This window comes from Stenotrophomonas sp. SAU14A_NAIMI4_5, assembly GCF_003086795.1.
Classification (GTDB): Bacteria; Pseudomonadota; Gammaproteobacteria; order Xanthomonadales; family Xanthomonadaceae; genus Stenotrophomonas.
The window spans coordinates 917,378-972,427 of the sequence record NZ_CP026003.1 but is presented as its reverse complement, the minus strand read 5'-3'; the positions used below and the strand labels follow the sequence as shown (position 1 = coordinate 972,427).

The 55,050-nt window shown below is 64.8% G+C and carries 59 protein-coding genes and 5 tRNA genes (1 of these 64 running past the window's edge); 7 read left to right on the top strand and 57 right to left on the bottom strand.

The window, feature by feature from the left end; translation table 11 throughout:
* Positions 1 to 185: 185 nt before the first annotated feature.
* The 46 genes from rplQ to C1925_RS04270 form a co-directional block, all read right to left on the bottom strand.
* Entirely contained in the window at positions 186 to 569 is a 384-nt protein-coding gene (gene rplQ / locus C1925_RS04500; protein WP_108767853.1) for a 50S ribosomal protein L17, read from the bottom strand.
* A 191-nt stretch (positions 570 to 760) separates the two neighbouring features.
* Positions 761 to 1,759, bottom strand: a complete 999-nt coding sequence (rpoA, locus tag C1925_RS04495) for a DNA-directed RNA polymerase subunit alpha (RefSeq protein WP_079220762.1) — start codon at positions 1,757 to 1,759, stop codon at positions 761 to 763.
* A gap of 55 nt (positions 1,760 to 1,814) precedes the next feature.
* A complete protein-coding gene (gene rpsD, locus C1925_RS04490) occupies positions 1,815 to 2,444 on the bottom strand; it encodes a 30S ribosomal protein S4 (protein WP_004145446.1) in 630 nt (209 codons plus the stop codon).
* A 15-nt stretch (positions 2,445 to 2,459) separates the two neighbouring features.
* Complete coding sequence (gene rpsK / locus C1925_RS04485) at positions 2,460 to 2,849, bottom strand: 30S ribosomal protein S11 (protein ID WP_004145443.1); 390 nt, start codon at positions 2,847 to 2,849, stop codon at positions 2,460 to 2,462.
* Between the two features lie 11 nt (positions 2,850 to 2,860).
* Positions 2,861 to 3,217 carry a 30S ribosomal protein S13 gene (gene rpsM / locus C1925_RS04480; RefSeq protein WP_004145437.1) on the bottom strand — a complete coding sequence of 119 codons (357 nt, stop codon included), beginning with the start codon at positions 3,215 to 3,217 and terminating at the stop codon, positions 2,861 to 2,863.
* Between the two features lie 345 nt (positions 3,218 to 3,562).
* On the bottom strand, positions 3,563 to 4,930 hold the full coding sequence (gene secY / locus C1925_RS04475; protein WP_079220761.1) for a preprotein translocase subunit SecY: 1,368 nt from the start codon (positions 4,928 to 4,930) through the stop codon (positions 3,563 to 3,565).
* 6 nt (positions 4,931 to 4,936) lie between these two features.
* Positions 4,937 to 5,380, bottom strand: a complete 444-nt coding sequence (gene rplO, locus C1925_RS04470; RefSeq protein WP_108758325.1) for a 50S ribosomal protein L15 — start codon at positions 5,378 to 5,380, stop codon at positions 4,937 to 4,939.
* A 6-nt stretch (positions 5,381 to 5,386) separates the two neighbouring features.
* The gene (rpmD, locus tag C1925_RS04465) at positions 5,387 to 5,578 is read right to left on the bottom strand and encodes a 50S ribosomal protein L30 (RefSeq protein WP_004154497.1); all 192 of its coding nucleotides are present in this window, start codon (positions 5,576 to 5,578) and stop codon (positions 5,387 to 5,389) included.
* Positions 5,571 to 6,113, bottom strand: a complete 543-nt coding sequence (rpsE, locus tag C1925_RS04460; RefSeq protein WP_004145411.1) for a 30S ribosomal protein S5 — start codon at positions 6,111 to 6,113, stop codon at positions 5,571 to 5,573. Before rpsE ends, rpmD begins: the two co-directional genes overlap by 8 nt.
* Positions 6,114 to 6,274: 161 nt before the next feature.
* Positions 6,275 to 6,628: a 50S ribosomal protein L18 gene (rplR, locus tag C1925_RS04455; protein ID WP_005408212.1), complete on the bottom strand. Its 354-nt coding sequence runs from the start codon at positions 6,626 to 6,628 to the stop codon at positions 6,275 to 6,277.
* Positions 6,629 to 6,660: 32 nt separating this feature from the next.
* Positions 6,661 to 7,185, bottom strand: a complete 525-nt coding sequence (gene rplF, locus C1925_RS04450) for a 50S ribosomal protein L6 (RefSeq protein ID WP_108767852.1) — start codon at positions 7,183 to 7,185, stop codon at positions 6,661 to 6,663.
* An 18-nt stretch (positions 7,186 to 7,203) separates the two neighbouring features.
* Positions 7,204 to 7,602 carry a 30S ribosomal protein S8 gene (gene rpsH / locus C1925_RS04445; protein ID WP_005408210.1) on the bottom strand — a complete coding sequence of 133 codons (399 nt, stop codon included), beginning with the start codon at positions 7,600 to 7,602 and terminating at the stop codon, positions 7,204 to 7,206.
* Between the two features lie 257 nt (positions 7,603 to 7,859).
* Complete coding sequence (gene rpsN, locus C1925_RS04440) at positions 7,860 to 8,165, bottom strand: 30S ribosomal protein S14 (RefSeq protein WP_079220758.1); 306 nt, start codon at positions 8,163 to 8,165, stop codon at positions 7,860 to 7,862.
* An 18-nt stretch (positions 8,166 to 8,183) separates the two neighbouring features.
* Entirely contained in the window at positions 8,184 to 8,726 is a 543-nt protein-coding gene (gene rplE / locus C1925_RS04435) for a 50S ribosomal protein L5 (protein ID WP_079220757.1), read from the bottom strand.
* 11 nt (positions 8,727 to 8,737) lie between these two features.
* Positions 8,738 to 9,055, bottom strand: coding sequence for a 50S ribosomal protein L24 (gene rplX / locus C1925_RS04430; RefSeq protein WP_079220756.1), 318 nt, complete (start codon positions 9,053 to 9,055; stop codon positions 8,738 to 8,740).
* Positions 9,056 to 9,071: 16 nt separating this feature from the next.
* Entirely contained in the window at positions 9,072 to 9,440 is a 369-nt protein-coding gene (rplN, locus tag C1925_RS04425) for a 50S ribosomal protein L14 (protein ID WP_010483978.1), read from the bottom strand.
* An 11-nt stretch (positions 9,441 to 9,451) separates the two neighbouring features.
* Positions 9,452 to 9,721: a 30S ribosomal protein S17 gene (rpsQ, locus tag C1925_RS04420; RefSeq protein WP_079220755.1), complete on the bottom strand. Its 270-nt coding sequence runs from the start codon at positions 9,719 to 9,721 to the stop codon at positions 9,452 to 9,454.
* An 11-nt stretch (positions 9,722 to 9,732) separates the two neighbouring features.
* On the bottom strand, positions 9,733 to 9,918 hold the full coding sequence (gene rpmC / locus C1925_RS04415; protein WP_108767851.1) for a 50S ribosomal protein L29: 186 nt from the start codon (positions 9,916 to 9,918) through the stop codon (positions 9,733 to 9,735).
* Positions 9,918 to 10,331, bottom strand: a complete 414-nt coding sequence (gene rplP / locus C1925_RS04410) for a 50S ribosomal protein L16 (RefSeq protein WP_004154486.1) — start codon at positions 10,329 to 10,331, stop codon at positions 9,918 to 9,920. The genes rpmC and rplP overlap by 1 nt, the downstream gene beginning before the upstream one ends.
* A gap of 5 nt (positions 10,332 to 10,336) precedes the next feature.
* Positions 10,337 to 11,071: a 30S ribosomal protein S3 gene (rpsC, locus tag C1925_RS04405; protein WP_004145350.1), complete on the bottom strand. Its 735-nt coding sequence runs from the start codon at positions 11,069 to 11,071 to the stop codon at positions 10,337 to 10,339.
* A gap of 18 nt (positions 11,072 to 11,089) precedes the next feature.
* On the bottom strand, positions 11,090 to 11,425 hold the full coding sequence (gene rplV, locus C1925_RS04400) for a 50S ribosomal protein L22 (protein ID WP_004145348.1): 336 nt from the start codon (positions 11,423 to 11,425) through the stop codon (positions 11,090 to 11,092).
* Positions 11,426 to 11,437: 12 nt separating this feature from the next.
* Positions 11,438 to 11,707 (bottom strand): 30S ribosomal protein S19, encoded by a 270-nt coding sequence (gene rpsS, locus C1925_RS04395; RefSeq protein WP_108767850.1) that lies wholly within the window; start codon positions 11,705 to 11,707, stop codon positions 11,438 to 11,440.
* 6 nt (positions 11,708 to 11,713) lie between these two features.
* The gene (gene rplB / locus C1925_RS04390; RefSeq protein WP_004145339.1) at positions 11,714 to 12,541 is read right to left on the bottom strand and encodes a 50S ribosomal protein L2; all 828 of its coding nucleotides are present in this window, start codon (positions 12,539 to 12,541) and stop codon (positions 11,714 to 11,716) included.
* A 10-nt stretch (positions 12,542 to 12,551) separates the two neighbouring features.
* Positions 12,552 to 12,851 (bottom strand): 50S ribosomal protein L23, encoded by a 300-nt coding sequence (gene rplW, locus C1925_RS04385; RefSeq protein ID WP_079220754.1) that lies wholly within the window; start codon positions 12,849 to 12,851, stop codon positions 12,552 to 12,554.
* Positions 12,848 to 13,453: a 50S ribosomal protein L4 gene (gene rplD / locus C1925_RS04380; RefSeq protein WP_004145337.1), complete on the bottom strand. Its 606-nt coding sequence runs from the start codon at positions 13,451 to 13,453 to the stop codon at positions 12,848 to 12,850. The genes rplW and rplD overlap by 4 nt, the downstream gene beginning before the upstream one ends.
* Before the next feature lie 12 nt (positions 13,454 to 13,465).
* Positions 13,466 to 14,116, bottom strand: a complete 651-nt coding sequence (gene rplC / locus C1925_RS04375) for a 50S ribosomal protein L3 (RefSeq protein ID WP_059066096.1) — start codon at positions 14,114 to 14,116, stop codon at positions 13,466 to 13,468.
* A gap of 11 nt (positions 14,117 to 14,127) precedes the next feature.
* Entirely contained in the window at positions 14,128 to 14,439 is a 312-nt protein-coding gene (gene rpsJ, locus C1925_RS04370) for a 30S ribosomal protein S10 (RefSeq protein WP_010341589.1), read from the bottom strand.
* A gap of 332 nt (positions 14,440 to 14,771) precedes the next feature.
* Positions 14,772 to 15,962: an elongation factor Tu gene (tuf, locus tag C1925_RS04365; protein WP_079220745.1), complete on the bottom strand. Its 1,191-nt coding sequence runs from the start codon at positions 15,960 to 15,962 to the stop codon at positions 14,772 to 14,774.
* 51 nt (positions 15,963 to 16,013) lie between these two features.
* Positions 16,014 to 18,155 carry an elongation factor G gene (fusA, locus tag C1925_RS04360; RefSeq protein WP_108767849.1) on the bottom strand — a complete coding sequence of 714 codons (2,142 nt, stop codon included), beginning with the start codon at positions 18,153 to 18,155 and terminating at the stop codon, positions 16,014 to 16,016.
* A 138-nt stretch (positions 18,156 to 18,293) separates the two neighbouring features.
* Positions 18,294 to 18,761 carry a 30S ribosomal protein S7 gene (gene rpsG / locus C1925_RS04355; RefSeq protein WP_108767848.1) on the bottom strand — a complete coding sequence of 156 codons (468 nt, stop codon included), beginning with the start codon at positions 18,759 to 18,761 and terminating at the stop codon, positions 18,294 to 18,296.
* A 12-nt stretch (positions 18,762 to 18,773) separates the two neighbouring features.
* A complete protein-coding gene (gene rpsL, locus C1925_RS04350) occupies positions 18,774 to 19,148 on the bottom strand; it encodes a 30S ribosomal protein S12 (protein ID WP_004145320.1) in 375 nt (124 codons plus the stop codon).
* A gap of 283 nt (positions 19,149 to 19,431) precedes the next feature.
* The gene (gene rpoC, locus C1925_RS04345) at positions 19,432 to 23,655 is read right to left on the bottom strand and encodes a DNA-directed RNA polymerase subunit beta' (RefSeq protein WP_108767847.1); all 4,224 of its coding nucleotides are present in this window, start codon (positions 23,653 to 23,655) and stop codon (positions 19,432 to 19,434) included.
* Between the two features lie 87 nt (positions 23,656 to 23,742).
* The gene (gene rpoB / locus C1925_RS04340; RefSeq protein WP_079220749.1) at positions 23,743 to 27,897 is read right to left on the bottom strand and encodes a DNA-directed RNA polymerase subunit beta; all 4,155 of its coding nucleotides are present in this window, start codon (positions 27,895 to 27,897) and stop codon (positions 23,743 to 23,745) included.
* 363 nt (positions 27,898 to 28,260) lie between these two features.
* The gene (gene rplL / locus C1925_RS04335; protein ID WP_108767846.1) at positions 28,261 to 28,626 is read right to left on the bottom strand and encodes a 50S ribosomal protein L7/L12; all 366 of its coding nucleotides are present in this window, start codon (positions 28,624 to 28,626) and stop codon (positions 28,261 to 28,263) included.
* Between the two features lie 64 nt (positions 28,627 to 28,690).
* A complete protein-coding gene (gene rplJ / locus C1925_RS04330; RefSeq protein ID WP_079220748.1) occupies positions 28,691 to 29,224 on the bottom strand; it encodes a 50S ribosomal protein L10 in 534 nt (177 codons plus the stop codon).
* Positions 29,225 to 29,610: 386 nt separating this feature from the next.
* Positions 29,611 to 30,309 (bottom strand): 50S ribosomal protein L1, encoded by a 699-nt coding sequence (gene rplA, locus C1925_RS04320; RefSeq protein ID WP_079220747.1) that lies wholly within the window; start codon positions 30,307 to 30,309, stop codon positions 29,611 to 29,613.
* A 4-nt stretch (positions 30,310 to 30,313) separates the two neighbouring features.
* On the bottom strand, positions 30,314 to 30,742 hold the full coding sequence (gene rplK, locus C1925_RS04315) for a 50S ribosomal protein L11 (protein WP_004145248.1): 429 nt from the start codon (positions 30,740 to 30,742) through the stop codon (positions 30,314 to 30,316).
* A gap of 286 nt (positions 30,743 to 31,028) precedes the next feature.
* Entirely contained in the window at positions 31,029 to 31,589 is a 561-nt protein-coding gene (nusG, locus tag C1925_RS04310; protein WP_108748649.1) for a transcription termination/antitermination protein NusG, read from the bottom strand.
* 10 nt (positions 31,590 to 31,599) lie between these two features.
* Positions 31,600 to 32,013, bottom strand: a complete 414-nt coding sequence (gene secE, locus C1925_RS04305) for a preprotein translocase subunit SecE (RefSeq protein ID WP_079220746.1) — start codon at positions 32,011 to 32,013, stop codon at positions 31,600 to 31,602.
* Positions 32,014 to 32,061: 48 nt separating this feature from the next.
* Positions 32,062 to 32,137 (bottom strand) — tRNA-Trp (locus C1925_RS04300).
* A gap of 103 nt (positions 32,138 to 32,240) precedes the next feature.
* A complete protein-coding gene (gene tuf, locus C1925_RS04295; protein WP_079220745.1) occupies positions 32,241 to 33,431 on the bottom strand; it encodes an elongation factor Tu in 1,191 nt (396 codons plus the stop codon).
* Between the two features lie 39 nt (positions 33,432 to 33,470).
* Positions 33,471 to 33,546 (bottom strand) — tRNA-Thr (locus C1925_RS04290).
* Between the two features lie 48 nt (positions 33,547 to 33,594).
* Positions 33,595 to 33,668: transfer RNA gene (locus C1925_RS04285), tRNA-Gly, on the bottom strand.
* A 26-nt stretch (positions 33,669 to 33,694) separates the two neighbouring features.
* Positions 33,695 to 33,780: transfer RNA gene (locus tag C1925_RS04280), tRNA-Tyr, on the bottom strand.
* A gap of 137 nt (positions 33,781 to 33,917) precedes the next feature.
* Complete coding sequence (locus tag C1925_RS04275; RefSeq protein ID WP_108767845.1) at positions 33,918 to 34,934, bottom strand: isoaspartyl peptidase/L-asparaginase; 1,017 nt, start codon at positions 34,932 to 34,934, stop codon at positions 33,918 to 33,920.
* Positions 34,935 to 35,025: 91 nt separating this feature from the next.
* Positions 35,026 to 35,991, bottom strand: a complete 966-nt coding sequence (locus C1925_RS04270; RefSeq protein ID WP_254051425.1) for a cyanophycinase — start codon at positions 35,989 to 35,991, stop codon at positions 35,026 to 35,028.
* Between the two features lie 231 nt (positions 35,992 to 36,222).
* Here C1925_RS04270 and C1925_RS04265 point away from each other — a divergent pair, with 231 nt between their 5' ends.
* Positions 36,223 to 38,961: a TonB-dependent receptor gene (locus C1925_RS04265; RefSeq protein ID WP_108767843.1), complete on the top strand. Its 2,739-nt coding sequence runs from the start codon at positions 36,223 to 36,225 to the stop codon at positions 38,959 to 38,961.
* 503 nt (positions 38,962 to 39,464) lie between these two features.
* Here the strand turns inward: C1925_RS04265 and ychF are convergent.
* From ychF to C1925_RS04225, 8 genes are all read right to left on the bottom strand, one after another.
* A complete protein-coding gene (gene ychF, locus C1925_RS04260; RefSeq protein ID WP_108767842.1) occupies positions 39,465 to 40,556 on the bottom strand; it encodes a redox-regulated ATPase YchF in 1,092 nt (363 codons plus the stop codon).
* Between the two features lie 224 nt (positions 40,557 to 40,780).
* Positions 40,781 to 41,359, bottom strand: a complete 579-nt coding sequence (pth, locus tag C1925_RS04255) for an aminoacyl-tRNA hydrolase (protein WP_079220740.1) — start codon at positions 41,357 to 41,359, stop codon at positions 40,781 to 40,783.
* A 48-nt stretch (positions 41,360 to 41,407) separates the two neighbouring features.
* Entirely contained in the window at positions 41,408 to 42,025 is a 618-nt protein-coding gene (locus C1925_RS04250) for a 50S ribosomal protein L25/general stress protein Ctc (protein ID WP_108767841.1), read from the bottom strand.
* Between the two features lie 110 nt (positions 42,026 to 42,135).
* Positions 42,136 to 43,095 (bottom strand): ribose-phosphate diphosphokinase, encoded by a 960-nt coding sequence (locus C1925_RS04245; RefSeq protein ID WP_025879147.1) that lies wholly within the window; start codon positions 43,093 to 43,095, stop codon positions 42,136 to 42,138.
* Positions 43,096 to 43,232: 137 nt separating this feature from the next.
* Positions 43,233 to 43,309 (bottom strand) — tRNA-Gln (locus C1925_RS04240).
* A gap of 11 nt (positions 43,310 to 43,320) precedes the next feature.
* Positions 43,321 to 44,190, bottom strand: coding sequence for a 4-(cytidine 5'-diphospho)-2-C-methyl-D-erythritol kinase (ispE, locus tag C1925_RS04235; RefSeq protein WP_108767840.1), 870 nt, complete (start codon positions 44,188 to 44,190; stop codon positions 43,321 to 43,323).
* Positions 44,187 to 44,843, bottom strand: a complete 657-nt coding sequence (gene lolB / locus C1925_RS04230) for a lipoprotein insertase outer membrane protein LolB (RefSeq protein ID WP_108767839.1) — start codon at positions 44,841 to 44,843, stop codon at positions 44,187 to 44,189. The genes ispE and lolB overlap by 4 nt, the downstream gene beginning before the upstream one ends.
* Positions 44,840 to 46,525 carry a tetratricopeptide repeat protein gene (locus C1925_RS04225; protein ID WP_174213484.1) on the bottom strand — a complete coding sequence of 562 codons (1,686 nt, stop codon included), beginning with the start codon at positions 46,523 to 46,525 and terminating at the stop codon, positions 44,840 to 44,842. The genes lolB and C1925_RS04225 overlap by 4 nt, the downstream gene beginning before the upstream one ends.
* Before the next feature lie 63 nt (positions 46,526 to 46,588).
* Between C1925_RS04225 and hemA the strand changes: the two genes are divergently transcribed.
* The 3 genes from hemA to C1925_RS04210 are packed head-to-tail and all read left to right on the top strand — an operon-like array spanning position 46,589 to position 50,640.
* Positions 46,589 to 47,872, top strand: a complete 1,284-nt coding sequence (gene hemA / locus C1925_RS04220) for a glutamyl-tRNA reductase (RefSeq protein ID WP_108767837.1) — start codon at positions 46,589 to 46,591, stop codon at positions 47,870 to 47,872.
* Entirely contained in the window at positions 47,850 to 48,932 is a 1,083-nt protein-coding gene (prfA, locus tag C1925_RS04215; protein ID WP_108767836.1) for a peptide chain release factor 1, read from the top strand. The genes hemA and prfA overlap by 23 nt, the downstream gene beginning before the upstream one ends.
* Positions 48,933 to 48,936: 4 nt before the next feature.
* On the top strand, positions 48,937 to 50,640 hold the full coding sequence (locus C1925_RS04210; protein WP_108767835.1) for a tetratricopeptide repeat protein: 1,704 nt from the start codon (positions 48,937 to 48,939) through the stop codon (positions 50,638 to 50,640).
* A gap of 116 nt (positions 50,641 to 50,756) precedes the next feature.
* Here the strand turns inward: C1925_RS04210 and ppk2 are convergent, their stop codons facing one another.
* From ppk2 to C1925_RS04195, 3 genes are all read right to left on the bottom strand, one after another.
* Positions 50,757 to 51,539, bottom strand: coding sequence for a polyphosphate kinase 2 (ppk2, locus tag C1925_RS04205; protein WP_108767834.1), 783 nt, complete (start codon positions 51,537 to 51,539; stop codon positions 50,757 to 50,759).
* Positions 51,540 to 51,696: 157 nt separating this feature from the next.
* Complete coding sequence (locus C1925_RS04200; RefSeq protein WP_108767833.1) at positions 51,697 to 52,284, bottom strand: TlpA disulfide reductase family protein; 588 nt, start codon at positions 52,282 to 52,284, stop codon at positions 51,697 to 51,699.
* Positions 52,281 to 53,555: a YihY family inner membrane protein gene (locus tag C1925_RS04195; protein ID WP_108767832.1), complete on the bottom strand. Its 1,275-nt coding sequence runs from the start codon at positions 53,553 to 53,555 to the stop codon at positions 52,281 to 52,283. The genes C1925_RS04200 and C1925_RS04195 overlap by 4 nt, the downstream gene beginning before the upstream one ends.
* Before the next feature lie 77 nt (positions 53,556 to 53,632).
* On the opposite strand from C1925_RS04195, the gene wrbA reads away from it, so the two are divergent.
* The 3 genes from wrbA to C1925_RS04180 form a co-directional block, all read left to right on the top strand.
* The gene (gene wrbA / locus C1925_RS04190; RefSeq protein WP_108767831.1) at positions 53,633 to 54,226 is read left to right on the top strand and encodes an NAD(P)H:quinone oxidoreductase; all 594 of its coding nucleotides are present in this window, start codon (positions 53,633 to 53,635) and stop codon (positions 54,224 to 54,226) included.
* Positions 54,223 to 54,558 carry a DUF2069 domain-containing protein gene (locus C1925_RS04185; protein ID WP_108767830.1) on the top strand — a complete coding sequence of 112 codons (336 nt, stop codon included), beginning with the start codon at positions 54,223 to 54,225 and terminating at the stop codon, positions 54,556 to 54,558. Before wrbA ends, C1925_RS04185 begins: the two co-directional genes overlap by 4 nt.
* A gap of 79 nt (positions 54,559 to 54,637) precedes the next feature.
* Positions 54,638 to 55,050, top strand: partial view of an asparaginase domain-containing protein gene (locus tag C1925_RS04180; RefSeq protein WP_079220726.1) — the 5' portion only. Its footprint extends 73 nt past the window's final position; only the first 413 of its 486 coding nucleotides appear in the window; it begins with the start codon at positions 54,638 to 54,640; the stop codon falls past the right edge of the window.

Below are 55,050 nucleotides of genomic sequence, written 5' to 3'. Positions count from 1 at the left end.
AACCGCCACACGGCACGCCTGTCGGAACGGTGTGGGTCAGATACCTTTGCGCATGCGAAGGGCTCTGACGCTCTGTGCTGGAGGAATGGGGTCGGAGCCCTTTCCTGCGGAAAGGGATCCGACCCCGGAAACGCAAAAGCCCGGCAGAGGCCGGGCTTTCGCTGTGTCGCGTTGGAGCGGTCCGATTACTCGGCCACTTCCTCGGCCACGGCCGGACGGTCGACCAGCTCGACGTAGGCCATCGGAGCGTTGTCGCCGGCGCGGAAGCCGCACTTCAGCAGACGCAGGTAGCCGCCCGGACGGTTCGCGTAGCGCGGGCCCAGGATGGTGAACAGGTTGCCCACGGCTTCATTGTCGCGCAGACGGGCGAAAGCCAGACGACGGTTGGCGACGGAGTCGATTTTGGCCAGGGTGATCAGCGGCTCGGCCACGCGGCGCAGTTCCTTGGCCTTCGGCAGGGTGGTCTTGATCAGCTCGTGCTTGAACAGCGAGGCGGCCATGTTCTTGAACATCGCTTCGCGGTGGGCGCTGGTGCGGTTGAACTTACGGCCAGACTTCATGTGACGCATGGTGATATTCCTTGGTTAATGATGAGGCTGTGTGGATCGTTGTCGCCATCCTGGCGTTGCTGCGCGGACTGCGGTTGGTCCTGGCCATCCGTCCTGGACGACCTGCCCGCGAACCTGGGGTTCGTCGTGGCGATGTGTTGCTGCGTTGAAGGCCCCACCGCGAACGGTGGAGCCTCCAGGCATTACCGATATCAGCCCAGCATGCCGTGGCTGGCGACGCCGGCCGGCGGCCAGTTCTCCAGCTTCATGCCGAGGGACAGGCCGCGCTGAGCCAGCACTTCCTTGATCTCGGTGAGCGACTTCTTGCCCAGGTTCGGGGTCTTCAGCAGCTCCACTTCGGTCTTCTGGATCAGATCGCCGATGTAGTAGATGCTTTCGGCCTTCAGGCAGTTGGCCGAACGCACGGTCAGCTCCAGGTCGTCGATCGGGCGCAGCAGCACCGGATCCACGCCGTTGTTGGCCGGCTTGGCCGCACCGCGGTCGCGGTGGGTGAAGTCACCGAACACCGACAGCTGGTCGCTGAGGATGTCGGCGGCGGTGCGCACGGCTTCCTCGGCGTCGATGGTGCCGTTGGTCTCGATATCGATGACCAGCTTGTCCAGGTCGGTACGCTGTTCGACGCGAGCCGCTTCCACGGCATAGGCGACGCGGCGGACCGGCGAGAACGAGGCATCCAGGACCAGACGGCCGATGGCACGGGTTTCTTCGTCCGGACGACGACGCGCGGCAGCCGGCTGGTAGCCGAAACCACGTTCGATCTTCAGACGCATGTTGATCGCCGTATCCTTGGTCAGGTGGCAGATCACGTGATCGCTGTTCAGGATCTCCACATTGTGGTCGACCTTGATGTCAGCTGCAGTGACAACGCCCGGACCCTGCTTGGACAGGGACAGGGTGGCGCTGTCGCCGGAATGCATACGGATGGCCACGTCCTTCAGGTTCAGCAGGACTTCGAGCACGTCCTCCTGCAGACCTTCGACCGTGGTGTACTCGTGCAACACGCCGTCGATTTCGACTTCCGTGATGGCGAAGCCCGGGATGGACGACAGCAGCACGCGACGCAGGGCATTGCCCAGCGTATGCCCGTAACCCCGCTCCAAAGGTTCGATAACGACCTTTGCACGGGTGTCGGTAAGGCGTTCGATCTGCGGACCGCGAGGACGCAGAACCTGGTTGGCGGTAACCGTCATGTTGCGGGTTCTCCTAGTGAACCCCCGGCCGTCGCCGGGGGCTCTCCAATGTGAATTACTTCGAATACAGCTCGACGATCAGCGCTTCGTTGATGTCCGCAGGCAGATCCGAACGATCCGGAACAGCCTTGAAGATGCCGGTGAACTTGCCGGAATCCACTTCAACCCACGACGGGCTCAGGTCATGCTGGGCGGCGACGGTCAGGGCTTCCTGGACGCGCAGCTGCTTGGCAGCCTTTTCAGACAGAGCGATGGCGTCGCCAGCCTTGACCTGGTACGAAGCCAGGTTGACCGACTTGCCATTCACGGTGACGCCGCGGTGCGACACCAGCTGACGGGCAGCCGGACGGGTCACGGCGAAGCCCATGCGGTAGACGACGTTGTCCAGGCGGGTTTCCAGCAGCTGCAGCAGGTTCTCGCCGGTGTTGCCCTTCTTGGTCGAGGCCTTCTTGTAGTAGTTGCGGAACTGACGCTCCAGCAGGCCGTAGATACGCTTGACCTTCTGCTTTTCACGCAGCTGGGTAGCGTAGTCGGACAGCTTGCCCTTGCGGGCAGTGGCGCCGTGCTGGCCGGGCTTCTGCTCCAGCTTGCACTTGGAGTCCAGCGCACGCGCCGGGCTCTTCAGGGACAGGTCGGCGCCTTCGCGACGGGCGAGCTTACAGGTAGGACCGATATAACGAGCCATTTCTTATCGCTCCCTTTAGACGCGACGCTTCTTCGGCGGACGGCACCCGTTGTGCGGGATAGGCGTCACGTCGATGATGTTGGTGATCTTGTAGCCGACGTTGTTCAACGAACGCACGGCCGACTCACGGCCCGGACCCGGACCCTTGATGCGGACTTCCAGCGACTTCACGCCGTAGTCCAGCGCAGCACGACCGGCCTTTTCAGCAGCCACCTGGGCAGCGAACGGGGTCGACTTGCGCGAACCGCGGAAGCCAGCGCCACCGGAGGTCGCCCACGACAGAGCGTTGCCCTGGCGGTCGGTGATGGTCACGATGGTGTTGTTGAACGAAGCGTGGACGTGGGCAACGCCGTCGGTGACGACGCGCTTGATCTTCTTCTTGGTCTTAGCAGCAGGCTTAGCCATTTATAGGTCCCTTACTTCCTGATCGCCTTGCGCGGGCCCTTGCGGGTGCGGGCGTTGGTACGGGTGCGCTGGCCACGCAGCGGCAGGCCGCGACGGTGACGCAGGCCGCGGTAGCAGCCCAGGTCCATCAGGCGCTTGATCGCGATGCCGATTTCACGGCGCAGATCGCCTTCCACGATGTACTTGCCGACTTCGGCGCGCAGGCGCTCGATTTCCGGCTCCGACAGATCGCGGATCTTGGTGGTCGAAGCAACGCCTGCGACTTCGCAGACCTTCTTCGAACGGGTACGGCCGATGCCGTAAATGCTTTGCAACCCGACCCAGACGTGCTTCTGGGCTGGCAGGTTGACGCCTGCAATACGCGCCATGACGCGGTTCTCCAGCTGAGTGATGGCCGACAGCGCGCCTCAGGCACGCCAATCCGGCAGGATGGATCAAAAAAGTGAACTAGCGATACTAACAAGGTTCCGGTTTACATGGAAGCCCGTGAAACAATGAAGTTTCATGGACCCGGCCTGGGGAGTGTGCCCAGGCTCCGGCGCCGGACAAGGTTGGACCTGGGTTTCCCCGGGGCCGCCCGCGCTACTCCAGCGCAGGACCACCTCGCCACACCCCCACCCGGAACCGCTGCGGGGGCCGCCCTTCGTTTGTGTGGCCAGAGTCCGCGAAGCGGAGGACCATCACGTCAGGAAGACGAAAGTATAACAGGCTTATCAGCCGCGGGCAAAACCGCCGCGGTTGCCGCCCTTCAGGTTGGCCTTCTTCAGCAGGCTCTCGTACTGGTGGGACATCAGGTGCGCCTGCACCTGGGCGATGAAGTCCATCACCACCACCACGACGATCAGCAGCGAAGTACCACCGAAGTAGAACGAGGCGTTCAGCTGCGTGCGCATCAGTTCCGGCAGCAGGCAGACGATCACCAGGTAAGCCGAACCGGCAGCGGTCAGGCGGGTCAGCACGCCGTCGATGTAGTCGGCGGTAGCCTTGCCCGGACGGATGCCCGGAATCAGCGCGCCCGACTTCTTCAGGTTGTCGGCGGTTTCCTGCGAGTTGAACACCAGCGCGGTGTAGAAGAACGCGAAACCGGTGATCAGCGCAGCGAACACGATCATGTGCAGCGGCTCGCCCGGGCCCAGGGCGTTGGCGACCTTCTGCAGGGTCTGGCCGACGGCGCTCTGGTTGGCGGCCTGGCCGGACCACATGGCCAGGGTGGCCGGGAAGGCCAGCAGGCTCGAGGCGAAGATCGCCGGGATGACGCCAGCCATGTTCAGCTTCAGCGGCAGGAACGAGGTCTGGTTCATGTACGCGTTGCGACCGCCCTGGCGGCGTGCGTAGTTGACCGTGATCCGGCGCTGGCCGCGCTCGACGAACACCACGAAGAAGGTGAAGGCGAGGACGACGATGGCGATCAGCAGCAGCTGGATGAACTGGATGTTGCCGTCGCGGTAGGCGTCGAAGGTGTGGATGACCGCACCCGGCAGGCCCGCCACGATACCGGCGAAGATGATCAGCGAGACGCCGTTGCCGATGCCGCGCTCGGTGACCTGCTCACCGACCCACATCAGGAACATGGTGCCGGCGGTCAGCGCGACCACGGCGGTGAGCACGAAGCCCATGCCCGGTGCGTAGACGACCGGAGCGCCCGACGGTGCCACCTGGTTCTGCAGCGCCAGGGCGATCGAACCGCCCTGCACCACCGCCAGCAGCACGGCGCCGATGCGCGAATACTGGGTGATCTTGCGACGGCCGGACTCACCTTCCTTCTGCATCGCCTTCAGGGCGGGGAAGATGTGGGTGGCCAGCTGCATCACGATCGATGCCGAGATGTACGGCATCACGTTGAGCGCGAAGATGCTCAAACGGTGCAGGGCGCCGCCCGAGAACATGTTGAACATGTCCACGATGCCGCCGCCCTGCTGTTGCATCATGGCAAGCATGGCATCGGGATTGACGCCCGGCACCGGCACATAACAGCCGATGCGATAGACGATCAAAGCCCCGACGACGAACAGCAAACGTTGGCGAAGTTCAGTGAACTTGCCCATTCCGCCCGCGAGGTTACCGATGCCAGCTTGCGCCATGATTTCTTACTCCGTCACGCTGCCGCCGGCAGCTTCGATTGCAGCCTTGGCACCGGCCGTGGCAGCAATACCCTTCAGGGTGAACGCCTTGGTCAGTTCGCCCTTGAGGACGACCTTGGCCTTCTTTGCAGTGCTCGGGACCAGCTTGGCAGCACGCAGGGCGGCGAAGTCGATCTCACCAGCCGGCAGCTTGTCCAGCGCGTACAGCAGAACTTCAGCGGTGTCCTTGGCGATCGGCGAACGGAAGCCGATCTTCGGCAGACGACGCTGCATGGGGGTCTGGCCGCCTTCGAAGCCAGCCTTGATCTTGCCGCCACCCTTACGGGCGAACGAACCCTTGTGGCCGCGGCCGGCAGTCTTGCCCAGGCCCGAGCCGATACCACGACCGACGCGGGTACGCTCGGTGCGGGCGCCCGGTGCCGGGCTCAGTTCATTGAGACGCAGAGTCATGATCGATTACTCCTCAACCTTGACGAGGTAGTGAACGGTGTTGATCAGACCGCGAACCTGCGGGCTGTCCTTCAGTTCACGGACATCGTTGAGCTTGTTCAGGCCCAGGGCACGCACCGACAGGCGGTGACGCGACTGGGTACCACGCAGGCCGCGCACCAGGCGCACCTTCACAGTCTTGTTGGACTCATTAGCCATGGTTGAGTTCCTCCACCTTCTTGCCGCGCTTGGCCGCGATGCGAGCCGGCGACTGCGCAGCAGACAGGCCCTTCACGGTGGCACGCACCAGGTTGATCGGGTTGCGCGAACCGGTGGCCTTGGCCAGCACGTTCTTCACGCCAACCGCTTCCAGCACGGCGCGCATGGCACCGCCGGCGATGACGCCGGTACCTTCGGAAGCCGGCTGCATGAACACGCGGGCTGCGCCGTGACCATCCTTGATGGTGTGCCACAGGGTGCCGTTGTTCAGGTCAACGCTGACCAGGTTCTTGCGAGCCTGTTCCATCGACTTCTGGATGGCGACCGGCACTTCGCGCGCCTTGCCATAACCGAAACCGACCTTGCCTTCGCCGTCGCCGACCACGGTCAGGGCGGTGAAGGTGAACTGGCGGCCACCCTTGACGGTCTTGCTGACGCGGTTGACCGCGACCAGCTTTTCGATCATGCCGTCGTCGACTTTCTCTTCGCGGTTACGGTCGCGATCGCGACCCCGCTGCTGACGTTCTTCTGCCATCTTGATTCCTTGGTAGTTTGGGTATGTACGGCTCGAGGCCGCTTATGGTTGTGGAGTACCGCGTTGGTGCGGTGGGCCGCTGCAGAAGAGCGGCGCCGCCCCGCCTCACTCAGGCGGGCGAGCAGGCGGACAGGGGACGCGAGGTCCCCTGCCCTTATCCCTTAGAACTGCAGGCCGGCTTCGCGGGCGGCTTCTGCCAGGGCCTTGATGCGGCCGTGGTAGCGGTAGCCCGAACGATCGAAGGCAACCTTCTCGACGCCGGCGGCCTTGGCGCGCTCAGCGACGATACGGCCGACCTTGGCGGCGGCATCGGCGTTCTTGCCGTTCTTCAGGCCTTCCATGACGTCGGTCTGGGTGGTGTTGGCGGCAGCCAGCACCTTGGAACCGTCGGCGGTGAAGACCTGGGCGTACAGGTGCTGGCCGGTGCGCAGCACCGACAGGCGGGCGACGCCGAGCTCACGGATGTGGGCGCGGGTCGACTTGGCGCGACGCAGGCGGGCGATGTTCTTGTTCATGATTTTTTTCCCTTGAAAGCGGAAGAGCCTGATTAGGCCTTCTTGGCTTCCTTACGGATGATGACTTCGTCGGAGTACTTCACGCCCTTGCCCTTGTACGGTTCCGGCTTGCGGAACGCACGGATCTTGGCGGCGACTTCACCGACGACCTGCTTGTCAGCGCCCTGCACCAGAATTTCGGTCTGGGTCGGGGTGGTGATGGTGATGCCTTCCGGCGCCACGAACACGATCGGGTGCGAGTAACCGAGCGACAGGCTCAGGTCCTTGCCCTGCATGGCAGCACGGTAACCCACGCCGACCAGCTCCAGCTTGCGCTCGAAGCCTTCGGAAACACCCTTGACCATGTTGGCCAGGATGGCGCGGACGGTGCCGGTCAGCGGGACCAGGTCAGCGTTCTCGGTGCTCAGGGTGGCAACGCCGTTGTCGACGTTGATGGCAATGCCAGCCGGCTTCGGCAGCGACAGGGTGCCCTTCGGGCCCTTGACGGTGACGGAATCGGCCTGGACGTTCAGTTCAGTCTTACCCAGGGTGACGGGCTTCTTGGCTACGCGGGACATAGTATTACTCCTTTCGCCTTAGGCCACGAAGCACAGGACTTCGCCGCCGACGCCCAGCTGGCGCGCCTGCGCATCAGTCATGATGCCCTTGGAGGTGGAAATGATGGAGATGCCCAGGCCGTTCATGACCTTCGGCAGCTCGCTCTTGCCGCGGTACTGGCGCAGGCCCGAACGCGAGAAGCGCTTCAGGGTCGCGATGACCGGCTTGCCTTCGAAATACTTCAGCACGATTTCCAGCTCGGACTTGTTGTTTTCCAGCTGGGTCACGCGCAGGTCGGTGATGTAACCCTCGTCCTTCAGGACCTGGGCGATCGCAACCTTGATCTTGGACGACGGGGCTTTCACCGTCTGCTTGCCAACCGCGGCCGCATTCTTGATGCGGACCAGCAGGTCGGCGATGGGATCAGTCATGCTCATATGAGTACCTTTGAGTGCACCGATATCCGCTTTCGCGAAAATCTGTTGTCTCCTGGAAACGGGCCAGGTCCCTTGTTGCGGCAGGCCATCGGCCTGCCCTGCTACCCCGTTTGCACAGAGCAAGACGCGGGAGTATACGCCAAAAGAGCCCGGCTTGCGCCGGGCTCCCTGGTTTTTTTGCGTCGGGAAGGCTGAATGCCTCCCCTGCCCGGTTCAGGACCCCCCGAAGGGGCTCCTGATCACAGGGCCGGCTGGGATTACCAGCTGGCCTTGCGCAGACCCGGGACGTCGCCACGCATGGTGGCTTCGCGCAGCTTGTTACGGCCCAGGCCGAACTTGCTGTAGACGCCACGCGGACGACCCGACAGTTCGCAACGGTTGCGGTGGCGGCTCGGCGACGAATCGCGCGGCAGCTTGGCCAGCTTGGTTGCGGCGTCGATCTTCTCTTCGTAGGTCGCGTCCACGGAGGACACGATCTTCTTCAGAGCCGCACGCTTTTCAGCGTACTTCTTTGCCAGCTTTTCCCGCTTGATGTCGCGGTTGACCATGGAGGTCTTTGCCATTTCGGATTCCTCGACGGATCAGTTACGGAACGGGAACTTGAACGCTGCCAGCAGCGCCTTCGCTTCCGCATCGGTCTTCGCAGTGGTGGTGATGGCGATATCCATGCCGCGGATCGCGTCGACAGCGTCGAAGTCGATTTCCGGGAAGATGATCTGTTCCTTCACACCCATGTTGAAGTTGCCGCGACCGTCGAAGGAACGACCGGACACACCACGGAAGTCGCGCACGCGCGGCAGCGAGATGTTGATCAGGCGATCCAGGAACTCGTACATCTTGTGGCGACGCAGCGTGGTCTTGCAGCCGATCGGCCAACCATCACGGATCTTGAACGACGCAACCGACACACGCGACTTGGTGACCACCGGCTTCTGGCCGGAAATCTTGGTCATGTCGCCGACGGCGTTTTCCAGGATCTTCTTGTTGGTGGCCGCTTCGCCGACACCCATGTTCAGGGTGACCTTGACAAGCTTCGGCACTTCCATCGGATTGGTGTAACCGAACTGCTTCATCAGCGCCGGTACCACTTCTTCCTTGTAGAACTTTTCGAGACGGGAACTCATCTTCTCATTCCTCAGGCGTCGAGCGCCTCACCGCTGGAGCGGAACACACGCAGTTTGCGTCCATCCTCCAGCACCTTGAAGCCAACGCGTTCGCCCTTGCCCGAAGCCGGGTTCAGCACATTCACGTTGGAGATATGGATCGAAGCTTCGCGCTCGACCACGCCGCCGGCAACACCTGCCTGCGGGTTCGGCTTGGTGTGGCGCTTGACGATGTTCACGTTGCCGACGACCACACGGTCGCCGTCGACGCGGACGACTTCGCCCTGCTTGCCCTTGTCCTTGCCGGCGTTGACGACAACCTGGTCGCCCTTCTTGATACGGTTAGCCATGATTATCTCCTGTCGCTCACAGCACTTCGGGAGCGAGCGAGACGATCTTCATGAACTTCTCAGAGCGAAGTTCACGAGTCACCGGCCCGAAGATACGGGTGCCGATCGGCTCCTGCTTGTTGTTCAGCAGGACGGCAGCGTTGCCGTCGAAGCGGATCAGCGAACCGTCGGCGCGACGCACACCCTTGCGGGTACGCACCACGACGGCGTCATACACTTCACCCTTCTTGACCTTGCCGCGCGGAATCGCATCCTTCACGGTGACCTTGATGATGTCGCCGATGCCGGCGTAACGGCGCTTGGAACCACCCAGCACCTTGAAGCACATCACCTGCTTGGCACCCGAATTGTCCGCGACGTCAAGGTAGCTCTGCATCTGGATCATGATTCAGCTCCTTATTCAGCCGCGCGCGTGATGACTTCCACCACGCGCCAGTTCTTGGTCTTGGACATCGGAGCAATCTCGGTCACGCGGACGACATCGCCTTCCTTGCAGGCGTTGTCGGCATCGTGGGCGTGCAGCTTCGTCGAGCGCTTGATGTACTTGCCGTACAGCGCGTGCTTGACCTGACGCTCAACCAGGACGGTAACCGTCTTGTCCATCTTGTTGCTGACGACACGGCCTTCGACCGTGCGCAGCGCCTTGTTTTCGATATTGTCGCTCATAGCGGCCGTCCTTACTTCTTGCTGCCGAGCAGCGTCTTGACGCGAGCAATCTCGCGACGGACGCGGCGGATATCGTGAGTCTTCGGCAGCTGGCCGGTGACCTGCTGCATACGGACAGAGAACTGTTCCTTACGCAGGTCGATCAGGTGGGCCTTCAGTTCGTCAGCCGACTTTTCACGGAGAGTTTTCAGTTCCATCAGCGCACCGTCCGGGTCACGAAAGTGGTGGTGACCGAGAGCTTGGCGGCGGCCAGGCGGAACGCCTCGCGTGCCACTTCCTCCGAGACACCCTCGATTTCATAGATCATGCGGCCGGGCTGGATCTGGGCCACCCAGTATTCCACGTTGCCCTTACCCGAACCCATTCGAACTTCGATGGGCTTCTTGGTGATGGGCTTGTCGGGGAACACACGGATCCACATCTTGCCGCCGCGCTTCACGTAGCGGCTGATCGAGCGGCGGGCCGCTTCGATCTGACGCGCGGTCAGCTGACCGTGGGCGGTTGCCTTGAGGCCGTATTCGCCGAAGCTGACAGCGTTGGCGCTCCAGCTCAGGCCGTCGTTACGGCCCTTGTGCACCTTGCGGTACTTGGTTCGCTTGGGTTGCAACATTGTCGTTACCTCGCTTCACGAGCCGGGCGCTGACGGTCACCGCGGTCGCCGCGATCGTGACGATCGTTGCGCGACGGGGTGTCGTCCTGCTTTTCCTGGCCAACCTGGGAGAAATCGAAGACCTCGCCCTTGTAGATCCAGACCTTGATGCCGATGATGCCGTAGGTCGTCTTGGCTTCAGCGAAGCCATAGTCGATGTCGGCACGCAGGGTGTGCAGCGGCACGCGGCCTTCGCGGTACCACTCCGAACGGGCGATTTCTGCACCGTTGAGGCGGCCACCGACGTTGACCTTGATGCCCAGGGCACCCAGGCGCATCGCGTTGCCAACCGAGCGCTTCATGGCGCGGCGGAACATGATGCGACGCTCCAGCTGCTGGGCGATCGACTCGGCAACGAGCTGAGCGTCCAGTTCCGGCTTGCGCACTTCGGTGACGTTGATGTGCGCCGGGACGCCCATCATCTCGCTCACTTCCTTGCGCAGCTTCTCGATGTCCTCACCGCGCTTGCCGATCACCACGCCCGGACGGGCGGTGTGGATCGTCACGCGAGCGGTCTTGGCCGGACGCTCGATCAGGATCTTGCTGATGCCGGCCTGAGCCAGCTTCTTGCGCAGCATTTCGCGCACTTTCAGGTCGGCTGCCAGGTAACCAGCGAACTCGGCCTTGTTGGCGTACCACTTGGAGTTCCAGTCCTTGGAAATGCCGAGGCGGATACCAATCGGATGAACTTTATGACCCATGGTCTTTTCCTTATCCGCTTACTTGGCGGCGCCCACAACCACAGTGATGTGGCTGGTGCGCTTGAGGATGCGGGTACCGCGGCCTTTCGCCCGCGCCATGAAACGCTTCAGGGTCGGACCTTCATCAACCATGATGGTCTGAACCTTCAGCTCGTCGACGTCGGCGCCCTGGTTGTTCTCGGCATTTGCAATAGCCGACTCCACCACCTTCTTGATCAGGTGGGCAGCCTTCTTGTCCGAGAACTTCAGCAGGTTGACCGCACGTTCGGCCGGCAGACCGCGCACCTGGTCAGCGACCAGACGAGCCTTCTGCGGGGAGATGCGCGCAGTGCGCAGGATGGCTTTCGCTTCCATTGTCATCTCTCCTTACTTACCCGACTTCTTGTCACCACCGTGACCCTTGAAGGTCCGGGTGATGGCAAATTCGCCGAGCTTGTGGCCGACCATGTTCTCGTTGACGAGAACCGGGATGTGGTTCTTGCCGTTATGCACGGCAATGGTGACGCCTACCATGTCAGGCAGGATCATCGAACGACGCGACCAGGTCTTGACCGGACGCTTGCTACCCGCAGCGGCAGCCACCTTAGCAACCAGGTGGTGATCGACAAACGGGCCCTTCTTGAGTGAACGTGCCATGGTCGATTAGCCCCTACGATCGCGGACGATGAACTGCTGAGTGCGCTTGTTATGGCGCGTCTTGTAACCCTTGGTCGGGACACCCCACGGGGTGACCGGATGCGGATTACCCTGGCCGGCCTTGGCCTCACCACCACCGTGCGGGTGGTCAACCGGGTTCATGGCAGCACCACGAACGGTCGGGCGGACGCCGCGCCAACGCTTGGCACCGGCCTTGCCCAGCTTTTCCAGGCTGTGCTCGTCGTTGCCGACTTCGCCGATGGTGGCGCAGCACTCGACCGGAACCTTACGCATTTCACCCGAGCGCAGGCGCAGGGTGGCGTAGATGCCTTCGCGGGCAACCAGCTGCACGGCCGCACCAGCGGCGCGGGCGATCTGAGCGCCCTTGCCGGGCTTCAGTTCGATGCAGTGGATGGTGGTACCGACCGGGATGTTGCGCAGCGGCAGGGTGTTACCCGCCTTGATCGGGGCGTCCGAACCAGCGATCACCTGATCACCAGCCTTCAGGCCCTTCGGGGCGATGATGTAACGACGCTCGCCGTCGACGTAGCACAGCAGGGCGATGTGGGCGGTGCGGTTCGGATCGTATTCGATGCGTTCCACGCGCGCCGGGATGCCCAGCTTGTTGCGCTTGAAGTCGATGATGCGGTAGTGCTGCTTGGCACCACCACCGACGTGACGCACGGTGATGCGGCCATGGTGGTTACGACCACCCGAGCGGCTCTGCGACTCGACCAGCGCGGCGTGCGGAGCACCCTTGTGCAGGTCGGGGGTAACCACGCGCACGGCCGAACGGCGGCCGGGGGAAGTGGGCTTGAATTTCATCAATGGCATGGGATGTACCTCAGGCCTTGGCCGTTACATCGATCGACTGGCCGTCGGCCAGGCGAACGTACGCCTTACGCCAATCGCCGCGGCGGCCAGCACGGTTACGGAAGGACTTGTTCTTGCCCTTGACGTTGACCACGTTGACAGCCTCGACCTTGACGCCGAACAGCTGCTCAACCGCGGCCTTTACATCGGCTTTGGTGGCTTCGTTCGAAACTTCGAAGGCATACTGGTTGGAAAGTTCCTGAATGCGAGCGGTCTTTTCGGAGACACGCGGGGCACGCAGCACGCTGAAGATTTTTTCGTTGCTGTTCATGCCAGCCACTCCTCGACCTTCTTGACCGCATCAGCGGTGATGACGACCGTGTCGGCACCGACCAGCGACACCGGGTCCAGACCCTGGACGTCACGCACCTGCACGTACGGCAGATTGCGAGCGGACAGGTACAGGTGCTCGGAGGCTTCTTCAGTGACGATCAGCGGGCGCTTGCCCACTTCCAGGCCGGCCAGCTTGGCGATCAGACCCTTCGTGTTGGTCACTTCGACATCGAAGGACTCCACGATGGTCAGACGGCCCTGACGGTTCAGCTCGGACAGGATCGCGCACATGGCGGCACGGTACTGCTTACGATTGACCTTCTGCTCGAAGCTGCGCGGCTTTGCCGCGAAGGTGACACCGCCGCCGACGAAGATCGGAGCCGTCAGTGCGCCATGACGCGCGCCGCCGCCCTTCTGCTTCTTCGACTTCTTGGTGGTACCTGCCACTTCGGAGCGAGTCTTCTGCGCCTTGGTGCCGGCGCGACCGGCGTTGCGGTAAGCAACGACGACCTGGTGGACCAGATCTTCGCTGAAATCGCGACCGAACACGGCGTCGGAGACCGAGACCTTGTTGTTGCTACCCGTGATAACGAGTTCCATCGTCATCTCTCCTTATGCCTTGCTCGCCGGACGGACGATCACGTCGCCACCCGCCGCGCCCGGAACGGCGCCGCGAACCGCGATCAGACCGCGTTCGACGTCGACCTTGACAACTTCCAGGTTCTGGGTGCTCTGCTGCACGGAGCCCATGTGACCGGACATCTTCTTGCCCGGGAACACGCGACCCGGCGTCTGGCGCTGACCCAGCGAACCCGGCGCGCGATGCGACAGCGAGTTACCGTGGGTAGCGTCACCCATACGGAAGTTGTAGCGCTTGATGGTGCCCTGGAAGCCCTTACCCTTGGTGACACCCTGGACGTCGACGATCTGGCCGACTTCAAAGATGTCCGCCTTGACTTCGCCGCCAACGGCGAAATCGCCGAGCTGCGCGTCTTCAACGCGGAATTCCCACAGGCCACGACCCGCTTCCACCTTCGCCTTGGCGAAGTGGCCGGCTTCCGGCTTGTTGACCAGGGCAGCGCGACGAGCGCCGACGGTCACCTGCACGGCGCTGTAGCCGTCGGTTTCGACGGTCTTGATCTGCGCGATGCGGTTGGGGGTTGCTTCGATCAGGGTCACCGGGATGGAGCGGCCATCTTCGGTGAACACGCGGCTCATGCCAGCCTTGCGGCCCACGAAGCCCAACGAATACTTCTTCGTCATGGTCGTAGTCCTCAGGTCAGCTTGATCTGAACGTCGACGCCGGCAGCCAGTTCGAGCTTCATCAGCGCGTCCACGGTCTTGTCATTCGGGTCAACGATATCGAGCACGCGCTTGTGCGTGCGGGTCTCGTACTGGTCACGCGCGTCCTTGTCGACGTGCGGGGAGACGAGGATGGTGTAACGCTCGATCTTGGTCGGCAGCGGGATCGGGCCACGCACTTGCGCGCCGGTCCGCTTGGCCGTCTCAACGATCTCGCTGGCCGAACGGTCGATCAGACGATGATCGAACGCTTTCAGCCGGATCCGGATCTTTTGGTCCGCCATGGCGGTAGGTTCCTTCGTTAAAAGAGCGACAGACAAAGCCTCTGGGTTGCTTTGTCCCATGAAATCCCTGAATACGGACGGCCCGCACTCCTGCAGGCCGACAAGGTCAATCCGTAGACCTCAAAAACGTAGGCAGACCTAGAAACAGGCCTGCCCAGACGACGAAGCATAATGGCACGCAAGGCAGCTGTCAACAGTTTCCTGTTGACGCCGCCTGAATGGCATTGACCCTTCCTGGTCCGGGGAACACAAGGCACATCCTGTGCCTACTTTCCCGTTTGATACGCCCCGATGCCCTACCCAGGCAACATCGGGGCGCAGAGTGTAGCAGATTACTCGATGATGGTGGAGACCACACCGGCGCCGACGGTACGGCCACCTTCGCGGATTGCGAAGCGCAGGCCGGCGTCCATTGCGACCGGGTTGATCAGGGTGACAACCATCTTGATGTTGTCGCCCGGCATCACCATCTCGACGCCTTCCGGCAGTTCAACCGCACCGGTGATGTCGGTGGTACGGAAGTAGAACTGCGGACGGTAGCCCTTGAAGAACGGGGTGTGACGGCCGCCCTCGTCCTTCGACAGCACGTAGACTTCGGCGTCGAACTTGGTGTGCGGCTTGATCGAACCCGGCTTGGCCAGGACCTGGCCACGCTCGACGTCGTCACGCTTGGTGCCGCGCAGCAGCAGACCGGCGTTGTCGCCTGCCTGGCCCTGGTCCAGCAGCTTGCGGAACATTTCGACGCCGGTCACGGTGGTCTTCTGCACCGGACGGATGCCGACGATTTCGATTTCTTCGCCGACCTTGATCACGCCGCGCTCGATACGACCGGTCACCACGGTGCCGCGGCCCGAGATCGAGAACACGTCTTCCACCGGCATCAGGAACGGCTTGTCGACGTCACGCTCCGGGGTCGGGATCCAGCTGTCGAGAGCATCGACCAGCTTGATCACGGCCGGCACGCCGATGTCGCTCTGGTCGCCTTCCAGCGCCAGACGGGCCGAACCCGAGATGATCGGGGTGTCGTCGCCCGGGAAGTCGTACTTGCTCAGCAGCTCGCGGACTTCCATTTCGACCAGTTCCAGCAGCTCGGCATCGTCAACCATGTCGGCCTTGTTCAGGAACACGACGATGTACGGCACGCCGACCTGACGCGACAGCAGGATGTGCTCGCGGGTCTGCGGCATCGGGCCGTCAGCGGCCGAGCACACCAGGATCGCGCCGTCCATCTGGGCGGCACCGGTGATCATGTTCTTGACGTAGTCAGCATGGCCCGGGCAATCGACGTGGGCGTAGTGACGGGTGGTGGATTCGTATTCGACGTGCGCGGTCGAGATCGTGATACCACGAGCCTTCTCTTCCGGAGCAGCGTCGATTGCCGAGTAATCCTTGAACTCGCCGCCGAAGCGCTCGGCGCCGATCTTGGTCAGCGCGGCGGTCAGCGTGGTCTTGCCATGATCGACGTGACCGATGGTGCCGACGTTGACGTGCGGCTTGGTGCGCTCGAACTTACCCTTTGCCATTGTTGTATCCCTTGATTGTCGTAAGTGTTTTCAGGAGAGGCTGAGCGAGGCTCAGCCCTTCTTCATGACGGCTTCGGCGATGTTGTTCGGCGCCGGCTCGTAATGGTCGAATTCCATGGTGAAGGTGGCGCGGCCCTGGGTCTGCGAACGCAGCGCAGTGGCGTAACCGAACATTTCACCCAGCGGGATCATCGCGTTGATGATCGAAGCGGAGCCGTCACCGGTGGTGTCGGAACCCTGCAGCACGCCGCGACGACGGCTCACGTCGCCCATCACGTCACCCTGGTAATCCTCCGGGGTCACGATCTCGACCTTCATGATCGGCTCCAGCAGCACCGGCTTGGCCTTGGCGAAGCCCTGCTTGAAGGCCATCGACGATGCCAGCTTGAACGCCATTTCCGAGGAGTCGACGTCGTGGTACGAACCGAAGACCAGCTTGACCTTCACGTCCACCACCGGGAAGCCAGCCAGCGGACCGCTGGTGATGGTTTCGCGCAGGCCCTTTTCGATCGAAGGAATGAATTCCTTCGGAATCACGCCGCCGGTGATGTCATTGACGAACAGGAAGTCGTCCTTGATCAGCGGAGCGATCTTCGCATCGGCGCGGTCTTCAGCGGTGATCGGCGACAGCTCGATCACGACGTGACCGTACTGACCCTTACCACCGGACTGCTTGGCGTGCTTGTAGTCCGACTTGACGTCGGCCAGGGTGATGGTTTCGCGGTAGGCAACCTGCGGCGCGCCGACGTTGGCTTCAACGTTGAACTCGCGCTTCAGGCGGTCGACGATGATGTCCAGGTGCAGCTCGCCCATGCCCGAGATGATGGTCTGGCCGGATTCTTCGTCGGTCTTGACGCGGAACGACGGATCTTCCTGCGCCAGACGGCCCAGGGCCAGACCCATCTTTTCCTGGTCCGACTTGGTCTTCGGCTCGACAGCCATCGAGATCACCGGTTCCGGGAACGTCATGCGCTCCAGGATGATCGGCTGGTCGATCGAGCACAGGGTGTCACCGGTGGTGGTGTCCTTCAGGCCCACGGCAGCGGCGATGTCACCAGCCAGAACTTCCTTGATTTCTTCGCGGTTGTTCGAATGCATCTGCAGGATGCGGCCGATGCGCTCCTTCTTGCCCTTCACCGAGTTCAGGACGGTGTCGCCACCGTTCAGGGTGCCCGAGTAGACACGGAAGAAGGTCAGCGCGCCGACGAACGGGTCGGTGATGATCTTGAAGGCCAGCGACGAGAACGGAGCCTTGTCGTCGGACTTGCGGGTCATGGCGACGTTTTCGTCATCCACGTCGGTACCGGTCACGTCCGGCACGTCGACCGGCGACGGCAGCAGCTGGATCACGCCGTCCAGCATGGCCTGCACGCCCTTGTTCTTGAACGCCGAACCGCAGTACATCGGGACGATTTCGGTGGCCAGGGTACGGGTACGCAGCGCGTTGATGATTTCAGCCTCGGCCAGCTCTTCGCCGCCCAGGTACTTTTCCATCAGCTCTTCGCTGGCTTCAGCCGCGGTTTCGATCATGAAGGTACGGGCTTCTTCAGCCTTTTCCTGCAGGTCGGCCGGGATGTCGCCGTATTCGAACTTCATGCCCTGCGAGGCTTCATCCCAATGGATGGCCTTCATCTTCAGCAGGTCGACGACGCCCTTGAAGCCGTCCTCGGCACCGATCGGCAGCTGCATCGGCACGGCGACAGCGCCGAGCTTGGCCTTCAGCTGGTCACGGACCTTGTAGAAGTTGGCGCCGGTGCGGTCCATCTTGTTGACGAACGCAATGCGCGGCACCTTGTAACGGTTGGCCTGGCGCCACACGGTTTCCGACTGCGGCTGCACGCCACCGACGGCACACAGCACGAACACCGCGCCATCGAGCACGCGCAGCGAACGCTCGACTTCGATGGTGAAGTCAACGTGCCCGGGGGTGTCGATGATGTTGAAGCGGTGCTCCGGCAGGGACTTGTCCATGCCCTTCCAGAACGCGGTGGTGGCAGCGGACTGGATCGTGATGCCACGCTCCTGCTCCTGCTCCATCCAGTCCATGGTGGCGGCGCCGTCGTGCACTTCACCGATCTTGTGGCTCTTGCCGGTGTAGAACAGGATGCGCTCGGACGTGGTGGTCTTGCCGGCATCGATGTGAGCCATGATGCCGAAGTTACGGTAACGCTCGATGGGAGTGGAACGGGCCACGGGGAGCCTCTCAGATTTCTTGGATTTCGGATGGCCGAACGCCGCCTTGCGGCGGCCTTCGGATTGGCGCAGCCCTTCCGGGGCCGCGAGGCAGCACCGATGTGGTGCCGCCCTGCCTGTTTTACAAGGCCGTCAAACTCACCAGCGGTAGTGGGCGAAGGCCTTGTTGGCTTCGGCCATGCGGTGGGTTTCTTCGCGCTTCTTGATGGCGCCGCCACGGTTTTCCGAGGCGTCGATCAGTTCAGCAGCCAGCTTCTTCGGCATGGTGTTCTCACCACGCTTGCGCGCGGAGTCGATCAGCCAGCGCATGGCCAGGGCCATCTTGCGCGATGCACGCACTTCGACCGGCACCTGGTAGGTGGCACCACCGACACGGCGCGACTTCACTTCGACCGCCGGAGCGACGTTGTCCAGAGCCTTCTGCACCAGCTCGATCGAGTTGGCGTTCTTCTCGGCGATGACGTCCATGGCACCGTAGACGATCTTCTCAGCGACGGACTTCTTGCCGCTCAGCATGACCATGTTGATGAAACGGGCGATGGTTTCGCTTCCGTGCTTCGGATCCGGCAGGACGGAACGCTGCGGAGTATTACCCTTACGCGACATAGTGGTCTCTCCTTATGCCTTCGGACGCTTGGCGCCGTACTTGGAACGGGCCTGGCGACGCTTGGCAACGCCGGCGGCGTCGAGCGAGCCACGAACGGTGTGGTAACGCACACCCGGCAGATCCTTGACGCGACCGCCACGGATCAGGACCACGGAGTGCTCCTGCAGGTTGTGGCCTTCGCCGCCGATGTAGGAAATGACTTCTTCCTGGTTGGTCAGGCGGACCTTGGCAACCTTGCGGAGAGCCGAGTTCGGCTTCTTCGGGGTGGTGGTGTAAACGCGCGTGCAGACGCCACGGCGCTGCGGGCACTTGTCGAGCGCCGGCGAGGCACTCTTGTACGTAGTAGCTTGCCGCGGCTTGCGGACCAGCTGGTTGATCGTCGCCATCAGTAGGTTCTTCTGATTGGTGGCCGGAAATCCGGCCAGAGATGCGGAAATGTTAAAGCAGGCCAAAATTCTGGCCTGCTGAGACAGACGATTGTAGCAACCTGTCAGGAAAGCAGTCAAACGCCTCCTGTCAAGCCCGTTCCTGATCCTGGAACGTTACTGGGGAGCCTCCGTGCACCCCGTTCAGGTTGACCGGGTGGATCGCGGACGATCCCCCTGCCCTTTCCCAATGGCCGACCGGTGCAGTCGAGCAAGCTCGACTCTACCGGCCGGACCTGATACCTCATTCTTCGCCAGACGCCTGTTCAGCTTCGGCTTCGATGGCCGGAGCTTCAACGGCTGCCGGGGTGCCGGTCAGGGCCTGCATCTCCGAGTCGGTGAGACCCGAAGCGCCGCGGCGGCGGCTGCTGTGGTACGACAGACCGGTACCGGCCGGGATCAGGCGGCCGACGATGACGTTTTCCTTCAGGCCGCGCAGGTTGTCCTTGGTGCCGCGGACGGCAGCTTCGGTCAGCACGCGGGTGGTTTCCTGGAACGAAGCGGCCGAGATGAACGATTCGGTCGCCAGCGATGCCTTGGTGATACCCAGCAGGACCGGATCGAAGTGCGCCGGCAGCTCGTTGCGGGTCGACAGGCGCGCATTCTCCTCGATTACGCGCTGGCGCTCCACCTGTTCGCCGTTCAGGAACTTGCTGCTGCCCTGGTCGGTGATCTCGACCTTGCGCAGCATCTGGCGGGTGATGACCTCGATGTGCTTGTCGTTGATCTTCACGCCCTGCAGGCGGTACACGTCCTGGATTTCCTTCACCAGGTAGGCAGCCAGCGGTTCGACACCCAGCAGACGCAGGATATCCTGCGGGCTCGGCTCGCCGTCCACGATGGTTTCACCCTTGGTGACATGCTCGCCTTCGAACACGATGACCTGGCGGTACTTCGGGATCAGCTCTTCGTGTTCCGAACCATCGGTGTCCTTGATGATCAGGCGCTGCTTGCCCTTGGTGTCCTTGCCGAAGCTGATGATGCCCGAACGCTCGGCCAGCACTGCCGGATCCTTCGGCTTGCGGGCTTCGAACAGATCGGCCACGCGCGGCAGACCACCGGTGATGTCGCGGGTCTTCGACGCTTCCTGCGGGATCTTGGCGACGACGTCGCCCACGCCCACTGCGGCGCCGTCCTGCAGGTTGACGATCGAACGCGGCGGCAGCAGGTACTGCGCCGGCAGATCGGTGCCCGGGATGGACAGGTCGTTGCCCTTGGCGTCGACGATGCGCACGATCGGGCGCAGGTCCTTGGCCTGGGCACCACGACGCTTCGGATCGGTGATTTCGCGCGAAGCGAGGCCGGTCAGCTCGTCGGTCTTCTCGATGACGGTGATGCCGTCGACGAAGTCGATGAAGCGGATGAAGCCGGCAACTTCCGACACGATCGGGTGGTTATGCGGATCCCAGTTGGCCACGGTCTGGCCAGCCTTGATCGCATCACCGTCCTTCGAGGTGATGGTCGCACCGTACGGCAGCTTGTAACGCTCACGCTCACGGCCGTGGGCATCGAGCACCGAGATTTCGCCCGAACGCGACACTGCCACCAGCGAGCCGCTGGCGTGCTCGACCGACTTGAGGTTGCTGAACTTGACCGAGCCGGTGGTCTTGACGGTGATGTTGTCGACCGCAGCAGCTCGCGACGCCGCACCACCGATGTGGAACGTACGCATGGTCAGCTGGGTACCCGGCTCACCGATGGACTGGGCGGCGATGACGCCGACCGCTTCACCGATGTTGACCAGGTGGCCACGGGCCAGATCGCGGCCGTAGCAGCGACCACAGACACCGAAGGCCGATTCGCACGAGATCGTCGAACGCACCTTGATGCTCTGCACGCCGGCGTCTTCAAGCTTGGCGACCCAGGCTTCGTCCAGCAGGGTGTTGCGGGTGACGATCGGATCTTCGTCGTTGCCCGGCAGGAACACGTCCTCGGCAACCACGCGACCCAGCACGCGATCCTTCAACGGCTCGACCACGTCGCCGCCTTCCACGATCGGGGTCATGATCAGGCCTTCGGTGGTACCGCAATCCACCTCGGTGATGACCACGTCCTGCGCGACGTCGACCAGACGACGGGTCAGGTAACCCGAGTTCGCGGTCTTCAGCGCGGTATCGGCCAGACCCTTACGGGCACCGTGGGTGGAGTTGAAGTACTCCTGCACGTTCAGGCCTTCGCGGAAGTTCGCCTTGATGGGCGTCTCGATGATCGAGCCATCCGGACGCGCCATCAGGCCACGCATGCCGGCCAGCTGACGGATCTGCGCCTGCGAACCACGCGCACCGGAGTCGGCCATGATGTACAGCGAGTTCATCGACTTCTGGTCGATGGTCTCGCCCTTGGCATTGACGACCTTCTCGGTACCGATGGTGTCCATCATCGCCTTGGCGATGCGCTCATTGGTGCGCGACCAGATGTCGACCACCTTGTTGTAGCGCTCGCCGGCGGTGACCAGGCCCGACTGGTACTGCTCCTGGATTTCCAGCACTTCGGCTTCGGCCTCGGTGAGGATGCCCTTCTTCTCGTCCGGGATCAGCATGTCGTCGATGCCGATGGAAACGCCGGCGCGGGTCGCGTAAGCGAAGCCGGTGTACATCAGCTTGTCGGCGAACACGACCGTGTCCTTCAGACCCAGCTGGCGGTAGCTGGAGTTGATCAGGCGGCTGATGTTCTTCTTGGTCAGCTCGGTGTTGGCCAGCGCAAACGGCAGGCCTTCCGGCAGGATTTCAGCCAGCAGGGCGCGACCGATCGTGGTGTCCACGATCGAGGTCTTGTTCTGCTTGTTGCCTTCTTCGTCGGTCACCACTTCGGTGATGCGGACCTTGACGCGTGCGTGCAGTTCCACCACGCGGTTGTCGTAGGCGCGCTTCACTTCGGCGATGTTGGCGAAGGCCATGCCCTCGCCCTTCTTGTTTTCCAGCGAGCGGGTCATGTAGTACAGACCCAGCACGACGTCCTGCGACGGCACGATGATCGGCTCGCCGTTGGCCGGCGACAGGATGTTGTTGGTCGACATCATCAGCGCACGCGCTTCCAGCTGGGCTTCCAGCGAGAGCGGCACGTGGACGGCCATCTGGTCACCGTCGAAGTCGGCGTTGAACGCGGTGCAGACCAGCGGGTGCAGCTGGATGGCCTTGCCTTCGATCAGCACCGGCTCGAACGCCTGGATGCCCAGACGGTGCAGGGTCGGCGCACGGTTCAGCATGACCGGATGTTCGCGGATGACCTCTTCCAGGATGTCCCAGACTTCGGCTTCTTCGCGCTCGACCAGCTTCTTGGCGGCCTTGATGGTGGTGGCCAGGCCACGACGCTGCAGCTTGGCGAAGACGAACGGCTTGAACAGCTCGAGCGCCATCTTCTTCGGCAGGCCGCACTGGTGCAGGCGCAGGTACGGACCGACCACGATGACCGAACGGCCCGAGTAGTCGACGCGCTTGCCCAGCAGGTTCTGGCGGAAGCGGCCCTGCTTGCCCTTGATCATGTCGGCCAGCGACTTCAGCGGGCGCTTGTTGGTGCCGGTGATGGCACGGCCGCGACGGCCGTTGTCCAGCAGCGCATCGACCGATTCCTGCAGCATGCGCTTTTCATTGCGCACGATGATGTCCGGCGCGCTCAGTTCGAGCAGGCGGCGCAGGCGGTTGTTGCGGTTGATGACGCGGCGGTACAGGTCGTTCAGGTCGGAGGTCGCGAAGCGGCCACCGTCCAGCGGGACCAGCGGACGCAGGTCCGGCGGCAGCACCGGCAGCACGGTCATGACCATCCATTCCGGACGGTTGCCCGATTCCAGGAAGGCTTCGATCAGCTTGATGCGCTTGGTGAGGCGCTTCAGCTTGGTTTCCGAACCGGTAGCGGCGATTTCTTCGCGCAGGCGGGTCATTTCCGACTGCAGGTCGATGGTGCGCAGCAGTTCGTACACGGCCTCGGCGCCCATGGCGGCGTCGAAGTCGTCACCGTGTTCCTGGCGGGCGGTCAGGTACTGTTCTTCGGTCAGCAGCTGGCGGCGCTCCAGGGCGGTCAGGCCCGGCTCGGTCACCACGTAGGCTTCGAAGTACAGCACGCGCTCGATGTCACGCAGGGTCATGTCCAGCATCAGGCCGATGCGCGACGGCAGCGACTTGAGGAACCAGATGTGCGCGACCGGCGAGGCCAGGTCGATGTGGCCCATGCGCTCGCGGCGCACCTTGGCCAGGGTCACTTCGGTGCCGCACTTCTCGCAGACCACGCCGCGGTGCTTCATGCGCTTGTACTTGCCGCACAGGCACTCGTAGTCCTTGACCGGCCCGAAGATGGCGGCGCAGAACAGGCCGTCACGCTCCGGCTTGAAGGTACGGTAGTTGATGGTTTCCGGCTTCTTCACTTCGCCGAAGGACCACGAACGGATCAGGTCCGGCGAGGCCAGCGCGATCTTGATCGCGTCGAAGTCCAGCGTCTGGCGCTGCTGGTTGAAGAGGTTGAGCAGGTCTTTCATGGTGTTCTCCAGAAGGAGGAATGCTGTGTCGATGGGCTTTCAGTTGACTGCCAGCGGCGCGGCGGCGGACCGCCGCGCCGGCATGGATCAGTTGTCTTCCAGTTCCATGTTGATGGCCAGCGAGCGGATTTCCTTCACGAGGACGTTGAAGGATTCCGGCATGCCCGCGACCATCTCGTGCTCACCGTCGACGATGTTCTTGTACATCTGGTTGCGGCCCTGCACGTCATCGGACTTCACCGTCAGCATTTCCTGCAGGGTGTAGGCCGCGCCGTAGGCTTCCAGCGCCCAGACTTCCATTTCACCGAAGCGCTGGCCGCCGAACTGCGCCTTGCCGCCCAGCGGCTGCTGGGTGACGAGCGAGTACGGACCGGTCGAACGGGCGTGCATCTTGTCGTCGACCAGGTGGTTCAGCTTCAGGTAGTGCATGTAACCGACGGTGGTGTGGCGGTCGAAGGCTTCACCGGTGCGGCCGTCGTACAGCTGGGTCTGGCCACTGCTCGGCAGGTCGGCCAGTTCCAGCATGCGCTTGATTTCCGCTTCGGTGGCGCCGTCGAACACCGGGGTGGCCATCGGCACGCCGTCGGTCAGGTTACGGGCCAGGCGCAGCAGTTCCTCGTCGCTGAACTGCGACAGGTCGACACGGTTGGCCACGTTGGTGTCGTCGTGGTTGTAGATGTCGTCCAGGAACTTGCGCAGGTCGGCAACCGCAGCCTGGGCTTCCATCATCGCCTGGATCTTGCGACCCAGGCCCTTGGCTGCCCAGCCCAGGTGCACTTCCAGGATCTGGCCGATGTTCATACGCGACGGCACGCCCAGCGGGTTCAGCACGATGTCCACGGTTTCACCCGAGGCCATGTACGGCATGTCCTCGACCGGCACCACGTTGGAGACCACACCCTTGTTGCCGTGGCGGCCTGCCATCTTGTCGCCCGGCTGGATGCGGCGCTTCACGGCCAGGAACACCTTGACCATCTTCAGCACGCCCGGGGCGAGGTCGTCGCCGGCGGTGATCTTGCCGCGCTTGTCGGCGAAGCGACGCTCGAATTCCTTCTCGTGCGCCTGGATCTGCTTCTGCGCGCGTTCGATGGCTTCCGAAGCGTCCTCGTCCTTCATGCGCAGGGCGAACCAGTCAGCCTTCTTCAGGCCGTCCAGGTAGGCGTCGGAGATGACGTCGCCCTTCTTCAGGCCGGCACCACCGTTGACCACCTTGCCCACGATCTGCGAACGCAGACGCATGTAGATGGCGGCTTCCAGGATGCGGAACTGGTCGTCGAAGTCCTTCTTGACGCGCTTGATTTCAGACTCTTCGATCTGGCGGGCGCGCTTGTCCTTCTCGATGCCGTCGCGGGTGAAGACCTGCACGTCGATGACGGTGCCGTCCATGCCCGGCGGAACGCGCAGCGAGCTGTCCTTAACGTCCGAAGCCTTCTCGCCGAAGATCGCGCGCAGCAGCTTCTCTTCCGGGGTCAGCTGGCTTTCGCCCTTCGGGGTGACCTTGCCGACCATGATGTCGCCGGCGCGGACTTCCGCACCGATGTACACCACGCCGCTTTCGTCCAGGCGGTTCAGCGCCTGCTCGGAAACGTTCGGGATGTCGGCGGAGATTTCCTCCGGCCCCAGCTTGGTGTCACGCGCGACGCAGGTCAGCTCTTCGATGTGGATCGTGGTGTAGCGATCCTCTTCCACCACGCGCTCGGAGAGCAGGATGGAGTCTTCGAAGTTGTAGCCGTTCCACGGCATGAACGCGATCAGCATGTTCTGGCCCAGGGCCAGTTCGCCGATGTCGGTGGACGGACCGTCGGCCAGCACGTCGCCGCGGGCGATGACGTCACCCACCTGGACCAGCGGACGCTGGTTGATGCAGGTGTTCTGGTTCGAACGGGTGTACTTGACCAGGTTGTAGATGTCGACGCCGGCGTCGGTGGCACCGACGATTTCTTCCTCGACCACCTTGACCACGATGCGCGCGGCATCGATCTGCACGATCTCGCCACCACGACGGGCGTTGACGGTCACACCGGAGTCACGCGCCACGGCGCGCTCGATGCCGGTACCGACCAGCGGCTTCTGCGCACGCAGGGTCGGCACGGCCTGACGCTGCATGTTCGCGCCCATCAGTGCGCGGTTTGCGTCATCGTGCTCCAGGAACGGAACCAGCGCGGCCGCGATCGACACGGTCTGCATCGGCGAGACGTCCATGAAGTGGACTTCCGCCGGCGGCTTCAGCAGCGATTCGCCCTGGAAACGGCAGGGAACGAACTGCTCGGTCAGCACGCTGTCGGCATTGGTCAGGGCGTTGGCCTGCGCAATGACGTACTCGTTTTCTTCAATGGCCGACAGGAACTCGACTTCGTCGTACACCTTGCCGTCCACGACCTTGCGGTACGGGGTCTCGAGGAAACCGTACTTGTTGGTGCGGGCGTACACGGCCAGCGAGTTGATCAGGCCGATGTTCGGGCCTTCCGGCGTTTCGATGGTGCAGACGCGGCCGTAATGGGTCGGGTGCACGTCGCGCACTTCGAAGCCGGCGCGCTCACGGGTCAGGCCGCCCGGGCCCAGGGCCGAGACGCGACGCTTGTGGGTCACTTCCGACAGCGGGTTGTTCTGATCCATGAACTGCGACAGCTGCGAGGAGCCGAAGAATTCCTTGATGGCAGCGGCAACCGGCTTGGCGTTGATCAGCTCCTGCGGGGTCAGGCCTTCCGACTCGGCCATCGACAGGCGCTCCTTGACCGCGCGCTCGACGCGGACCAGGCCGACGCGGAACACGTTCTCGGCCATTTCGCCGACCGAACGCACGCGACGGTTGCCCAGGTGATCGATGTCGTCAACCACACCGCGACCGTTACGGATCTCGGTCAGGACCTTGATCACGTCCAGGATGTCGGAGCTGTCGCCGTGGGCGCCGACCAGGCGCTTGGACTCTTCGTCGTTGCGCTCGCCGAAGTACTTGCTGTCATACAGCACGGCTTCGCCGGTGGTTTCCTTGCGGCCCACGCGACGGTTGAACTTCATGCGGCCGACCGCGGACAGGTCGTAGCGCTCGAAGGTGAAGAACAGGTTGTGGAACAGGTTCTGCGCGGCATCCTTGGTCGGCGGCTCGCCCGGACGCATCATGCGGTAGATTTCGACCAGGGCTTCCAGCTGGGTCTTGGTCGGATCGATGCGCAGGGTGTTGGACAGGTACGGGCCACGATCCAGGTCGTTCACCCACAGGGTGCCCACCGCATCGACGCCGGCCTTGCGGAAGTTCTGCAGCTGCTCGTCGCTGATCTCGTCGTTGGCCTGGGCCAGCAGTTCGCCGGTCGAGGCATCGACCACGTCGTGCGACAGGATGCGGCCGACGATGTAGTCGTCCGGCACGGCCAGGGCGGCAATGCCCGAGGCTTCCAGCTGCTTGATGTGGCGCGCGGTGATGCGCTTGCCGGCTTCCACGATGACCTTGTCGCCGTCGGCGAGGTCGAAGCCCAGGGTTTCGCCACGCAGGCGCTCCGGCACCAGCTCCAGCTGGACGCCTTCATCCGGGTTGATGTGGAAGGTGTTGATCTCGAAGAACTCGGCCAGCATCTCTTCGTTGCTGTAGCCAAGCGCGCGCAGCAGGATCGACACCGGCAGCTTGCGGCGGCGGTCGATACGGGTGAACAGCGCGTCCTTCGGGTCGAACTCGAAGTCCAGCCAGGAACCGCGGTAAGGAATGATGCGGGCGCTGTACAGCAGCTTGCCCGAGCTGTGGGTCTTGCCACGGTCGTGGTCGAAGAACACGCCCGGCGAACGGTGCAGCTGCGAGACGATGACGCGCTCGGTGCCGTTGACGATGAAGGTGCCGTTCTCGGTCATCAGCGGGATTTCGCCCAGATAGACCTCCTGCTCCTTCACGTACTTGATGGCCTTGGTCGACGACTCGCGGTCGTAGATGACCAGGCGCACGGTCACGCGCAGCGGCGCACCGTAGCTCATGCCACGCTGACGGCACTCACGCTCGTCGAAGACCGGCTCGCCCAGCTTGTAGCCGACGTATTCCAGGGCGGCATTGCCGCTGTAGCTGGCGATCGGGAAGACCGACTTCAGCGCAGCGTGCAGGCCGTAATCGGCGCGCTTGGCCGGATCGATGTTTTCCTGCAGGAAATCACGGTAGGAGTCCACCTGGATGGCCAGCAGGAACGGCACTTCGAGGATCGAGCGCTGCTTGCCGAAATCCTTGCGGATACGCTTTTTTTCGGTGAACGAATAGGACGTCATGAGGTCTTCCACCTTGTTGTGCGGGCCGTGCGCCCACGACCCGAAGGAAACTTGAAATTGTCAGTTGGAAGTCGCTGGTATTGCCGGCACCAGCACGCCTTCTCTTGCTACTTCCAACTGCCAACTCGTCTGCATCTACTGCCCTGCTGCCGCGCGTGGCGCTGGCTGGCGAGGTTGTGACCGCAGCCCGTGTTGGGCTTTTTCTGCTTTTGAACCGGTAGAGTCGACTGTTAGTCGACTTCCTTCACAGCAGTCGACTAACAGTCGACTCAACCGATACCGCAACAACGACCAAAGGCCGGGGGCTTACGCCCCCAGCCTTGGCTGCATCGCCGTGAATCGATGACGATGCAAGGGAAGTGCTTACTTGACTTCGACAGTCGCGCCAGCAGCTTCCAGGTCCTTCTTCATCTTCTCGGCTTCGTCCTTCGAAGCGTTGTCCTTCAGGACGCCGCCGGCTTCGGCCAGGTCCTTCGCTTCCTTCAGGCCCAGGCCGGTGATGGCGCGGACGGCCTTGATGACTTCAACCTTCTTGTCGCCAGCGGACTTCAGGGTGACGACGAATTCGGTCTGCTCTTCAACGACGGCAGCCGGGCCAGCCACAGCGGCGGCAACCGGAGCAGCGGCGGAGACGCCGAACTTCTCTTCGATGGCCTTGACCAGCTCCATCACTTCCATCAGGGACTTCTCGGCGATGGCGTCGACGATCTGTTCGTTGGTAAGGGACATGATAATTACCTTTGGATGATTTTCTGGGTTGAGGTTCCGTCAGGAACCACTAAATAGTCGAAACTCAGGCGGTCTCGGCGGCCGGTTCAGCAGCTTCAGCGGCTTCGCCACCGTTCTGCTTGTCACCGATAGCCTTGATGGCGCGGGCGAACATCGTGACCGGCTCGGCCAGGACGCGTGCCAGCATTGCCAGGGCCTGGTCGCGGGTCGGCAGCGATGCCAGAACCTCGACGTGGCTCGCCGGGAACACTTCACCACCGATGGCGACGACCTTAGCCTTCAGCTTGTCGTTGCCCTTGGCGGCTTCCTTGATCAGGCGACCGGCTGCGCCGGGCTCCTCGAGCGAGAACGCGTACAGCAGCGGACCAACCATCTGGTCCTGTGCGACTGCGAACTCGGTGCCTTCAACAGCGCGCGAAGCCAGGGTGTTCTTGACAACTTTCAAGAAAACACCGGTTTCACGAGCCTGCTTGCGCATCGCGGTCATCTGGGCGACCGTGGTGCCAGCGTATTCGGCTGCGATCAAGGAGTGGGCCTTGGCGGCGACGTCTGCCAGCTCGGCGACTACTTCTTGCTTCTGGGACAGATTGAGAGCCATTGCACTCCTCCAATTGAACTCCGCTTACGGCTCCTGCCGTGTGCGGTCCTGTGCGGCATCCGTCCTGGACGCCGGGAACATCGGAATGATGCTCCGGGGGTGGGCCGTTCCAGACCTGGAGTGCAATCGGGGAAGATCCCAGACGTGCGTGAACCAGAAAAACTCCAGAAGGGCACCATCTACGCAGGTTGATTCCGAAGAATCGATTAAGCGGTCATTGCTGCTCCGGCGGCGACTCCCTGCCATATCGAGCTTCCGTGCCCGTCGCCGGTATTGCCACGACCGCGCCTGCGGTCTTTGACGGCTACCGCCAGCGATGGACTGCCGGCGACGCCTTCAAATGTCACGGTCACGGTGCCCGAGGGTACCGTGACCGCTTGAAACAATTACTTCAGGGTCAGCGACGACTGGTCGACGGTGACGCCCGGGCCCATCGTCGAGCTGACCGAAACCTTCTGCAGGTAGGTGCCCTTCGAGGTCGCCGGCTTGGCCTTGATCAGGTCCAGCAGCAGCGCGGTCAGGTTCGACTTCAGCGCGTCTTCGGCGAAGTCGGCCTTGCCGATGGTGCAGTGGATGATACCGGCCTTGTCGGTGCGGTAACGGACCTGGCCCGACTTGGCGTTCTTCACGGCTTCACCCGGGTTCGGGGAAACGGTGCCGACCTTCGGGTTCGGCATCAGGCCGCGCGGGCCCAGCACGGTGCCCAGCTTACCGACGACGCGCATGGCGTCCGGGGTCGCGATGACGACGTCGTAGTTCAGATCGCCGGCCTGCATCTTCTCGGCCAGATCGTCCATACCGACGGCTTCGGCGCCAGCGGCCAGGGCTTCGTCAGCCTTGGCACCGGCCGGAGCGAAGACGGCGACGCGGACCGACTTGCCGGTACCAGCCGGCAGCACGGTGGAGCCACGGACCTGCTGGTCGGACTTCTTGGCATCGACGCCCAGGCGCACGGCAACGTCGATCGACTCGACGAACTTGGCCTTGGTGGCGGTCTTCAGGATGTTGATCGCGTCTTCGAAGGCGTACGACTTGCCCGGGACAACGGCGGCCTTGATGGCCTTTTCGCGCTTGTTCTGTGCCATCTGATTAACCCTCCACCACGAGGCCCATGGAACGGGCAGAGCCAGCGATGGTACGCACGGCGGCGTCCAGATCGGCGGCAGTCAGATCCGGTTCCTTCGCCTTGGCGATCTCTTCCAGCTGCTTACGGGTGACCTTGCCGACCTTCTCGGTGTTCGGGCGCTTGGAGCCCGACGAGATGCCAGCGGCCTTCTTCAGCAGGGTGGTGGCCGGGGTGCTCTTGGTGATGAAGGTGAACGTACGGTCCGAGTAGGCCGTGATGATCACCGGAACCGGCAGACCCGGCTCGAGCTTCTGCGTGGCAGCGTTGAACGCCTTGCAGAATTCCATGATGTTCAGGCCGCGCTGACCCAGCGCAGGACCGACCGGCGGCGAGGGGTTGGCCTGACCGGCCTTCACCTGCAGCTTGATGTAACCGACAACTTTCTTTGCCATGAGTATGCTCTCCGGGTGCTAGCGCCTTGCGACAACAGGCTCCCCATCGGACCGGGAATCACGCGTCCCGGCATCGCGTTTTGAAATCATGCTGAAGGCCGCCTTGCGGCGGCTTCATCCTGCTGGCTTCCCAGCGGGGAGCCGCGCACTATATCAGGTTTTTTCTTCACATGCCTGAAGCGGCACGTAAACGAACGAAACCGGGCTGAGCCCGGTTTCTGGTCCTGTAGAGTCGAGCTTGCTCGACTGATCAGCAAAGTCGAGCAAGCTCGACTCTACCGGCCGCTTAGACGGCCTTTTCGACCTGGCCGAACTCGAGTTCGACCGGGGTGGCACGACCGAAGATCAGCACCGAGACGCGCAGACGGCTCTTCTCGTAGTTGACTTCTTCGACGACGCCATTGAAATCGTTGAACGGACCGTCGGTGACGCGGACCATCTGGCCCGGCTCGAACAGCACCTTCGGACGCGGCTTCTCGACGCCTTCCTGAACGCGGTTCAGGATGGCCTCGGCCTCGGAATCGGCGATCGGCAGCGGACGATCGGCGGTGCCGCCGATGAAGCCCATGACGCGCGGGGTTTCCTTGACCAGGTGCCAGCTTTCGTTGTCGATGCGCGGGATGCCGGCTTCTTCGTGGGTCTCGATCTGGACCAGCACGTAACCCGGGAAGAACTTGCGCTCCGAACGGCGCTTCTGGCCAGCGCGCATCTCGACCACTTCTTCGGTCGGGACCAGGACATCGCCGAAGCGCTCTTCCATGCCGTCACGGGCGATGCGATCACGCAGGGCCTGCGCAACCGACTTCTCGAAGCCCGAATAGGCGTGAACGACGTACCAACGCTTCATGCAAATCTCCTTAGCGGGTCAGGAACAGCTGGACCAGCCGCTGAATGACGTAATCGAATCCACCCAGCAGCAGGCTGAGGATGATCACCACAACCATCACGACCCAGGTCATGCGGGTGGCTTCCTGGCGCGTCGGCCAGACCACCTTGCGCAGCTCGAAGCGCGACTCGGAGAGGAATTCGCGGGTATCACGACCCTTGCCGGTCAGCAGGAACACGCCGATACCACCGGCCAGACCCACGACAACGGCCAACGCACGCAGCTGACCCGTCCACGCGCCCAGCTGGGCAGCGCGACCGGAGTCAGCGGAGAACCAGAACCAGACGAACAGACCAGCCAGCACCAGCAGGGTGGCGAGGGCGTACTTGACGATATCCCCACCCTGGGTGGAGGTGTCCTTGGAGTGTTCGATCTTGCTATTCATCAGGCTATGTCTGCTTTAGCGGCCGAACCGCTGGATAAGGTGGGCAGATGGCACGCCAGGAGGGACTCGAACCCCCAACCTGCGGTTTTGGAGACCGCTGCTCTGCCAATTGAGCTACTGGCGTACAGATTGAAACTTGCCTTCCCTTAGACGGCGAAGGCGGACCGAGGTTCCCGGCCCGCCACTCGCGCGACCGGCAGCGCTATGCAACCGCCGGCTTTGCAGGCTTACTCGATGATGGTGGAGACCACACCGGCGCCGACGGTACGGCCACCTTCGCGGATTGCGAAGCGCAGGCCGGCGTCCATTGCGACCGGGTTGATCAGGGTGACAACCATCTTGATGTTGTCGCCCGGCATCACCATCTCGACGCCTTCCGGCAGCTCAACCGCACCGGTGATGTCGGTGGTACGGAAGTAGAACTGCGGACGGTAGCCCTTGAAGAACGGGGTGTGACGGCCACCTTCGTCCTTCGACAGCACGTAGACTTCGGCGTCGAACTTGGTGTGCGGCTTGATCGAACCCGGCTTGGCCAGGACCTGGCCACGCTCGACGTCGTCACGCTTGGTGCCGCGCAGCAGCAGACCGGCGTTGTCGCCTGCCTGGCCCTGGTCCAGCAGCTTGCGGAACATTTCGACGCCGGTCACGGTGGTCTTCTGCACCGGACGGATGCCGACGATTTCGATTTCTTCGCCGACCTTGATCACGCCGCGCTCGATACGACCGGTCACCACGGTGCCGCGGCCCGAGATCGAGAACACGTCTTCCACCGGCATCAGGAACGGCTTGTCGACGTCACGCTCCGGGGTCGGGATCCAGCTGTCGAGAGCATCGACCAGCTTGATCACGGCCGGCACGCCGATGTCGCTCTGGTCGCCTTCCAGCGCCAGGCGGGCCGAACCCGAGATGATCGGGGTGTCGTCGCCCGGGAAGTCGTACTTGCTCAGCAGCTCGCGGACTTCCATTTCGACCAGTTCCAGCAGCTCGGCATCGTCAACCATGTCGGCCTTGTTCAGGAACACGACGATGTACGGCACGCCGACCTGACGCGACAGCAGGATGTGCTCGCGGGTCTGCGGCATCGGGCCGTCAGCGGCCGAGCACACCAGGATCGCGCCGTCCATCTGGGCGGCACCGGTGATCATGTTCTTGACGTAGTCAGCGTGGCCCGGGCAATCGACGTGGGCGTAGTGACGGGTGGTGGATTCGTATTCGACGTGCGCGGTCGAGATCGTGATGCCACGAGCCTTCTCTTCCGGAGCGGCGTCAATGGCCGAGTAGTCCTTGAACTCGCCGCCGAAACGCTCGGCACCGATCTTGGTCAGTGCGGCGGTCAGCGTGGTCTTGCCGTGGTCGACGTGACCGATGGTGCCGACGTTGACGTGCGGCTTGGTGCGCTCGAACTTACCCTTGGCCATGGCTGCTTATCTCGAATTCGTCTGGTGTGGTGCTTAAGATGGTGCTCACAAAAGGAATCGAACCTTCGACCTCTTCCTTACCAAGGAAGTGCTCTACCGACTGAGCTATGTGAGCGAGTTTTGCATTATGGCATGAACTCGATAATATTCAAAGTTCATTCAATGGAGCGGGAGACGGGAATCGAACCCGCACCATCAGCTTGGAAGGCTGAGGTTCTACCATTGAACTACTCCCGCACCGGGAATGTGCCACAACGTGAATCTGGTGGAGGGAGGTGGATTCGAACCACCGAAGGCGTAAGCCAGCAGATTTACAGTCTGCCCCCGTTGGCCGCTTGGGTATCCCTCCTTACCACCCCATCCCGTTGCCGCCGAAGCGTTGCGGTGTGTGGTGGTGAGCCGCTTATTCTGCTGATGGGACGGGGGGCTGTCAACGCTTTTTTCGGTTTTTTTCACACGTTGTCGCAAACCCATTGATACGCAAGGTTATTGCCCCGGCAGCACCAGGGTCTCGTTGGCGAAAATTGCGACATGGGGCACTCCGTCGGCGCCAATCCAGCCCCGATACATGCCCTGCGTGTTGAACGGCGTGGCCGCTTTTCCGTCTGCGGACAGCACGATGGCGCCACCATCGCCACCCATCTGCGGAATGGTGTCATTGATGACGCCCTTGCCGGCCTGCTCCGGCGTCTGCCCCTGGTAACGCATGCGCGCACAGATCTCGTGCGCCGCCGCGGTGCGGATGTAGTACTCGCCCCAACCGGTACCGGACACCGCGCAGCGCGTGTCGGCCCAGGTACCGGCACCGATGATCGGCGAGTCGCCCACGCGGCCGTAGCGCTTGTTGGTCATGCCGCCGGTGGACGTGCCTGCCGCAAGATGCCCCTGCGCATCCAGCGCGACGGCGCCGACGGTGCCGAAGTGCTTGGCGGTTTCGAGATCGGCATGAGCCTGGCCGCTGGCCTCTTCCTTCAGTGCGCGCTGCAGCTGCTGCCAGCGCTTGTCGGTGCGGAAATACGAGGGATCCACCAGGCTGACGCCCTGCTCCACCGCGAACGCCTCGGCGCCCTGCCCGACCATCATCACGTGCGGCGATTTCTGCATGACCAGCTGCGCCAGCTGGATCGGGTTGCGCACGCGCTGCACGCCCGCGACCGCACCGGCCGCCTGGGTGGCGCCATCCATCAGCGAAGCGTCCAGTTCGTTGTGGCCGTCATGGGTGAACACCGCGCCCTTGCCGGCATTGAAGGTGGGATCGTCCTCGAGCACGGTGATCGCCGCGGTGACCGCCGCCAGCGCCGGGCGACCTGCCGCCAGTTCGGCATGCCCCTTCAACAGCGCTGCCTTCAACGCCGCGCGCGCAGCCTTCTCTTCAGCCGGCGACAGATCCTTGCGCTCGACCCCTGCCCCGCCATGGATGACCAGCAGCGGCGAAGTGGACGGCGCTGCCTGCGCGAGCAGGGGCAGGGACAACAGGGCAGACAGCGCCAAGCGCAGTTTCATCAGGTACGTCTCCAGGGAGTGTAGTTCGGTAGCGCCGGGCCATGCCCGGCGGAAAGAGCGATGCGGCAAGGCCACCGGGCATGGCCCGGCACTACCGGCGCGTGATTTCGATCTCGCCGTCGGTGATGTCGGCCATGGCGTGGTAGTCGACGTCGGCCTGGAAGTCATCCAGGCGCAGGCGGCCACCGCTGGCGACCACGGTGACCGGCACGGCGTGGAACTGCAACGGCTCGCCTTCGACCATCCGGTCGGCGTCGCGGCCGGGGCTGACCACCCAGACCTTGCCCTGGCCATCGGCGCTGTAGACCTGGGCCTGGCCGTCGGGCTCCACGCACAGCGCGGTGTCCTCGTCCACGCCGATGCCGACCATGTCCGGATCACCGCTTTCCTGCGCGGCGCGGGCGACGAACACGATCAGGCGGCCGAGCCGGTCGCGCTTGTCGAAGTGGGTATCGGTGACCACGCGCTGCAGGTAGGGCATGTGCAGGAAGCCGCTGTCCAGGGTGACCGCGCTGCCCATCGGGTCGGCCAGCGCGCCGGCCGAGGTGATGCTGCCGCCATCGAGCGCGCCGTAGGCGTAACCACCGAGGATCGCCAGCCCAGCGCTGGTACCGGCGATCGGCTTGCCGGCGCGGACATGCGCATTGAGCGCGCGGTTGAGCGCCGTGCCCTTCCAGAAGCGGATGTAGCGCGACTGGTCACCGCCGGCGATGAAGATGGCATCGGCGGCGGCGACCACGCGCAGCACCGCCGGATCGTCGGCGCCGCGGCGGTTGTCGAACACCAGGGTCTGCACGGCGGTGGTGCCGCCGATATCGCGGTACAGGCGCTCCTGCAGCTCGTCGCCACCGGACGCGCGCAGGATCAGCACGCGGCCGTTGCCGGCCTGCCGCAGCCACCACTGGAAGGCCTCGGGCACCCACTCGCCACCGCCCATCAGCATCATCGCCGGGGCGCGTGCACCGGGACGGGGTGCATCCAGGTCGCCAATCTCGTAATAATCGAAGCCAGGGGAATGCAGGTCGCGGGAGTCCTGCGCTGACGCCAGCGGGGCCATCACGGCCAGCACCACCCCCAGCACGAGGCTTGACCAGAATCGGCGGACAAGGGAACTCATCGTGGATCTCCCTGAACAGAATCGGCTTGCAACCGTTTTCACTCTTTGCCAGATGAAAGACCTGTAGTCAAGAGCATAAAAAAGGCGTTAAATGCGCGCGCCCATTCCGGATTGTGAATGGGGGACAGGGCCCTTCCTATGCGGGCCGGCTTCATTCCCGAGATATCTCTCATGCGTAGACAGGCGATGGCGTGGTCGATCCAGCTGGCGTTGATGGGTTTTGCTGCCTCGGCAGCGGCCCAGAGCCCCGGTTCCTCTTCGGTGCAGCAACTCGATGCGGTCCAGGTGACCGGTTCGCGCATTCCGCGCGCACAGGTGGAAGGCCCGGCACCGATCACGGTGATCAATGCCGAGGAGATCCGCTCCAGCGGCTTCACCACGGTGCCCGACGTGCTGCGTGCGATGACCCAGAACGGCGGCGAGACGCAGAGCCAGCAGTCCTCCAGCGGCGCCGACTTCTCCCCGGGCGCGCAGCAGGTCGACCTGCGCGGGCTGGGTCCGAACCACACCCTGGTGCTGGTCAACGGCCGCCGTATCGCTGATTTCCCGATGCCGTTCCAGGGCCGCAGCAACTTCACCGACGTGTCCAACATCCCGCTGGGCATGATCGACCGCATCGAGGTGCTGACCGGCAGCGCGTCGGCCATCTACGGTTCGGATGCGATCGCCGGCGTGGTCAACTTCATCCTGAAGAAGAAGGCCGACGGCACCACCGTCGACGTGCGCATGGGCACCACCAGCGAAGGCGGTGGCGAGTCGTTCGACATGAGCCTGTCCAGCGGCTTCAGCAAGGGCAATTTCAATGCGGTGTACAGCGTGGAGCTGCAGTCGCAGACGCCGCTGTGGGCCTATGAGCGCGACATCCAGGATTCGACCCAGGACGGGCCGACCGAAGGCTCGCGCATCGCCCGCCGCGCCTACCTGCGCACCGACTACAACGACGACTACCTGGACCCGGGCGCGGCCACCTGCGAAGCGCTGGCCGGGCAGAACCAAGGCAGCACGTACCATGCCTTCCGCCCGCGCTATGGCTACTACTGCGGCAGCGACGCGTCGATCGGCTACGGCACCATCCTCAGCAAGCGCCGCGGCGCCAACGGCTATGCCTCGATGAGCTATGACTTCGACAACGGCCAGCAGTGGTTTGCCGACGTGCAGATGGGGTACCACACGCTGGCCCTGATGCGCGATGTCACCTCGTGGGGCCGCATGGCCGCCGACGGCGACGAGTCGGGCTACTTCAACAACCAGGCCACGGGTGAGATCGAATTCTGGCAGCGCCAGTTCTCGCCCGAGGAGATGGGCGGCCTGCGCAATGCCATGGTGCGCAGCACGCAGAAGACCTTCAGCGTGACCACCGGCTTCAAGGGCAACCTGGCCGGCAACTGGGATTACGAAGCGGCGCTGAGCCACTCGCAGTACCAGTCGCGGATCAGCTGGCCGCAGATCGTCGCCGCCAAGGCCAACGACCTGTTCCTGGGGCCGCAGCTGGGCGAGGACGATGATGGCTTCCCGATCTACAACGCCGACCCGTCGCGCCTGTACCGGCCGCTGACCCGCGCCGAGTACGAGTCGATCGCCGCACGCACGACCTACACCCCGAAGTCGCGCACCGAGACCGCGGCCCTGACCCTGACCAACGGTTCGCTGTTCGGCCTGCCCGGCGGCGATGCCGGCTTCGCCGCGACCGTGGAAGTGGGCCAGCAGGCCTACGCGTTGAATCCCGATCCGCTGGCGACCGAGTACTACTACTACAGCTGGAAGGATTCGGACGGCAAGGGGTCGCGCAACCGCTGGGCGACCGCCGCCGAACTGCGCCTGCCGCTGCACGACACGCTGAACCTGAGCGTGGCCGGCCGCTACGACCAGTACCGTTATTCCGGCCATACCATCGGCAAGGCGACCTGGAGCGGCGGCCTGGAATGGCGTCCCGTGGACAGCCTGCTGGTGCGCGGCTCCTACGGCACCGCCTTCCGCGCGCCCGACCTGCACTACGTGTTCGCCGGCCCGGGCAACGACGAGACCACGGCCGAGGATCTGTACAGCTGCCGTGCCGACGATGCCGATGACTGCTCCGACTACGAGCGCAACGTGATCCGCAGCCGCAGCGGCAATCGCGAGCTCGACCCGGAAACCAGCACCTCGTGGAGCGCAGGCTTCGTCTGGTCGCCGGCCACCGGCCTCGATCTGTCGGTGGACTGGTTCGACATCGACATGCGCAAGCAGGTGCAGGACATGGACGTGCGCACGATCCTGGCCAGCGAAGCGAACTGCCGCCTGGGCGACGCCGACATCACCTCGCCGACCTGCGTGGACGCGCTGGCGCGGGTGACCCGCACCGCCGACGGCCGCCTGTACGGCGTGTACGTCAACCCGATCAACGTGGCGCGTGAGTCGACCTCGGGCATCGACGTGGGCCTGCGCTACCGCCTGCAGACCGGTGCCGGTGATTTCATCTTCAACGGCACCCACACCTGGGTGAAGGAGCATGATTTCCAGCGCTACCCGGGCGACCCGACCGAAGACCAGTTCGCGGTGAACAGCGGCTTCGACATCCCGCGCACCAAGACCAGCGTCAGCGTGACCTGGGAGAAGGATGCGTGGTCGGCCACCGTGTACGGCTCGCGCCTGGGCAAGCTGCCGAACTCGGACAGCTACGACCAGGTGTTCGACCCGGACAGCGGCGACAGCCCGTACATCAAGGCCACCTACCGCTACAACGCGTCGGTGCAGTACCGCTTCGACGACCACTCGCGCCTGTCGCTGTCGGTGGTCAACGTGTTCAACAAGATGCCGCCGAAGGACGCCACGTACACGGCCTACCCGTACTACGACGTGTCCTGGTTCGACAGCGTCGGCCGCACGATCAACCTGCAGTACACCCACAAGTTCGGCGGCAGCGCGTTGTAAGCGCGGTCTCGCAGGACGTGGACGACGAGGCCCGCCATTGGCGGGCCTCGTTGTTTATGCACACCGCACGTGGAGAGCGATGGGAACTTGGTGTGGACAAGTGGGCGCGAGCATTGCGCCGCAGGCGTTTCCACGCGTGGTGATTTTTTGTCCACGGCCTCGGTTGTTTTCCACACGCGACGTGGAGAGCGATGGGAACTTGATGTGGACAAGTGGGTGCGAGCGTTACGCTGCAGGCGTTTTCATGCGTGGTGAAATTTTGTCCACGACTCGGCTGCGCTGATCGGGGTCGGAGCCCTTTCCGGTGGAAAGGGATCCGACCCCACGGTTTTCCACACCGCGCGTGGAAAGCGGTGGGGGTTTGGTGTGGACAAGTGCGTGCGAACGTTGCGCCGCAGGCGTTTCGAAGCGTGGTCATTTTTTGTCCAGCGCAGAAACCGATGCCGGAAACGCGAACGCCCCGCTCGAGGCGGGGCGTCCGGGGTCGATCCGTTGCCGCTGGATCAGACGTTGAAGCGGAAGTGCAGCACGTCGCCTTCCTGCACGCGGTATTCCTTGCCTTCCAGGCGCAGGCGACCGGCTTCCTTGGCGCCGGCTTCGCCCTTGTACTTGATGAAGTCGTCATACGCGATGGTTTCGGCGCGGATGAAGCCCTTCTCGAAGTCGGTGTGGATGACCGCAGCGGCCTGCGGGGCGGTGGCGCCCTTGCGCACGGTCCACGCGCGGACTTCCTTCACGCCAGCGGTGAAGTAGGTCTGCAGGCCCAGCAGGCTGTAGGCCGCGTTGATCACGCGGTTCAGGCCCGGCTCGCTCAGGCCGAGATCGGCCAGGAAGGTGTCGCGGTCTTCGTCGTCGAGCTGGGACAGCTCTTCTTCGATCGCGGCCGACACCGGCACCACCTGCGCGCCTTCGGCGGCGGCGTGGGCGCGCACGGCGTCCAGGTGCGGGTTGTTCTCGAAGCCGTCTTCCAGCACGTTGGCGATGTACATCACCGGCTTCAGGGTCAGCAGGAACAGGTCACGGACCAGCGCCTTCTCTTCCTCGTCCAGGCCGACCGAGCGACCCGACCTGCCATCGGCCAGGGCGGCCTGCAGCTTGGCCAGCACCGGCTTGCGCGCGGCCGCTTCCTTGTCGCCACCCTTGGCGGCGCGCTCGGCGCGGTTCAGTGCCTTCTCGACGCTGTCCAGGTCGGCCAGGGCCAGTTCGGTATCGATGGTTTCGATGTCCGAGATCGGGTCGACCTTGTTGTTGACGTGGATGACGTCGGCGTTCTCGAAGCAGCGCACCACGTGGGTGATCGCATCGACTTCGCGGATGTGCGCCAGGAACTTGTTGCCCAGGCCTTCGCCGCTGGCCGCACCAGCCACCAGGCCGGCGATGTCGACGAACTCGACCGCGGTCGGGATGACCTTCTGCGGGTTGATGATCGCCGCCAGCTCACCCAGGCGCGGGTCCGGCACCGGCACGATGCCGACGTTCGGTTCGATGGTGCAGAACGGGAAGTTCGCCGCGGCGATGCCCGCCTTGGTCAGCGCGTTGAACAGGGTCGACTTGCCGACGTTGGGCAGGCCGACGATGCCGCATTTGATACCCATGGGTGACAGCTCTCTGGGGTGAAAGTGATTGGGGAAGCAGCGAGGTGGGCGCTGCTTTTCCAATCATTCTCCGTACCGACCAACGGTCGGTACCTACCGGTCTGGTTGATTCCGTACCGACCAACGGTCGGTACCTACCGGTCTGGTTGATTCCGTACCGACCAACGGTCGGTACCTACCGGGGCCGGTGGGCGCCCGTTGCCGGCCAGCGGCCGGCACTACCGTTATTTCGGGGTGTGCAGCCGCTTCATTGCTTCGTTGAAATCGCCCTGTACCGCCAGCGGCAGCACGTCGATGGCATCGTCGATGGCGCGTGCGATCAGCACGTCGTCGTCCTTGGAGGGACGGCCGAGCACCCAACCCACCACGCGGTCCTTGTGGCCGGGATGGCCGATGCCCACGCGCAGGCGGTGGAACTTGCCGTGGCCGAGCAGGCGCATGGTGTCACGCAGGCCGTTCTGGCCGCCGTGGCCGCCGTCGAACTTCAGCCGTACCGCGCCGGGCGGCAGGTCCAGTTCGTCGTGCGCCAGCAGGGTTTCCTCCGGCTCGATCTTCCAGAACCGCTGTGCGGCGGTGACCGACTTGCCGCTGAGGTTCATGAAGGTGGCCGGCTTCAGCAGCCAAACGGTCTGCCCGGCGATCTCGACCTTGGCGGTCTCGCCGAACAGCTTGCTGTCCACATTCCAGCGTGCACCGGCTTTTTCAGCCAGGGCCTCAACGAAATGAAACCCGGCGTTGTGCCGGGTCCGGGCGTGTTCCGATCCGGGATTGCCCAGACCGACGATCAGTCGCAGTCCTGCCATGGTTCCTTCCAGAACGGTGCCTGCCCGGAGGCAGGCACCGCTACGGTATTACTCGGCAGCCGGAGCTTCAGCGTCGGCAGCGTCTTCCTTGCCGTGCTTGGCGGTGACGATGGCGTCGTCGTGGTCCTTGCCCAGCGCCAGGGCCGGGATTTCCACGCCCTTCGGCAGCTTGATGTTGGACAGGTACACCACGTCGCCAGCGTTCAGGGCGCCCAGGTCGACTTCGATCGACTCCGGCAGGTCCTTCGGCAGGCAGCTGATGGTGACTTCCTTCAGTTCGTGGGTGACCACGACGTCGGCAGCCTTGCCAGCCGGCGAGGTGTCTTCGTTGATGAAGTGCAGCGGAACCGAAGCGGTCAGGGCTTCGTTCTCGTTCACGCGCAGGAAGTCCAGGTGCATGATCAGCTGCTTGTACGGGTGGCGCTGCATGTCACGCAGCAGCACGCGCTCGACCTTGCCATCCAGGTTCAGGTCCAGGATGGAGGCGTAGAACCACTCGTTCTGCTGGGCCAGCCAGATTTCGTTGTGGTCCAGGCTGATGGCGACCGGCTCGGCGGTACCGCCGTACACGATGGCCGGGATCACACCAGCGTGACGCAGGCGGCGGCTCGCACCCTTACGCTGCAGTTCACGCTTGGTGACCTTGATTTCATGGGTCTTCGACATTTTCGACTACTCAGGTTGTTGCCTTGCCTTGCGGCTCGGCGATTGAAGATGCTTCCGCGACCAGAAGCACCCGGGGTGTGTCCCTACCGTTGCCGGCAGGGACGAAAAAATCAGTCGACGTACAGCGAGCTGACCGACTCGCCGAAGGCGATGCGGCGCATCGTTTCGGCCAGCATTTCCGCCACGCTCAGCTGGCGGATCTTGCTGCACACCCGCGCTGCGTCCTTCAGCGGGATGGTGTCGGTCACCACCAGCTCGTCGAGCTGGGAATTGGTGATGTTGTCCACCGCCGGGCCCGACAGCACCGCGTGGGTGCAGTAGGCGGCGACCTTGAGCGCACCGCGCGCCTTGAGGGCAGCGGCAGCGGCGCACAGGGTGCCGGCGGTATCGACGATGTCATCGACCATGACGCAGGTCTTGCCTTCGACGTCACCGATGATGTTCATCACGGTGGAGACGTTGGCGCGCGGGCGGCGCTTGTCGATGATCGCCAGGTCGGCGTCATCCAGGCGCTTGGCCACCGCACGGGCGCGGACCACGCCGCCCACGTCCGGCGAGACGACGATCAGGTTCTCGGTGCCGTAGGCGCGCCAGATGTCGGCCAGCAGCAGCGGGGACGCATACACGTTGTCCACCGGGATATCGAAGAAGCCCTGGATCTGGTCGGCGTGCAGGTCGACGGTCAGCACGCGATCAGCGCCAGCGGTGCTGAACATCTTGGCCGCCAGCTTGGCGGTGATCGGCACGCGCGAGGAACGCATGCGGCGATCCTGGCGCGAGTAGCCGAAGTACGGCACCACGGCGGTCACGCTGGCCACCGATGCGCGCTTGAGCGCGTCGATCAGGACCAGCAGTTCCATCAGGTTTTCCGCGCTCGGCGCCGAGGTCGGCTGGATCACGAAGACGTCCTGCTTGCGGACGTTTTCTTCGATCTCGACCTGCACTTCACCATCGGAGAAGTGCGAGACCAGTGCCTTGCCCGGGCGGACTCCCAGTTCCTTGCAGATGTTCTGCGCCAGACGTTTGTTGGCGTTGCCGGAAAATACCAGCAGGTTCGGGGACTCTTGCATCATGATTGTCTCGGGCGGGGACGAGTGGCGGGGATCCGGTAGCGGCAAGGACCGCTGCGGCCCCTGCTGCTTACAACACCGCGGCTGTTTCCACGTCCCGCGCAGTGATGCGCTGGATGGCGCGGACGCAGCCGCATTGGCAGGGGCGGGAGGATTCGAACCTCCGAATGCCAGGATCAAAACCTGGTGCCTTGGGCCTCTTGGCGACGCCCCTGCATTGATGAATCAGTGTTGCTCGAGTGCATCCAGCAGTGGCGAACGTGCAACGCCCGCGGCCACCCTTGCCCGCAACTCCTTCGGCAACTCCGCTCGCCCCTGCTCTGCGGCAGCCTGCGAATCGAACTCGACGAAACAACCACTTCCGGACCCGGTCAAACGTGCCTGGCCTATGCTGCTCAACGCGGCAAGCACCGCCTCGACGGCAGGCTCGCGGCGGCGCAGCACCGGCTCGAACACGTTTCCGACCAGAGCGCCGGAAGCGAAGTCGTCTATTTTCGCCTGTGGGCAGTCGCGCGTCAAATCCGGGTCAGCGAACAGGGCCGGGGTCGGAACATGAACGCCCGGTTCGACGATCACGTACCAGGCCGGCGGCAGGGCCACCGGCTGCAGGCGCTCGCCCACGCCCTCGGCCCAGGCGTTGTGGCCGCGCACGAAGACCGGCACGTCGGCGCCCAGGCGCAGGCCCAGTGCAGCCAGCGCATCCTCGTCCAGGCCGGCCTGCCAGAGCCGGTTCAGGACCACCAGCACGGTGGCCGCGTCGGACGAGCCGCCGCCGAAGCCGCCACCCGCCGAAACATGCTTTTCAACGACGATATCCGCCCCCTGGCCGACGTTGGCAGCCGATTGCAGCAACCTGGCCGCACGCACCGCCAGATCATCGGCCTCGGCAACACCGGCCAGGCCCTCGCCCTGACGTCGCACCAATCCATCATCGCGCAGGCGCAGGCCGATACGGTCGCCCCAGTCCAGCAGGCGGAACACGGTCTGCAGCTCATGGTAGCCATCGGCGCGGCGGCCGGTGATGTGCAGGAACAGGTTCAGCTTGGCCGGGGCCGGCCACCAGGACCAGCCATCGGCGTCAATCTGCGCGGTCATGGCGCGTCGGCGCCCCACTGGTCGACCAGCAGGCGCACCTTGGCGTCCTCGCGGCTGGCCTCGATGCGCCGCGGCAGGGCCGGGCTTCCTTCCTGGGCCGGATACCAGTCCAGGTACTGGATCAGCCAACCGGCCTGCTGCATGCGCCGCGGGCGGCCCTCGGCATCGCGCTCCACGCTGCTTTCGCCGGAACCGCGCAGCACCAGGCCACGGGTCCAGTCGGACAGTTCATTTACCGGAATATCCCAGCCGGTGGCATCCAGCAGCAGCTGGCGGGCGTCATCACCGGCGCGCGGGCCATCACCGAGCCCTTCCAGGCGTGCCCCGCCCTGTACCGAATCCCCCTGCAGGGTCCAGCTCTGGCGGGTGACCGGCGCACTCAGCTGGATGCGGTACTCGCTGCCCTGCTGGACCCAGTCGATGCGGCCGCTGCCACCGTTCTTTCCCTTGCTGACCGCGACCCGGCCCTGGAAGCTGTAATCGGGCTGCGCGCGCAGGGCCTGCACGCGGGCCTCCTCGGCGCGCTCGGCGGCCGGCGACACGGTATAGACCACGTCCGGAGCCGGCGTCTTCTGCGTGCCCACGCTGGTACAGGCGCTCACCGCCAGGGTCACGGCCACCAGCAGCAGCGGCCGGATCATGGAAACACTCATGGATTGAATTTCTCGCGGGCGCGCAGCAGCGCGCGGTTTTCAGGGTCGAGCTTGGCCGCTTCCTCGAAGAAGTGGCGGGCCTCGTCGTGCTTGCCGAGCACCCACAGCACCTCGCCCACGTGGGCGGCGATCTCCGGGTCGCGGGACAGCGTCCAGGCCCGGCGCAGCTGCACCAGGGCTTCGTCGTTGCGGCCCAGGCGATACAGCACCCAGCCGTAGCTGTCGACGATGGCCGGGTTGTCCGGCTCGGCCACGCGCGCGCGGTCGATCAGTTCCAGGGCTTCCTGATAGCGCTTGGTGCGGTCGGCCAGGGTGTAGCCCAGCGCGTTCAGCGCCGGCACGTTCTCCGGATCGGTCACCAGCACCTTGCGCAGGTCGGCCTCGGCGCGGGCGATGTCATCGCGCCGCTCCCAGGCCAGGGCGCGGGCGTACAGCAGGCCGTTCTCGTCCGGATAGGCGGCCAGGCCACGGGCCAGCGCATCCAGTTCGCCCGGCAGGTCGTCGGCGCGCTGGCGCAGCTCGGCTTCCAGCAGGTAGGCATCGCGGCGCACATCATCATCGACCATGGCATCGGACTGGATGGCATGCACCTCGTCCAGCGCCAGCGCCTGCCGGCCGGCCAGGCCCTGCGCATTGGCCGCGCGCAGGCGCGCCTCGTTCAGTTCGTCGCCGCCCGGCACGCTGTGGTACCAGTTCACCGCCTCGGGGTAGCGCTTGAGGTACTCGGCGATCTTGCCCAGCAGCAGGCGCTGCGCCGGGTCCGGCTTGGCGGCCTGCCGCGAGAGTTCGTTGTAGAGGCCCGACAGCGCGGCGGTGTCGCCCTGCTTTGCCAGCAGCGAGGCGCGCATGCCCCAGGTCTGCACGTTCTGCGGGCCGACGGCCAGCACCCGCTCGGCGGCGGCCGGCTGGCCCAGGCTGTCATAGGCGATGGCCACCGCGTTGCGCAGCTCCGGGTCCTGCCGGGTCTTCGGCTCGACCCCCTGCAGCAGCGCCAGCGCCTGCGCGGTCTGTCCGGCCTGCTGCAGCTGGCTGGCACGCAGCAGGGCTACCCGCGGCTCGTCCGGGAAGCGCTTGACCACTTCGTCGATCATGCGCCGGGCCAGCTCGGGCTTTTCCATGCGCAGGGCCAGCCGGCCGAATTCCTGCCAGGCCTCGATCTTCGGCGGAATGGCATTGGCATCGACCAGCTCGCCCAGCACCTGCGCCGGCACGGCTGGGTCGCGGCCACCGCCCATCAGGGCGGCCAGCGCGAACTTCCAGCCGCGATCGTCGGGGTCGGCCAGCAGGGCCTGCAGCTCGGTGCGCGCGGCCTTCACGTTGCCCTGGCGCATGGCCAGCGCACCGGCGGCACTGCGCATGGACAGCGAGCTGGGCGCGCGCTTCTCCCACAGGGCCAGGCCCTTGGCGGCGCTGGCGTCATCGTTGGCCAGCATGGAGATGCGGGTGGCCCGTTCGGCCAGCCCTGCATCGCCGGCGGTCTGCTCGGCCGCCTGCAGGTACCAGTGCGCGGCGTCGGCCAGCTTGCCGGCCTGCAGGGCGAATTCCCCGGCCATCACCGGTTCCAGGGCCAGTTCTTCGCTGGCCGGGCCCCGTGCGGGAGCCTTGGCCGGCGCCGCCACCAGCACCTGGCTGAAGGCCAGGGACAGCAGCAGAACACTGGGGATGCGAATCAATGCGGGCATCGTCGGCATCGGGGCCTTAAAATGTCGTCCAATGGCCAGCAGCTTATCGCAAGCAACTGAACAATGACCCTGTGGGTGCTCGGACTGAATCACCAGACCGCACCGGTAGAGCTGCGCGAACGCGCGGCCTTCGCCGGTGACGCGCTGCCGCGCGCGCTCGGTTCGCTGCGCGATACCCCGCAGATCGCCGAGGCGGTCCTGCTTTCCACCTGCAACCGCACCGAGCTGTACGCGGTGGCCGATTCGCCGCAGGCGCTGGACCAGTGGCTGCACAGCCAGGCCGGCGACCTGCAGGGCTACCTGTACCAGCATGCCGACGCCGATGCGGTGCGCCACCTGTTCCGGGTCGCCACCGGGCTCGATTCGATGGTGCTGGGCGAGCCGCAGATCCTGGGACAGGTGAAGGATGCCTGGTCCACCGCGCGCGACCACGGCCTGCTCGGCCAACGCCTGGACCGGCTGTTCCAGCAGACCTTCTCGGTGGCCAAGCGTGCGCGCACCGATACCCAGGTGGGCGCCAATCCAGTCTCGGTCGCCTCGGCCGCGGTGCGCCTGGCGCAGAACGCGTTCGCCCGCCTGGACGATTCCACGGTGCTGCTGGTCGGCGCCGGCGAGACCATCGAGCTGGCTGCACGGCACCTGAGCGAAGGCAAGGTGCGCCGCCTGCTGATCGCCAACCGTACCCTGGCCCATGCGCAGGAACTGGCCACCCGCCACGGCGGCGTGGCGCTGCCGCTGACCGAGCTGGAACGCCACCTGGCCGAGGCCGACGTGGTGTTCTCGGCCACCGCCGCGCGCGAGCCGGTCATCCACCGCGAGATGGTGGCCAAGGCCCTGCGCGCGCGCCGGCACAAGCCGATGCTGCTGTTCGACCTGGCCGTGCCGCGCGACATCGAGGCCGAGGTCGGCACGCTCAACGATGCCTTCCTGTACACCGTGGACGACCTTGAGCGCGCGGTGGAAGACAACCGCCGCGGCCGTCGCGAGGCGGCCGCCGAGGCCGAGGCGATCATCGACCTGCAGGTCTCGCGCTTCGTCGAAACCCTGCAGGCCAGCGCCCACCAGGCGCCCCTGCGGCAGCTGCGCGCCTTCGGCGAGGCCACCCGCGCCGAGCTGCTGGAGCGTGCGCGACAGCAGCTGGCCAACGGCAAGCCGGCCGACGAAGTGCTGGAACTGCTGGCCCATGGCCTGACCAACCGCCTGCTGCACCCGCCGACCGCCGCCCTGCGCGCGGCCGCGCTCAGTGGCGACGCCGACCTGACCCGCGCCGCCGAGCGCCTGTTCCCGGCCACGCCGGGCTACCGCCACCCACCCGTGAGACCCGATGACGCCGACCCTGCGCCGTAAGCTGGAAGCGCTGGCCGAGCGCCGCGAAGAACTGGAACGCCTGCTCGCCGAACCCGACGTGGTCGCCGACAACAACCGTTTCCGCGATCTTTCGCGCGAATTCGCCCAACTTGAACCGGTCGCCACCGCCCTGGCCGACGAAGCCCGTGCCAAGGCCGACCTCGCCGCCGCCGAAGGCATGCGCGCCGACCCCGACCTGCGCGAGCTGGCCGACGAGGAGATCGCTGCCGCCCAGGCCCGCCTGCAGGAGCTGGAACAGGAACTGGCCCTGCTGCTGGTGCCGCGCGACCCGCGCGACGAGGGCAACCTGTTCCTGGAAGTGCGTGCCGGTACCGGCGGCGACGAAGCGGCGATCTTCGCCGGCGACCTGTTCCGCATGTACGCCCGCTATGCCGAGCGCCAGGGCTGGAAGGTCGAGATCGAATCGGACAGCCCCGGCGAACACGGCGGCTACAAGGAAGTGGTGGCACGCGTGGTCGGTCGCGGTGCGTTCTCGCGCCTGAAGTTCGAATCGGGCACGCACCGCGTGCAGCGCGTGCCGGCCACCGAATCGCAGGGCCGCATCCACACCTCGGCGGCAACCGTGGCGATCATCCCCGAAGCCGACGAGGTCGATGACATCGTCATCAACCCGGCCGACCTCAGGGTGGATACCTACCGCTCGTCCGGCGCTGGTGGCCAGCACGTCAACAAGACCGAATCGGCCATCCGCATCACCCACGTGCCGACCGGCGTGGTGGTGGAATGCCAGACCGAGCGCAGCCAGCACGCGAACCGCGACAAGGCGATGAAGCGACTGAAGGCGCAGCTGCTGGATGCCGAGCGCCAGCGCCAGGACGCCGCGCAGGCCGAGTCGCGGCGTTTGCAGGTGGGCAGCGGCGACCGCAGCCAGCGCATCCGCACCTACAACTTCCCGCAGGGCAGGATCACCGACCACCGCGTGGAAGGGCTGACCCTGTACGACCTGCCCAACGTCCTGTCCGGCGACCTCGACGCCCTGCTGCAGCGCCTGAGCCACGAGCACCAGGTCGACGCGCTGGCCCAGCTGTCGGCGGGCTGAGCCGATGTCGGCCTGGCAGCAACGACAGCAACTGCAGCAGGCGCTGGCACGCCAGCCCGGTGATTTCATCGCCTGGGTGATGCTGGCCGACGTGGAACTTGAAGCCGGTGATATCGCCGCCGGCGAACAGGCCGCACGGCGCGCCCTGCAGCTGCGCCCGAACCATCCCGAAGCCCTGGCCCGGCTGGGCCGGGTGGCATGGATGGTCGGCGCCCACGCCGATGCGGCACGGCTGCTCGGCCAGGCCTCGGCGCTGGCACCGGAACACCCGGGCATCGCCCTGTGGCTGGGCCACGCGCTGGAAGATGCCGACGATGCCGAAGGTGCCGCCGCGGCCTATCGCCGCGCGCACACGCTGCTGCCCGGTGAACCGTATATCGCCGCCCAGCGCCTGGCCTGGCAGCGTCGCCTGTGTGACTGGCAGGACGTGGACGCGCTGGCCGCACAGGTGCGCGGCGCCGTTACCGCTGGCCAGGGCGTGGTCGAGCCGTTCGCCTTCCTCAGCGAGGACGCCAGCGCCGCCGAACAGCTGGCCTGCGCCCGCATGCGTGCCGCTGCGGTGGCTGCAGCCGTGCGCCCGCTGCCGAAGGTGCCGGTGCGTGCACGCGGCCCGCTGCGCGTTGGCTTCCTCTCCAATGGATTCGGTGCACACCCCACCGGGCTGCTGACCGTGGCCCTGCTGGAGCAGCTGCAGGCCGACCCGGCACTGCAGCTGCACCTGTTCGCGCTGAACCGCGATGATGGCAGCCGCATCCGCGAGCGCCTGCAGACCGCGGCGCGCCTGCACGACGTCGCCGGCCAACGCCATGCCGAGACCGCTGCACGGATCCGCGCGCAGGGCATCGACGTGCTGTTCGACCTGCGGGGCTGGGGCGGTGGCGGTGCGCCGGAGGTGCTGGCGATGCGCCCTGCCCCGCTGCAGCTGAACTGGCTGGCCTACCCCGGCACGTCCGGTGCACCGTGGCTGGATGCGGTGGTCGGCGATGCCTTCGCCCTGCCGCCGGCACTGGAACCGCATTACAGCGAACGCGTGCTGCGCCTGCCGCGCGCCTTCCAGCCCTCCGACAACACCCGCGTGCTGGAACCTGCACCGACGCGCGCCGACTGCGGCCTGCCCGCGCAGGGCGTGGTGTTCTGCTGCTTCAACAACAGCTACAAGCTCAACCCGCGCAGCATGGCCCGCGCCTTCGCGGTCCTGCAGGCGGTGCCGGGCAGCGTGCTGTGGCTGCTGGTCGGCCCGGGCCAGGCCGATGCACGCCTGCGCGCGGCGGCACAGGCCGCCGGCGTGGATCCGGCACGCCTGGTGTTCATGGCCAAGCTGCCGCACCCGCAGTACCTCGCCCGTTATGCGCTGGCCGACCTGTTCCTGGACACGCACCCGTACAACGCCCACACCACCGCCTCCGATGCGCTGTGGGCCGGCTGCCCGGTGCTGACCTGCCCCGGCGACACCTTCGCCGCGCGCGTGGCCGGCAGCCTCAACCACCACCTCGGCCTGGCACACATGAACGTGGCCGACGATGCCGCCTTCATCGCCACCGCCAGCGCGCTGGGCAACGACCCGACGGCCCTGGCCGCGCTGCGCGCTGAGCTGGCGCAGGCGCGCGACCGCAGCGGCATGTTCGACATGGCCGGCTTCGCCGCGGATCTGTCCGCGCTGCTGCAGGCTTTGGCGCGCGAGCACGGTTGGGCAGACGCGGCCGGGTAGAGTCGACCGTTGGTCGACTGCTCCGCGCGGGCCGCGAAAACCCACGCAGCGCGCGATGGTCGACCAACGGTCGACCCTACCCGGGGCCTTCCCACGACGCGGCCCTGCCGCCCCCCTCAGTCCTCGAGCGGAAAATCCTCGATCGGCCGCAGCACGTCGTAGTGCTCCACATGCAGTTTGCCCTTCAACTTCGGCAGATCCAGCACCGGCTCATCCACCCGCGTATCCGGCAGCCGGTCCAGCAGATTGCGCACCAGCGACAACCGCCCCAGCCGCTGGTCGTTGAAATCCACCAGCGTCCACGGCGCCGCATCGCGATGCGTTGCCCGCAGCATCGCCTCGCGCGCCTCGGTGTAGGCGCTGTACTTGCTGCGTGACTTCAGATCCACCGGCGACAGCTTCCAGCCCTTCAGCGGATCGCTGTGGCGCTCCTCGAAGCGCTTTTCCTGCTGCGCCTGGTCCACGCACAGCCAGTACTTGAACAGCAGGATGCCGTCATCCACCAGCAGCTGCTCGAACACCGGTGCCTGGTGCAGGAACTGCTGGTACTCGGCCTCGCTGCAGTAGCCCATCACCCGTTCCACGCCGGCGCGGTTGTACCAGCTGCGGTCCATCAGCACGATCTCGCCCGCCGCCGGCAGGTGGCTGGCGTAACGCTGGAAATACCACTGCGTCGACTCGCGGTCGGTCGGCTTCGGCAGTGCGACCACCCGGCATTGGCGCGGGTTGAGATGCTGGCTGATCGCCTGGATCGCGCCGCCCTTGCCGGCGGTATCGCGGCCCTCGAACAGCACCAGCAGGCGTTGCCCGCTGTGCTGTACCCAGCGCGCCATCGCGGTCAGTTCCAGCTGCAGCGGCTGCAGCAGTTCGTCGTACTCCTTGCGCTTGAGCTTGCCCATCGTTGCACCACGCTGGAAGGAAGCCCGAGCGTAGCGCAGCGGTTGCCCACACGGTGTTGACGCCGGGCAGAGCGGAGGAGAGTCGCCGTTGGCCAACGCTCGCGCGCAGCGCGGGTTCTTGCGGCCTGCTTGAGGAGCAGTCGACCAACGGTCGACTCTACCTTGCAGCAGCGATCTGCTGTTCGATGTCGGTGGCGGTGACCGGCCCCAGGAACGTGTGCGCGACCTTGCCATTCGGATCGATCAGGTGCGTCAGCGGCAGGCCGCGCGGAATCGCGAAGTCGGCCGGCGGGTCGAACGGATCGACCACCACGATCGGATAGGTCACCGGGTGCTTGGCCAGGAACGCCTGCATCTCCGGCGTCTCGATGTCCTCGTAGGCCAGGCCCACCACTTCGATGTTGCTGCGCATCGCGTGCAGCGCCGACAGCTCCGGCATCTCCTTGCGGCACGGTGCACACCAGGTCGCCCAGAAGTTCACCACCACCCACTTGCCACGGTGCGCGGCCAGGTCGTAGTCGCTGCCGTCGATGGCCTTCATCTTCAGGGTCGGGAACTCGGCCGTGGTGCGCTCGGCCGGGTTCTCATCCGCACCCTCCGCCGTCGCCGTCGCCGGAGCCGCGGGCGTCGGTGCCTGGGCGGGCGGTGCGCTGCTGGCCGGGGCCGGTTCCTGCGCGGGCTTGCAGGCGGCCAGGGCCAGCAACAGAGCCAGCGGCAGGGCCTTCAACAGGGGCGTGCGGATCATGGGGTATCTCCGTAATCAGGATAGATGTCGCTGACGCGGCGCTTGAGGCGCTCGCGCAGCGGCAGGCGAAGTTCGTCCAGGGCGGCCAACGCGGCCTGGCCCAGGCTGTCATCGCGGTACGGCAGATGCTGCTCGGACACCGGGATGCGCAGCTGGGTGCATTCGTAGAGGTCGCCCACGCTGACCTGGTCCAGGTCGCGCGCCAGCAGCCATTCGCCGCGTTCGTCGCGGCGCAGCAGGCCGATGTCCTGCAGGTTGCAGGCCAGGTCCTGCAGCAGCGAATCGGTCAGCATCGGCTCCAGCCGCAGGATCTCATCGTCGGCCAGGCCACGGCCCTTGCCGCGCGCGTAATGGAAGCGCCCGAGCAGGCGCAGCAGGCCATAGAACTCGAAGCCCTGCGGCAGGCGCAGTTCCACCGGCTGGTAGCGGAAGGCGGCCATGGACGAGGCCAGCGACGCACCCAGCAGCACCGCCACCCAGCACAGGTAGATCCACAGCAGCAGGATCGGCACGAAGGCGACCGTGCCATAGAGCTTCTGGTAGGACTGGAAGCTGCCCAGGTAGGCACCGATTCCCCACTTGATCAGTTCCAGCAGCACCGCCGCCAGCACCGCGCCGGGAATCGCATGCCGCCACTTCACCGTGTGGTGCGGCACCACGCGGAACATCAGCATGATGCAGACGAATTCAATCAGCACCGGTGCCAGCCGCAGCGAGATGTCGGCCAGCCAGCGACCTTCCTGGGTGCCGAACAGCGGCATCGCGAACACCCGTGCCGACACCGCCAGCGAAGCGGCCGCGAGCATCGCGCCGAGGGTCAGCACGGTCCAGTAGACGAGGAAGCGGGTCAGCTTGGGCCGTGTGCTGCCCACGCGCCAGATCTGGTTGAAGGTTTCCTCGACGCTGTTGAGGGTGATCAGCAGCGAGACGACCAGGGCAATGAAGCCGGCGGCGGTGAGCTGGCCGGCACTGGCCGAGAACTGCCGCAGGTAGCCTTCGGCCGCGCGCGCGGCGCTGGGCACGAAGTTGGAGAACACGTAGTCGCTGAGCTGGTCGCTCCAGCGGTCGAACACCGGGAACGCCGACAGCACCCCGAACACCACGATCGCCAGCGGCACCAGCGCGAACACGGTGGTGTAGGCCAGCGCCGCCGCTGCCTGGAACAGGCGGTCGTCGAGGAAGCGGCGCCAGAGGAAGCGGCCGAAGCTGGCGGCCCGTGCGCGATCCCGCGCGCGCTCCATCCACAGGTTGAGCGTATCCAGAGGTTCCATCGGCGCAAGGGTACCCGATGCGGAATCGATGCAGGATAGCCATACTGGCATCCACACGATGAGGAGACCTGCACGCGATGGGCGAGATTCTGGTGCTGTACTACAGCCGGGGCGGTTCGGTGGCACGGCTGGCGCGCCAGATCGCGCGGGGCATCGGCGAGGTGCCGGGCATGACCGCGCGCCTGCGCACGGTGCCGCCGGTGGCCGCGGTGACCCAGACCGCGCAGCCGCCGGTACCCGATGACGGCGCGCCCTACGTGAACGTGCAGGACCTGGCCGAGTGCCAGGGCGTGCTGCTGGGCAGCCCCACCCGCTTCGGCAACATGGCCGCGCCGGTGAAGCATTTCCTCGATGGCCTGGGCGCCGAGTGGGTCAATGGCACCCTCGCCGGCAAGCCGGCCGGGGTGTTCACCTCCACCGCCTCGATGCACGGCGGCCAGGAATCGACCCTGCTGTCGATGCAGGTGCCGCTGCTGCACCACGGCTGCCTGATCGTCGGCATCCCCTTCACCGAGCCGGCGCTGAGCCACACCACCAGCGGCGGTACGCCGTATGGCGCCAGCCACGTGGCCGGTGCCGCCGACGACCCGCAGCCGACCGACGACGAGGCCGTGCTGGCCCGCGCGCTGGGCCGTCGTGTGGCCGACATCGCACAGCGGCTGGCCCGATGAACACCGCGCCGCGCACGGTCCTGCTGCTCGCCCTGCTGGGGCTGGCAGCGCTGTACGTAGGCTGGTTCATCAATGACAAGCACTGGCTGGCCACCCAGCTGGTGTTCACCGCGCCGCCGCTGGCGCTGGCCATCGCCCTGCGCCTGGGCTGGCGCAAGGCCGGGTTCTGGGCCTCGGTCCTGGCCCTGGGCTGGTTCAGCCACGGGGTGATGAGCGCCTGGAGCCACCCCGAGACCCGCTGGCTGGCGCTGATCGAGATCGGCCTGGCCCTGCTGGTGATCTTCGCCGCCAGCCTGCCGGGGCTGCGCGCCCGCTTCAGCAAGCGACGCTGACGCTGCGGCCGCCGGGTCGTATCATCTGTGTTCCCGGCCCCGCGCCGCTGTACCTGTCCTGGTTTCGCGCATGCACATGATGGAAGAGCTCCTGGTCGTCACCACCGGTGGCACGATCGACAAGATCTACTTCGACGACAAGTCGGACTACCAGATCGGTGATCCGCAGATCGGCATGATCCTGCGGGAGCTGGGGGTGACCTTCCGCTTCAACGTCATTCCGATCCTGCGCAAGGATTCGCTGCACATCAACGATGACGACCGCGAGCTGATCCGCGCGACCATCGCCGCGCAGGCGACCCGCCACGTGCTGGTCACCCACGGCACCGATTCGATGGTGCAGACCGGCCAGGTGCTGGCGACGATCCCGGACAAGACCATCGTGATGACCGGTGCGCTGAGCCCGGCCCGCTTCCGTGGTTCGGATGCGGAGTTCAACATCGGCTGTGCGATCGGTGCAGTGCAGTCGCTGCCCACCGGCGTGTACATCGC

Bases quoted from the DNA above. Each gene is read 5' to 3' on its own strand.
- rplQ (WP_108767853.1), bottom strand. From the start codon at position 569: ATGCGTCACATGAAGTCTGGCCGTAAGTTCAACCGCACCAGCGCCCAC.
- rpoA (WP_079220762.1), bottom strand. From the start codon at position 1,759: ATGACGGTTACCGCCAACCAGGTTCTGCGTCCTCGCGGTCCGCAGATC.
- rpsD (WP_004145446.1), bottom strand. From the start codon at position 2,444: ATGGCTCGTTATATCGGTCCTACCTGTAAGCTCGCCCGTCGCGAAGGC.
- rpsK (WP_004145443.1), bottom strand. From the start codon at position 2,849: ATGGCTAAGCCTGCTGCTAAGACCAAGAAGAAGATCAAGCGCGTCGTC.
- rpsM (WP_004145437.1), bottom strand. From the start codon at position 3,217: ATGGCGCGTATTGCAGGCGTCAACCTGCCAGCCCAGAAGCACGTCTGG.
- secY (WP_079220761.1), bottom strand. From the start codon at position 4,930: ATGGCGCAAGCTGGCATCGGTAACCTCGCGGGCGGAATGGGCAAGTTC.
- rplO (WP_108758325.1), bottom strand. From the start codon at position 5,380: ATGACTCTGCGTCTCAATGAACTGAGCCCGGCACCGGGCGCCCGCACC.
- rpmD (WP_004154497.1), bottom strand. From the start codon at position 5,578: ATGGCTAATGAGTCCAACAAGACTGTGAAGGTGCGCCTGGTGCGCGGC.
- rpsE (WP_004145411.1), bottom strand. From the start codon at position 6,113: ATGGCAGAAGAACGTCAGCAGCGGGGTCGCGATCGCGACCGTAACCGC.
- rplR (WP_005408212.1), bottom strand. From the start codon at position 6,628: ATGAACAAGAACATCGCCCGCCTGCGTCGCGCCAAGTCGACCCGCGCC.
- rplF (WP_108767852.1), bottom strand. From the start codon at position 7,185: ATGTCCCGCGTAGCCAAGAAGCCCGTCACCCTGGGTAAGACTGAACTG.
- rpsH (WP_005408210.1), bottom strand. From the start codon at position 7,602: ATGAGCATGACTGATCCCATCGCCGACCTGCTGGTCCGCATCAAGAAT.
- rpsN (WP_079220758.1), bottom strand. From the start codon at position 8,165: ATGGCAAAGACCTCCATGGTCAACCGCGACATCAAGCGGGAAAAGCTG.
- rplE (WP_079220757.1), bottom strand. From the start codon at position 8,726: ATGAGTTCCCGTCTCGAAAAGTTCTACAAGGAAGAAGTGGTACCGGCG.
- rplX (WP_079220756.1), bottom strand. From the start codon at position 9,055: ATGGCTAACCGTATCAAGAAGGGCGACCAGGTTGTCGTCAACGCCGGC.
- rplN (WP_010483978.1), bottom strand. From the start codon at position 9,440: ATGATCCAGATGCAGAGCTACCTTGACGTCGCGGACAATTCGGGTGCC.
- rpsQ (WP_079220755.1), bottom strand. From the start codon at position 9,721: ATGAGCGACAATATCGAAAACAAGGCGCTGCGCACGGTCGAAGGCCGT.
- rpmC (WP_108767851.1), bottom strand. From the start codon at position 9,918: ATGGAACTGAAAACTCTCCGTGAAAAGTCGGCTGACGAACTGAAGGCC.
- rplP (WP_004154486.1), bottom strand. From the start codon at position 10,331: ATGTTGCAACCCAAGCGAACCAAGTACCGCAAGGTGCACAAGGGCCGT.
- rpsC (WP_004145350.1), bottom strand. From the start codon at position 11,071: ATGGGTCATAAAGTTCATCCGATTGGTATCCGCCTCGGCATTTCCAAG.
- rplV (WP_004145348.1), bottom strand. From the start codon at position 11,425: ATGGAAGCGAAAGCCATCCTGCGCACTGCGCGCATCTCCCCGCAGAAG.
- rpsS (WP_108767850.1), bottom strand. From the start codon at position 11,707: ATGGCACGTTCACTCAAGAAGGGCCCGTTTGTCGATCACCACCTGGTT.
- rplB (WP_004145339.1), bottom strand. From the start codon at position 12,541: ATGCCATTGATGAAATTCAAGCCCACTTCCCCCGGCCGCCGTTCGGCC.
- rplW (WP_079220754.1), bottom strand. From the start codon at position 12,851: ATGAACAGCAACGAAAAAATCTTCAGCGTGCTGCGTGCCCCGCGTGTC.
- rplD (WP_004145337.1), bottom strand. From the start codon at position 13,453: ATGGAACTCGTTATCACGGGTAGCAACAACAAGGTCTCGGTCTCCGAC.
- rplC (WP_059066096.1), bottom strand. From the start codon at position 14,116: ATGACGAAGAAGTATTCGTTGGGCTTCGTGGGCCGCAAGGCTGGCATG.
- rpsJ (WP_010341589.1), bottom strand. From the start codon at position 14,439: ATGGCGGACCAAAAGATCCGGATCCGGCTGAAAGCGTTCGATCATCGT.
- tuf (WP_079220745.1), bottom strand. From the start codon at position 15,962: ATGGCAAAGGGTAAGTTCGAGCGCACCAAGCCGCACGTCAACGTCGGC.
- rpsG (WP_108767848.1), bottom strand. From the start codon at position 18,761: ATGTCGCGTAAGGGTAATACTCCGCAGCGTTCCGTCCTGCCGGATCCG.
- rpsL (WP_004145320.1), bottom strand. From the start codon at position 19,148: ATGGCGACGATCAACCAGCTGGTCCGCAAGCCGCGGCAAGCTACTACG.
- rpoC (WP_108767847.1), bottom strand. From the start codon at position 23,655: ATGAAAGACCTGCTCAACCTCTTCAACCAGCAGCGCCAGACGCTGGAC.
- rpoB (WP_079220749.1), bottom strand. From the start codon at position 27,897: ATGACGTCCTATTCGTTCACCGAAAAAAAGCGTATCCGCAAGGATTTC.
- rplL (WP_108767846.1), bottom strand. From the start codon at position 28,626: ATGTCCCTTACCAACGAACAGATCGTCGACGCCATCGCCGAGAAGTCC.
- rplJ (WP_079220748.1), bottom strand. From the start codon at position 29,224: ATGGCTCTCAATCTGTCCCAGAAGCAAGAAGTAGTCGCCGAGCTGGCA.
- rplA (WP_079220747.1), bottom strand. From the start codon at position 30,309: ATGGCACAGAACAAGCGCGAAAAGGCCATCAAGGCCGCCGTTGTCCCG.
- rplK (WP_004145248.1), bottom strand. From the start codon at position 30,742: ATGGCAAAGAAAGTTGTCGGTTACATCAAGCTGCAGGTGAAGGCCGGT.
- nusG (WP_108748649.1), bottom strand. From the start codon at position 31,589: ATGAAGCGTTGGTACGTCGTTCACGCCTATTCGGGCTTCGAGAAGTCG.
- secE (WP_079220746.1), bottom strand. From the start codon at position 32,013: ATGAATAGCAAGATCGAACACTCCAAGGACACCTCCACCCAGGGTGGG.
- tuf (WP_079220745.1), bottom strand. From the start codon at position 33,431: ATGGCCAAGGGTAAGTTCGAGCGCACCAAGCCGCACGTCAACGTCGGC.
- C1925_RS04275 (WP_108767845.1), bottom strand. From the start codon at position 34,934: ATGAAACTGCGCTTGGCGCTGTCTGCCCTGTTGTCCCTGCCCCTGCTC.
- C1925_RS04270 (WP_254051425.1), bottom strand. From the start codon at position 35,991: ATGGCCCCGCTGGCGTCAGCGCAGGACTCCCGCGACCTGCATTCCCCT.
- C1925_RS04265 (WP_108767843.1), top strand. From the start codon at position 36,223: ATGCGTAGACAGGCGATGGCGTGGTCGATCCAGCTGGCGTTGATGGGT.
- ychF (WP_108767842.1), bottom strand. From the start codon at position 40,556: ATGGGTATCAAATGCGGCATCGTCGGCCTGCCCAACGTCGGCAAGTCG.
- pth (WP_079220740.1), bottom strand. From the start codon at position 41,359: ATGGCAGGACTGCGACTGATCGTCGGTCTGGGCAATCCCGGATCGGAA.
- C1925_RS04250 (WP_108767841.1), bottom strand. From the start codon at position 42,025: ATGTCGAAGACCCATGAAATCAAGGTCACCAAGCGTGAACTGCAGCGT.
- C1925_RS04245 (WP_025879147.1), bottom strand. From the start codon at position 43,095: ATGCAAGAGTCCCCGAACCTGCTGGTATTTTCCGGCAACGCCAACAAA.
- ispE (WP_108767840.1), bottom strand. From the start codon at position 44,190: ATGACCGCGCAGATTGACGCCGATGGCTGGTCCTGGTGGCCGGCCCCG.
- lolB (WP_108767839.1), bottom strand. From the start codon at position 44,843: ATGAGTGTTTCCATGATCCGGCCGCTGCTGCTGGTGGCCGTGACCCTG.
- C1925_RS04225 (WP_174213484.1), bottom strand. From the start codon at position 46,525: ATGCCCGCATTGATTCGCATCCCCAGTGTTCTGCTGCTGTCCCTGGCC.
- hemA (WP_108767837.1), top strand. From the start codon at position 46,589: ATGACCCTGTGGGTGCTCGGACTGAATCACCAGACCGCACCGGTAGAG.
- prfA (WP_108767836.1), top strand. From the start codon at position 47,850: ATGACGCCGACCCTGCGCCGTAAGCTGGAAGCGCTGGCCGAGCGCCGC.
- C1925_RS04210 (WP_108767835.1), top strand. From the start codon at position 48,937: ATGTCGGCCTGGCAGCAACGACAGCAACTGCAGCAGGCGCTGGCACGC.
- ppk2 (WP_108767834.1), bottom strand. From the start codon at position 51,539: ATGGGCAAGCTCAAGCGCAAGGAGTACGACGAACTGCTGCAGCCGCTG.
- C1925_RS04200 (WP_108767833.1), bottom strand. From the start codon at position 52,284: ATGATCCGCACGCCCCTGTTGAAGGCCCTGCCGCTGGCTCTGTTGCTG.
- C1925_RS04195 (WP_108767832.1), bottom strand. From the start codon at position 53,555: ATGGAACCTCTGGATACGCTCAACCTGTGGATGGAGCGCGCGCGGGAT.
- wrbA (WP_108767831.1), top strand. From the start codon at position 53,633: ATGGGCGAGATTCTGGTGCTGTACTACAGCCGGGGCGGTTCGGTGGCA.
- C1925_RS04185 (WP_108767830.1), top strand. From the start codon at position 54,223: ATGAACACCGCGCCGCGCACGGTCCTGCTGCTCGCCCTGCTGGGGCTG.